Below are 57,671 nucleotides of genomic sequence, written 5' to 3'. Positions count from 1 at the left end.
CCGTTCGGGACTGCTGGACCCCGAGCTGGAAGAGTATGTGGAAGTCCCGTCGGACCGGGTGCCCTTCGAAGAGCGCCCCTGGATGCAGGCGGCAATCATTACGGATCGCGTGGTGGAAGCCATCGCCTCGGGAAAGTTCGACATGATCCGTCTCAATTTTCCCAATGGAGACATGGTGGGTCACACCGGGGTTTTCCAGGCCGCAAGGATCGCCGTGGAAACGGTGGACCTCTGCCTGGGGCGCCTCATGAAAGCGACGGAACGGGGGGGGGGAATCCTCGTCGTCACGGCCGATCACGGCAACGCCGAAGAAATGTACGAGCTCGACAAGAAAACGGGCAAGGCCAAGTACAGTGGGGACGGGAAGCCCAAAGCGAAAACGGCTCACACGCTGAATCCCGTGCCGTTCATTGTTTATGATCCAGCGGAATCGAAGCCCTCCTTCCAGTTTGACCCGCAAGTGAAGGAGCCCAAGCTGACAAACATCGCCTCCACGTGTTTTCAGCTGCTGGGTCTGGATGCCCCTGACCTCTACGACCCACCGCTGCTGAAGCCCAAATCGGGAGAGTGACCTTCATCAGACCGGGGGTGCTGCGTCGTGCGCCCCCGGATTGGGGCTCTTTTTCAACCGTACGATCAATACCTCGCCCGTGGAAGCAAATCGAACGGGAACCCCCGACACTCCCACGCCGCAGCTGGTATACCCTTCCATGTCGCCGTACCGCCACTTTCCCTCGCAAAACTTTCTCGGGGCCCTGCTGTGAGTGAAGAGCGGTCCCACATGGGGAAACTGGATCTGTCCCGCGTGCGTGTGACCGCACAGGTAGAGCTGTGGAGCGTACTCTGCGGCTTCTTGGTATACTTCGTTGGAATGGGCCACAAAAATATTGAACTCACCGGGAGGCACATCTTCGAAGGCCTGGGCCAGGTTGTGGCATTTGTAGTAATGCGGGTCATCCACCCCGACCACCCAGAGGCGGTCTCCGTTTCGTTCGATGGGCTTGGCGTCGTTCACCAGGAACTCGATGCCATATTTTTCCAGGGGTGCAACAATCTCCACACAGTCATGATTCCCCAGAACGCTCAGGATTCCATCCTGCGCCCGGATCTCGGGAATCACGCGGCTGAGGTGTGACAACGCCGGCGCGAAAGGGCCATGAGTCTCCATCCTGAAATCCCCGCCCAGGATACACAGGTCGGCCTTCACCTCTTTCAAAATGGTCACAAGCTTTTCCGTCAGTCCCTTCAGACCGTCCAGATGGAGATCGGAGAAGAACAGAATGGTGTAGTTGTCAAAAGAGGGGGGCAGGTCGGGAAAAGTGAAGGTCACCTCACGCTGCTGGATCTGCAAGGCGTTTTTCTGCCCTTTGTCGTAAATCCCCAGCAATTTGAAGGCGGTCTTCATGATGATGTGGTAGTAGATGGAGTCTTCGAAGTTGATGAAATGATGCAGGGGATTGGAGGTGATCTGGCAGGAACGGAGCTCCCGCAGGCGAACCCATGCATTTACGGATCGTGGATAGGCCTCATAGGGCTTGCCCAGGAGAAACTCCTTCAAAAACCATGCGCCCACATAGGCCCCCAGGCAAAAGAGAGCCAGGAGTATGGAGACCTCTCCCCAAGGGAGGTCGAAATACGGTGCGATGACGATGAAGGGGAAAGCCCCTTCGAAGATTTGGTCCAGGCCGGCGAAAACGCTGCCGCTGACCATCCCCATGCGCCGTTTCAGAAAGCTCGAGAGCAGATCGCCCGCCATGCTGAGCAGTCCGGCGGACAATCCCAGCCAAAGGGGAAATTCGAGGATCAAGCCCGCGCTCATTCCCATGAAAGCCGCCGCGCAGACGCCGCGAATGGTTTTATGAGACCCCAGGAGGGGTTTGCCGTCCAGAAAAATGCGGCCGCCATCGAGGGGTGCATTCCACTTTTCACGCAGCAAATAAGCCAGGAACGGGGGAGCGAAATTGACCGCCCAAAGGAGGAGAAGTATTTTCAGGGAGAAAATCATGATTGTCGTCACCATTCATCGTGAAGACCTGGCGGCTTCTCAGATCCTGCGCCAGGCCGTGCGTGCCGGTCATCAGCTCCGGCAATTTGCAGTAAAAGAGGGGATGATAAGGTGAAGAAGGGAGTGTAAAGCGCGAAAATCGCTTTACACTCCCTCCATGGCCGTGCAGGATTTGGGGCTGGGGAGGAACCGGACGATCGTCTTTCCCCGTGCTCCCATCAATCCAGGAAATTTTTCAGGGTAGCCTGCCGGTTGGGATTGCGGAGCTTCCTGAGAGCCTTCTTCTCGATCTGGCGGATGCGCTCCTTGGAAACCTTGAAGCTTTGACCAATTTTTTCCAGTGTTTCGGCGGGCTGCCCGTCGATGCCGAAGCGCAGTCTCAGGATCTTTTCTTCCCGGGGCTGCAGGCTGGAAAGAAGATTCCGGGTGACTTCAGCCAGCTCCTTGTCGGAGCACTCTTCGACGGGAGACACTGCTCCATCGTCCTCAATGAAATCTCCCAGGCGCTGCTCATCTTCGCCGATGGGGGTTTCCAGTGAGATGGGCTGAGCCGCAAGCGTCAACACCATCTGCACTTTATCCAGGGGCAGATCGGCGCGATCCGCGATTTCCTGGGGAGTGGGCTCCCGCCCGTACTCTTTCAGTAGTTCGTAGAATACCTTGAAGAAAAGGTTTTTCAGCTCGATAAAGTGCACGGGCAGACGAATGGTGCGGGTCTTATCGTAGATTCCCCGGATGATGCTCTGCCGCACCCACCATGTGGCGTACGTACTGAAGCGGTTCCCCTTCGTGTGGTCAAAACGCCCCACTGCTTTGAGCAGGCCCAGGTTGCCTTCCTGGATCAGGTCGTCAAAGCTCATTCCCCTTCCGCGATAGCGTTTGGCGATGCTCAGTACGAGGCGCAGATTGGCCTTCACCATTTCCTGCTTGGAAAAGTCGATGCGATGCATGATATCTTTGATTTCAGAAAGCATCTGGGAAAAGATGGGGTTTTCCGGACAGTCCCTGACGCCCCGCTCGAGAGTCCGCAGGATGACCTTCAGGATTTTGTCCCTGACACCCGGAAAGCTCTTCTCGTGAGCCAGCAGCTTTTCGACCTTCTGGTGCAGATCCAGGATCATCCGATCCACGGAAGCATTCTGCTTCACCAGCTCCACCAACCGTTCCTGACCTGTGCGAATGGTCTGCGCCAGTTCGATTTCTCGTTCCTGGGTCAACAGAGGATAGCTTGCCACCTCCTTCAAATAGTAGGTGACATGATCTTCTTCGAAATTGTCTTCCCTGGCGGATTCGAGGGAGGTATCCTCTTCCTCTTCCCCGCACACGGCGCTGTTTCCCATCTCTTCGTCACATTCCAGCTGCGCTCCATTCACCTCGAGCGTATCCACCAGACCCAGGTCGGCCTCTTTGAATTCGTCCTCTGAAACCTCCTCCCTCATAAATTTCCTGTACTCTTGTTGCCTTTCATCCCCATGAAAATAATATTTAAAGGGAAGGCACGTTTCAGACGAGTAGTTTTTCATTTCATTCTCCTTCGGTAGGGGAGATGTTTTGGCCAATCCATCCCTCCTGGGGTTGCAAGTGTCCATTGCTCTCCCACCTCGCTCCACCATTTCCTCATCGGATTAAGCATCCTGTCGGCAAGGTAAACAAAAATTATAAAGCATTTCATAAAAAAAGATAAGATCTTTTTTGAATGCAGTCAATTCACAACGAATGAAAATGTTTTATTATTTTTATAATATATTCCAACGATTATCATCGTTCTGCCCATCGCCGCTCCACCCGTTCACGGGAAAAAATTTAAAGCCGGCTCCGGGAGCATCCCTTTGCACCCGCTTCCCACAGCAAGCCCGCAATGACCCGTTCAGGAGCTGTCTAATACGACAACGAGACATTCCTCCCTCGCGTAGGGTGGGCTTTCGCCGCCCAACCAAGACTCTCGGCGCAGAATGGTGGGCAAAGCCCACCCTATGCAAGAACTCTCCTTGTAGTACTGAGACAGTGCGAAAGAAATCGGCTGAGGACCGTTGCCAAAAACCGCAAAATCTCTTATAGCTGTCCCTGCTGTATTGTTCTCGCAGTCGGATGCTCAAGCACAGTGAATGGGAAACGTGAACTTTGTGAGGAGGAGTTGGGTCTTGGATTGCCCTCGATGCAAAAGCAAATTGGCTCTTGTCCGTTCCTGACGCCGGGTATACCTGCGCTGCCGGGAGTGTGGCGCTTCGTTTACTCTTGAAGAGATTCCAGAAAGCATTTCGGAGGAAGTGGAAGAGCAGCTGGCTCAATGCAGGATCGACCGCATTTGATCGATAAGATGTTTGAGTAAAATAAGCCGGACCATTCCCTCTGTAAAGAGGACCGGACCGGCTTTTCAATAAATTTCCAGTCACGCGGCGTGCGAGGACCCACTACAACCTGGCGGAAGTTTTCATCCCACCTGCGAGAGTTTTTCGCCAACCAGCCTGGCAGCGAGATCGAGAGCTCCCTGGAGATTTTCCGGCTGGCTCCCACCCGCCTGGGCCATATCCGGTCGGCCCCCTCCACTTCCCCCCACGATCTTGACGATTTCCTTGATGAGATTTCCCGCGTGAAGCCGGGCTGTGAGATCCTGAGTTACACCCACCAGGAGAAAAACCTTCTCGCCTTGAACGGCCCCCAGGACGAGCACGCCGCTTGGTATGCGTTCTTTGAAACGATCATAGAGATCCCGCAGGGCCTTGGGATTGTCGGTTTCCACCCGGGTGACCAGCACTTTCACCCCTCCGATGTTCTCAGCCCGCTCCAGCAGATCCGCCGACCGTTTCCCGGCAAGGGATGCCTTCAGGGCTTCCAGTTCCCTTTCCACCTGCTTTTGCTGGGTCATGAGCTTTTCGACCCGTTCGGCCACGTCGGCGGGGCCGGTCTTGAGGAGCCCCGCAGCCGTCTGCAGAATGCCCCTTTGCTTCCGCAGATGCGCCAGCGCATGCCTTCCGGCGAGAGCCTCGATTCTGCGGACTCCCGCTGCGATGCCTGTTTCCTGAACGATGACAAAAACGCCGATATCCCCCGTGCGGTGGGTGTGAGTACCGCCGCAGAGCTCGCGACTGAACCCGGGAATTTCCACCATGCGCACGCGGTCTCCATACTTTTCCTCAAACAGGGCCATGGCTCCGGTCTTGAGGGCCTCCTCCAGGTCCATGACATGCACATGGATGTCTTCATTGGTGCGAATCTCATCGTTGACCCGCTGTTCGATTTCGTCCAGCTCCGAAGGCGTCAGGGCAGCGAAATGGGTGAAATCGAAACGAAGCCGATCCGGCGCCACCAGAGACCCCGCCTGCTTAACGTGGTCTCCCAGAACGGCGCGGAGAGCGGCATGGAGAATATGAGTGGCGGTATGATGCAGGGCCGTGTCCTTGCGGGCCATCGCGTCCACCTTCAGGCGAACGCGCTTTCCGGTGGTCAGGCGCCCTTCTTCCACCTTTCCCACGTGAACGATGAGGTCGCCCGGGAGCTTCAACGTATCCGATACTGTCAGCCTGCCGCCTTCGAAAAGGATTTCCCCCCGATCCCCCACCTGGCCGCCGGATGCACCGTAAAAAGGAGTTTCGGCCGTAACGACCTCGACTGCCGTCCCCGACTCGGCTTCCTGCACGGCTTTACCGTCCCGCACCAGGGCGAGGACCTCGGATTCCGCCTCCAGACTTTCGTAGCCCAGAAAACGCACGGAGACATCTCGAGCCGACAATTGGCGGTAGGCTTCGGACACTTCCCGCTCCCCGCTGCCCTTCCAATGCATGCGGGATTGCTCCCTTTGCTTTTCCATCAGTTTCTGGAATTCCGCCTCTTCCACGCCGAGGGAGAGGTCGCGGGCCATGTCGGTGATGATATCGATGGGAAAGCCGAAAGTGTCGTAGAGCTTGAAGATCAGGCCACCGGGAATGACCCTTCTCCCCTCCGTCTGTAGTTGGCGGATTTCGTTTTGCAGGAGGCCGAGCCCGTGATCGAGGGTTTCGTTGAAGCGTTCTTCCTCGTTGAGAATGACCCGGGTGATGTAGCTCTTGTTTTCCAGCAGTTCGGGGTAGGCATCGTGCATGGCTTCCATGACTTTCACGACGACGTCATGGAGGAAAGGCTTGTCCTGCCCCAGGAAGCGTCCGTGGCGCAGAGCCCGGCGGATCACGCGGCGGAGCACGTAGCCGCGCCCCTCATTGCTCGGCAGGATGCCGTCCCCGATGAGAAACGCCGCTGCGCGGCTGTGGTCTGCGATGACCTTGACGGATACATCCTTTTCGGGGTCGGTCCCGTAGTGGTAGCCGCTGATTTCGGCAATGCGGGCACGCATGGGCGCGAAGAGATCCGTATCGTAGTTGGACGGGACCTTCTGGATCACCGCCGCGATGCGCTCCAATCCCATGCCTGTGTCAATGCTCGGTTTGGGAAGGGGCTCCAGTACCCCGTCCTCCCGGCGGTTGAACTGCATGAACACCAGGTTCCATAGCTCCAGGTAGCGATCGCAGTCGCATCCCGGCCGGCAGTCGGGGCGTCCACAACCCATGGCTTCACCCTGGTCGATGAGGATTTCCGAGCACGGACCGCAGGGGCCGGTATCGCCCATGGACCAGAAGTTGTCCTTGGTGGGAAAAGTCAGAATGCGCTCCACCGGGAGAAAGCGGGCCCAAAACTCGCGGGCTTCCTCGTCCGGCCCCAACCGCATTTCTGCGTCCCCTTCATGGATGGTCGCGTATAGTTTGTCCTTTGGCAGCCCCATGATTTCCGTGAGGAAAATCCAGGCATACTCCACCGCATCCTTCTTGAAATAATCCCCGAAGGAAAAGTTTCCCAGCATTTCAAAAAAGGTATGATGCCTGGCTGTCCGTCCCACGTTTTCCAGGTCATTGTGCTTGCCGCCCGCCCGCATGCATTTCTGGCTTGTGGCTGCGCGAACGTAAGGGCGATGCTCCTCACCCAGGAAGGTGCGCTTGAACTGAACCATTCCGGCATTGGTGAACAGGAGGGTGGGATCATCATGGGGGATGAGAGAAGAGCTCTTAACGTTGGTGTGGCTTCGGTCGTGAAAGAAATCTAGGAACGCCTTGCGGATTTCGCTGGCTTTCATCAAGAAGGTCTCCTCGGGTTAGAGGCTGCATCTATATTCCAAAAATCAGACATCGGCACTGTTGTGTCATTCCCCCCGCATTGCTCATTCGCCGAGGGGCGCATCCACGGGTGAAAGGGGGAACTTCAGGTCGTGAATTTCCCGGATCTTGCGGTCGAGCTCCGAGAGGAGATCGGGATGTTCTCTCAAAAAGGCCTTGGCATTTTCCCTGCCCTGTCCCAGGCGCTCACCACTGTACGAATACCATGTGCCCGCTTTGTCGACAAGATTGGCGTTTACCGCCAGGTCGAGCACGTCGCCTTCCTTGGAGATGCCCCGGCCGTAGACCACGTCGAACTCCACCTCCTTGAAGGGGGGGGCGATCTTGTTCTTGACGACTTTTACACGAGTGCGGTTGCCGATGATATCCTGGCCTTCCTTGATGGGGCCGAGACGGCGGATGTCGAGGCGCATGGTGGCGTAGAATTTGAGGGCATTGCCACCCGTGGTGGTTTCTGGGGATCCGTACATCACGCCGATCTTCATGCGAATTTGATTGATGAAAATGACGCAGGTCTTGGATTTGCTGATGGTCGACACGAGCTTCCGCAGCGCCTGACTCATCAGCCGTGCCTGGAGTCCTACATGGGGGTCTCCCATTTCTCCTTCAATTTCCGCCTTGGGCACCAGCGCCGCGACGGAGTCGATGACAATGACGTCGATGGCGTTGCTCCTCACGAGGATTTCGGCAATCTCCAGGGCCTGTTCACCGTAGTCCGGCTGGCTGATGAGCAGATCTTCCACCAAGACCCCCAGTTTTCGAGCATAGGTGATGTCCAGGGCATGCTCTGCATCGATGAAAGCAGCCAGCCCTCCCATCTTCTGGGCTTCGGCAATGATGTGCAGGGCCAGTGTCGTTTTCCCCGAAGACTCCGGCCCGTAGATTTCCATGATGCGTCCCCGGGCGACGCCTCCAATGCCCAGGGCCAGGTCCAGGGAAAGGCATCCCGTGGGGATGACTTGAATTTCGGTATGCGGAGATCCTTCCCCCAGGCGCATGATCGCGCCTTTCCCGCACATGCGTTCAATCTGAGACATGGCCGTATCCACGGCCTTCTGTCGTTCGTCTGTGGCACCCATAAAAAAGGGCCTCCTTCCATCGATGAATAGGAATGGGTGAGGGTCTAGGGCATGGGCTGGAAAAGGGTGTCCGTAGCTCGCCGCATGCTCCCGTCAGGAGAGGGGTTCTCCCTGCTCCGGGCCGGGATTGAACAAAACCCTTCATGCTCATCCGGTGGTAGAGCTTCCCTGACGGATTCCACCCCATGAGCACTGCCGGTACCCACGTGGTTCGCGTATTTGCTCACTGTGCGAATGCTGCTCGAAATAGCGGAGTATAGCGGGCCCCTTCAGGCCTCAATTCGCTCTTATACAATACAAGCTCTGTGACGTCAAAGTCTTCCGCCTCGAAGGCTTGCCTGGCCAGCAGGGCTTCCTGCAGGACCCTCAGCCGCTGCCTTCCCTTCACGCGGCCCAGCGTGAGATGCGCTTTGAAAGGGCGGTCCTCCCGCTTGAAATCGAGGGCGGCCATGGCCTCCTCCACGCGTTGCTGCACATCGCGCAGGGACGGGATGTCCCCTTTGAGCCCCACCCAAACGACCCGCATTTGCTGGAGAGTCGGGAAGGCCCCGCACCCAGCCGCGTGCAATCTGAAGGGCTGGGTGTCCACCGCAATTTCTGCCAGTTGCGCCTGGATGTCCGCGATGCGGCCGGGAGGGACATCCCCGAGAAACTTCAATGTCAGGTGGATGCGATCGGGCTTCACCCAGCTTACGGGGGCGTCCGTCCTTTGGAGCTCCTTTTGGAGTGCTTCCAGGGAACCCTGGAGCTGAACGGGAAGATCGAGGGCGATGAAGGTGCGGATCACGACGACAACCTCCTCCAGAGCAGGGTGAGAGCGGCTTGTGCCGCGCTTTCCTGGATGACCTCGCGGTCTCCTCTGAACCGATACTTTTCCACGACGGTGCCTTCAGGGGTCGCGCAGGCGATGTAAACAGTGCCCACCGGCTTTTCGGGGCTTCCTCCCGTCGGGCCGGCAATGCCCGTGATGGCGACGGAGACTTCCACCCCCGCTTCCCGGCGAGCCCCTTCGGCCATGGCCCCGGCTACGGGCTCGCTCACCGCCCCGTGGCGCTCCAGCAGCTCCCCGGGCACCTGCAGCAGTTCCTGCTTTGCCCGGTTGCTGTACGTAATGAAGCCCCGGTCAAAGTAATCGGATGCACCCGCCACCGCCGTGATTCTTTTTGAGAGCAATCCACCGGTGCAGGATTCCGCCAGACTCAGTTTCCATCCTTTCATCCGCAGCTGTGCCCCCACGACAGCTTCGATGGACTCTTCATCCCGGCCGCTGATCCGCTCAGTCCCGAGGCGGGTGACGACCTCCCTTTCCGCGGCCTCGATGCGGGTCAGGCAGGCGGTCTTGCTTTCCGCCGAGGCGAAGAGGGTCACCCAATTCTCAACCCCCTGAGGATAGTAACCGATCTCCACTCCCAGCCTGCCGGCATCGAGATCCTTCAGACGCTGATAGATTTCCGATTCAAAGAGGCCTTGAACGCGGATCACCCGTTTCACGCAGAGGTCTCGGTGGGGGAAGCGTTTTTCCATGTCTGGAATCACCAGTTCCGCCAGGAGAGTTTTCATCTCGTGCGGAACGCCCGGCAGAAAATAACAGGGTACCGTGCCATGTTGGATGAAGAACCCGGCCATCCCCTTTCCCAATTTGAGGGCACCCCGGGGCAGTTCGGCCATCCGAGCCACTTCCCGGGAAAGGGTGCGGCCGCTTTGAGCCAGGCGCTCTTCAAGCCATTTCAGGTAGTTGACGTCGGTCTCAAGGGGCAGTCCGAGGGCCTTGGCGACTGCCGTGGTGGTGCGGTCGTCGTCGGTGGGCCCCAGGCCTCCCGTTGCGATGAGAAACTCTGATCTTTCCAGGGCGGAGGAAATGACTTCAACGATTTCCTCCTCCCGGTCTCCTACCGTGATCATCCGCCCCAGGCGGAACCCTCCGGCGCGCAGCTCCCGGGCAATGTGATGAGCGTTTCCGTTGGGGATGTCTCCCAGCAGGATTTCATCCCCAAGCGTCAGGAGGGAGCCGATGACCGCTGTCGTCTTTTGGGGGGCCACCCTTTCAGCCATATTCATATCAGCAATCACCTCTTTTCTTTCGGTTTTGTCGTCATCAGTGCCAGTGTGCGGGCGTCCTCCGCCTTCGTTCCCTCTCATCGCCCACCCGTCGTCCGGCCTGTTTTCCCCTCCCCGGAGCAATGTTCGTCATTCCGGCGAAAGCCGGAATCCAGGAAAATAATGACTTACTGGACCCCGGTTTTCACCGGGGTGGCGTTAAGTCAACGTCATTGTCCCCGGAGGCTCGGCAGATGGTTTCGTACACTTCCAGGAGGGGAATTCCATGGGTATCGGCGATGTGCTTGCATGCATCGTATTCGGGCACGAGGCGCTGCCCTCCTCCCGGGAGGGTGACCGCCTTGACGCGGCACCATCCATAGGGGGTGGGGATCTCCCTGGATTCTCGCGGCAGTTCCACCCGTTTCACGTCCTGAACCCTCACGCCCAGGGTCGTTGTCTCTGAGAACAGGGCGTCCAGGATGCGCGGTTCGTTCCCCGGCTCCACCAGCACCCGCAGGCAGGTTCCCGGGCGGTTTTTCTTCATCTGGAGCGAAAAAAGTGCCACATCCAAAGCACCCAGTTGGAAGAGCCGCTCAGAAACGTGGCCATAGAGCTCGGGGTTCATATCGTCGATGTGCGTTTCCACCAGGAGCAGATCCCGCCGGCGATAGAGGGGCTGAGGCCTCCCGCAGAGGATGCGGAGGAGATTGGGGGGATCGGAGGCAGGGTGGGCTCCCACGCCGTAGCCCGTAGATTCCAGGACCATGTCGGGAATCGTTCCGTAGGATTCCGCCAGGGAGGCCAGGATGGCGGCGCCGGTGGGAGTCACCAGCTCCCTGGGGATCCCGCTGTCATAGACGGGCGCTCCTTCCAGGAGCAGCACCGTCGCGGGAGCGGGCAGGGGCAGCGTCCCATGCTGGGTCTGGACCAGCCCACTGCCGAGGGGGATGCGTGAGGCGTAAATCTTTTCGATGCGCAGGTATTCCAGGCCGATCACGCTCCCCACCACGTCCAGGATGGAATCCAGCGCTCCCACCTCGTGGAAATGGACGCGGGAGATGTCCATGCCATGCACCCGCGCTTCCGCCCGGGCCAGGCGCTCGAAGATGCCGAGGCTCTTTTCCTTCACGGACGGATTCAGATGGCTTGACTGGATGAGGCGGTCAATGTCGGCATAAGTTCGAGAGGGCTGGGGCTCCATCTGAATCGTGACCCGAGACCCCCTGACGGCCCCGCGCATTTCTTCGCCGACCTGGAGGGTATATCCCTCGACGGGAAGCTTTTGCAGCTCCTCCAGCAAGACCTGCATGGAAAGGCCCAGGTCCAGCAAAGCGCCCAGAACCATGTCTCCGCTGATTCCGGAAAAGCAGTCAAAGTACGCTATCTTCATCTCAATCCCTCGTGTGGATGGGAGGCCGCTCCAGCAGCAACGTCATATCTTGTTGCGTATAACAGAAACTCTTGACACGTTAAAGTGCCGATGATAAATTCGCAACCTCCGTCGGGGAATAGTGAAGATCGCCGGAGGGATGGCCGAGTGGTTTAAGGCGGCGGTCTTGAAAACCGTTGAACGAAAGTTCCGTGGGTTCGAATCCTACTCCCTCCGCCATTTCAGGCAGACAAAAACGGAGAGATGGCCGAGTCGGCTTAAGGCGCTCGCCTGCTAAGCGAGTGTACTCTGTAAAGGGGTACCGAGGGTTCGAATCCCTCTCTCTCCGCCACTTCAACAACTTAGCCCCTGTGAATCGATTCTGATTCACAGGGGCTTTTTGTTTGCGTGCGCCCGGCAGGGCGCATTTACTTGGAGGTGAGAGTCCTCTACAGGCCCGACAGGGGGAACTGTTAGCCGGACGGCAAGGGTGTCCATCGCGAGGTGGAATCTGAAGGAAGCCGCAGGCAAAGCGCTGGCCTGACGAACAGAAATCGCATACGAGGCGTTCATGTTGGATGAGAAGGCCAATATCTTCAAAGTCCGATACCTGTACGGAAGACATGGGCGTATATGCGGCGGGCATAAGCGTGAAGGTGAGTGCCCATTACCCGGGGAGATCTTACCGGTCTGCCTTGTGCTACCGCCATCGAGAGGCGGCGGGATGGACGGTGAGAAGTCAGCCGAGGGCATATTAGGTTCCGCTCGACCGGACTGAAGGCCCGAACATGAGACGTGTGGTATCGGAGTCTTGAATTTCGATGACAATAGGAGACGCAGACCGTCGGGCTGGAATGCCCGACACTTCTTCGGTGGGTAGCGGACGGAACCCGCGAGAAGCCGTTGTTTGGGCGTCAAAGGTCACGGCAAGGAAAGAACACTCCAGCCAGAAGACGAAACAGTTGATGGAAGCAGTGGTCGAGCGCGAGAACATGTTGCAAGCGTGGAAACAGGTAAAGAGCAACAAGGGGTCGGCGGGCGTGAATGGGATGGATATAGAAGCCACGCACGTCCACCTTCGGGAGCACTGGCCACGTTTACGAGAGGAATTGCTCGAAGGGAGCTACCAACCCCAGCCGGTTCGCAAGGTAGAGATACCCAAGCCGGGAGGAAAGGGAATGCGGCAATCGGGCATTCCCACGGTAGTGGATCGTCTGATCCAGCAAGTGATGCATCAGGTGATGCAACCGATCTTCGATCCGGACTTCTCCGAGTCCAGCTATGGATTCCGCCCCGGCCGGGGAGCGCATCAGGCAGTAAAGCAAGCCAGGGAGTATGTGTCGACCGGGCGCAGGTGGGCCCTCCTCCTACCCGATGACACCAATTTTGACACCAATTGCTTCTTGATTATCTCGCAAGCCGAATCTTACCCACAGCTTTCCCAACCCTCAGCTTGGGAGACTGATTCGTGGCAATGCTCAACATATCAGATCGTTTTCCTGCCTTGATTTACGTGCTTTGGATAGGGTCCATTTTGTTTTCAAATGCCCCTTATGTGGCGCAAATATGGAACATAATTATAAAGAACTAGAAAATCGTTCGCATCGATTAAGCATGGAATAAGATGGCGCTCCGGCACACTCCAAAATTGGAGGGAAAAGATCGGTTCTTATGCGTGAGAGTAAAAATCTGAATTGGATATAGAGAGGTTAACTTCTGAATTTACCCCAAAGGCTCCTTTATGATTGAAACCACCGGGATCGGTCAGGCCCTCCATTTTCCCGCACCTGGATATTAATTTGCGACAAAACTCTTGACATTGCAATGAAGGGCGGTAGGTTTAGCTCATTAAACTAAGTCTCATTGAGGTGACCATATGCGGACATACAACATTCACGATGCCAAAACCCATTTATCCCGGCTGGTGGAGCAAGCCGCCAACGGTGAGCCGTTCGTCATCGCCAAGGCCGGGAAGCCGATGGTCAAGGTTATTCCGCTCAATGCTCGGGAACCTTCCCGGATCAAAAGGTTTGGCTTCATGGCTGGGCAAATTAACGTGCCGGCCGACTTTGATCGGATGGGCGAAGCCGAGATCATGAAGATGTTTGAAGGGGATGCATGAATCTTCTGCTCGATACTCACTTGTTGCTATGGGCGGCACAAGGCTTTGAACATCTACCGGTGGATGCTCAGACGGCGATGAGCGAGCCTGAAAACGAATTATTCTTCAGCGTCGCCAGCTTGTGGGAAATCGTAATCAAATGTGGCTTGGGCCGCGAAGATTTCAAGGTCGATCCACGAGTGTTGCGACGCGGCCTGTTGGACAACGGCTATCTTGAGCTGCCGATCCTCAGTGAGCATGCGGTGGCCGTCATGACCCTACCGCCAATCCATAAAGATCCCTTCGACCGCCTGCTCGTCGCGCAGGCCATTGTCGAGGGCATAACACTATTGACAGCCGATATACAGGTGGCCAAATACGCCGGTCCGGTGCAACGGGTCTAGCAACAACGGCGGGGCAGGGGCATTTTCAGTAATGAAGGCCAGCCCGACCCCTCTCACGTGGTCCTGAACCCTACAATGCCACTTAGCTTTAAATGATTGAAATTAACACCCTTACCCAGGATTCGGGGATAAAGAGCCTTTTATCAACAAGAGCGTAGCCATGGCGGGAGGCATAGCCTTCAAAGACTCCCACCTGGCAGTTGTCCACTTCACCAACAGTGCCGCAGTACTGGCGCTCAACCCCGACCGAGTCCTCTCCTTTTTTGACAAATGCCGATTCATCGTACATGAGTACCCCCTTGGGATCTCTCATGTCTTAATGGACCAGGGTGTGGTACTTCGAAAGAATCTTGTCCTCATCCCAGAGAGCATCGGTAATGGCACTTTTCATCCGTCGGGGATTTCCCCCTTCGACGTGAAGGGCAATAGGCTCGATCGATTTTCTCTCAAGATCGCTCAACTGGCCCACCATGTATCGGAAGAAGTTCTCCCGGGGCTCACTTTGCGAAAATCCGTCATGGAACGTAGCGTGGAATTCTTTCAGCTCGTCCATAAATCCGGTGATATCAACCTATTCAATCTCATACTGTGGAACGGGATAGAGGCCCTCATCGCGTCTGATCTCGGGCAGCATAATCGGCCTCCATGTAATGATATCCTCCTCCCATGGCTGATTATCGCTCTCCGAGCGGCCTGCTTCAAGCCATAGCGCGTTGTAGGGCTATCCTCTTCGACGATCACGATCCTGAAGAGGCCGCCGAGAGCCGGAAAAGCATGGTGGCCCCGGCACAGCGCTCCGCCGCCGGCATTCCAACTGGAAGCGTTGCCATGAACAGCATATGTGAAGAAATTATGAATGGATACCGCAGGCTGTTAATTTGTTCTGAACTGGACGGCCATGTGCAGGTCAGGACGCCCTACCTTTATCCCGATGGAGATTTTATCGATGTCTACATCCAACGCGTTGGTGATCAAACCATTGTGACCGACCTTGGCGAAACGATCAGATGGCTCGGGACGCAAGCCCTTTCCACTAAGAAATCCCACAAACAACTGGCAATCATTGGAGATATTTGCAGCAATCATGAGGTCTTGTTCTATCGCGGGATGATCATGAGAGGTGAAAAGCTTACCGGGAGATCCGGGCGAGTATACACGATTGATTTTCACACCTTTTCACTTCAAAAGACGGCATTGATCTGCACTTTGAGCACCGGCGGCAAGGCTTCCGCAAAGCGCCTGGCCGAGCACGTGGTCACGACTTGGCACGATCTGAGCTATTCGAAGGTGGGAAGGGAAGCCCAGTCATTCATTTCCCTGTTTGACGACACTATAGACGTATGGTCTTCGGAGGACTTCAACCTCCTCGAAACACTTTCAGATATTGCCTATTGGTCGAAACCGGATGACTTCACCGATCAACTCCTGGCCGCCTAAGCCGCCCTACCCCAGGGCGGCTTTTTTATTCCCACGCCATGCCTCATGCCGCTGACTTCCTCTTTCCTTCGGTGTGCTCGAAGCTCAAGACGAGTTTTCCTCCAAGAGCCGCGGCGGCTCGCTCCAATTGCTTCAAAGTGGGAGAATGCCTTGGATTCTCCAAGCGCTGTGCCGAAGGCCACGAGGTCCCGAGCGCCCGAGCCAGTTCCGCCAGCGATCTGCCCTTCCTGGCTGTCCTCATCAGCAGCGCCGACTGCACCAGGGCGGAAGGATAAATCCACACGCCTCCCTCGTACTCTTTCGGATCGGGAATGTCCATGCCTTCGTCCATCCTCCCTTCGAGGGTCAGATTGAGAACCTCTTCAGCGTTGAACAGCGCCTCCTCCATGGTCTTTCCTTCCGTGAAGGCCTCCTGCAGATCCGGAAACCTGACGAAAATTCCATCCTGATCCTCTTCAAAAATAGCCTGATACGCGATTTTCATTTCAGCTTCACCCCCGTATCCTTTTCTATCTGAGCCAACGTTTTGGGATGAACATCCCTGGCGCCATGGACCGGAACGGTCGTCCGAGCGGAATCCTTCGCCATGCGATGATGACTTCCATTCACCCGGATTACCCTCCAGCCTTCGCTTTCCAGGATCTTTATGATTTGCTTGCCGTTCATCTTCCCTCACGTTGATCGAATGATATATCTTATTTGATATATGGGCAAGATTTTATCCCATCCAGCACACGCAGGACTTCCATTGTACTGATGCCACGAAAATGGATTGTCCATCCACTCCATAGCCCCCCAGACACATCCCATTCCCATCAAGGATAGCTGTCAGGAGACATGGACACTGGCAGCCCCGGACATGGCGGGAATGCCGAGGTGAAAGACCCCAAGTGAGCCCATGGAAGGACGGGACAACCGGATGCTCTGGCGACAGACGTCTGGTGTCGACGACCGGCAGTTGCAGCCGGCAGTCGTGACTGACGGGAGAGACCGTCACCACCACAGTGCTCACCCGGGGGAAGGATAGACCTCGCAGGGTGTTTCGCCCCCCCTCCCCGGCTGCGGGAGCTGCGTGAGGTGCCTGTGAAACGAGAGGGGGATGAAAGGACTCGGATATTTCATGGAGGTGTATTGCCAGGGGCGTCAATACGACTCATGCAAAAATTCACCATGTCCGTGGGCCTCTCATGCTGGGTGCAGGCATCCAATGCACCCAGCATGAGAGAGCCTGAGCCAGAGATCGTTATTGATGGGCTGTACGGCGACAGCCTCGCGTTAGGGTGTGAAAGGGGGCAAATGACATGCGCCGAATAGCACGTTTTGTCTGGCGGATGTTCCATCGCCGCACCGACGATGGCTTCAGTTTCACGTTAAAGGAGTGTTGGTGGATCTCCGGCAACTGCTTCTGAGGATCGATCCATGCGACAGGATCTGACATTTCATGAGGCCAACGCGTGACGATCCTTGACTTCCACCAACTCGCTCAGATAATGAATACGAGCGAAACGACGATCCGTAAGAACTGGAGGAGATACCCTCATTTCTTCATCGGATCAGGACGCAATTTGAAATCGGCCAGGTTCGTTCTAGAGCAGCTGGTGGAGGCATTGAGTCGTGAGTGTGTTCAGGAGAGCATCCGAGAAAACATGGACCGCGAAGTTCATGCTGAACGGAAAAATCCATGCAAAACGAGCGTCCCGGACAAAACTCACCGCGCAGCAGTGGGAGGCGGAAGAGCGAAAGAGGATAGAAGCCGGCCCCCTGGAGACACTTACAATCTCTTTCGGTTCGTTGGCCGAAAGGTACTTTGACAACTGCCGCGCCAGGATGCAGCAAAATACCCGGCGGTCAAAATCGCATTACTACGCCAAGTTTATCGACTACCTGAACGGCAATCCACCAGCGCAAGACATTTCAAAAACCACTTTCCTGAATTACCTGGAACACATTCAATCCACCGAAGGAAACAAAACGGCAAATCGCCATTTGAAAGACCTGAAGGCCCTCTATGATCGGGGGCTCCTCCACGATCTGGTAACGGGCAGCTGGAAGCGGATTTTCTCCCGATGACTCAGAAGCTTTCGGATGTAATGGAAAGACGTTGGCTCGAGCGCAACAAGAGTTCAGTCTATGTTTTCTACAAATCTGATGGGTCACCGCTTGCCTGCTCCGCCAAGAGGGATCTCTTGAGGACCTTGTGTGAACGTGCGGGGGTGAAGCCTTTTGGATTCCATGCCATCCGACACCATGTGGCATCAATCCTGAATGATTCCGGCAAGGCAACTCTTTCCCAGATCCAGCAATTTTTAAGGCACAGGCGCCCCACGACGACTGAAACTTACCTGCACACGATCAGTCGTGACCTGGAAGAATTGACGAAGATCCCGGACAGCAGCGACACCAATCCAACGGAAAAGCTGGTGTCGGTGACACCAATTAGAAACCAGTAATACAGATGCAGAGCTGATGTAATAGAAACCTCAGGGGCTTGGAAATGGCTGTACTCGCTTTCTAAGCGAGTGTACTCTGTAAAGGGGTACCGAGGGTTCGAATCCCTCTCTCTCCGCCACTTCATCAAGTCAGCTCATGAGGGTGTATCTCATGGGCTTTTTTTGTTTGGGTGCTTCCGTACCATCAGGAGGTTGTGCGATGCGGGTCCATGTCGGTCTGGCCGTACTGGCGAGTTTCATTCTGCTGAATGCCGTTGCCCCCGGAGATCTCCTGGCGGAAGGGACTGCAGGAAAAAAGGGAAACGAAAAGTCCATGACCATCACCCAGGCTTTTGCCCTCGGGGCGGTGGAAGGCCTGACGGAATTCCTTCCGGTCAGCTCAACCGGGCATCTGCTTGTAGCCCAGAGACTCATGGGGCTGGAAAAAAACGACCCGGCCCGGCCCCAGGGCAACCCGCAGTCCAAGGATGCTGCGGATGCTTACACCATTTGTATCCAGGCCGGGGCGATCCTGGCCGTCGTCTGGCTTTATTTCGGACGTATGAAACAGATCGTTCAGGGCATACTTGGGAGGGATCGTGATGGGCTGGTAATGGCCGTCAACGTGGTGGTCGCCTTCCTGCCTGCCGCCGTCGTCGGATTGCTCTTCAACAAGATGATCAAGGAATATCTTTTCGGCATGTGGCCGGTGATTTCAGCCTGGATGGTGGGCGGATTGGCTATCCTTCTGGTTGCGCATTTCAAGAATGAAAAAGGCAATCCCATGGCTGGAGGGCGGTCGCTTCGTGAGATGCGAGCCAGAATGGCCATCACCATCGGCCTGGTGCAGTGCATCGCCATGTGGCCGGGAGTCAGCAGGAGCCTCGTCACCATAGTGGGAGGCGTTCTGGTGGGCCTTTCGCTGCCTGCGGCCGTCGAGTTCAGTTTTCTCCTGGGGCTTTTGACGCTCGGGGCGGCTACGGCGTATGATTTCTCCAAACACGGTCAGATCATGCTGGAGACTTTCGATGGTTTTTCCCTGTTCATCGGGCTCGTCTCTGCGTTCATCTTCGCGGTCCTCTCCATTAAATGGATGGTGGGATACCTGAGCCGGCACAGTCTTGCCGTCTTCGGATACTACAGGGTCATCGCTGCCCTGGCAGGGATCGCGCTGCTCCTGACTCAAAGGATCTGAGGTCTCCTGCCGTGCATTGGGGACGGGGCATGGAGACGTCGCCGATGGTCTGTCCTTCGGCCTGAAATCATTCCGTGGGGGGCGGACGTATTTTCCATGAAACACCGGATCATGCATATCGACATGGACGCCTTCTATGCGTCCATCGAGCAGGCGGACCATCCCGAATGGAAGGGCAAGCCGGTGATTGTGGGGGCTTCCATGCGGGGGGTTGTTTGTGCTGCGTCCTACGAGGCAAGGAAATTTGGTGTCCGTTCGGCCATGCCCGTTTTCCAGGCGAGGCGCCTGTGCCCTGGCGGGGTTTACCTTCCCGTGCGCATGAAGCGGTACCGGGAGGTTTCGAGTCTGGTCATGGAAATCTTCAGGCAGGCTTCGCCCCTCGTGGAGCAGGTATCCATCGACGAGGCCTACCTTGACGTTACGGGCACGGAAAAGCTCCACGGTCCGCCGGAGCGTCTGGCCGCCCACATCAAAGAGGCAGTGCTGGAGAAGACCTCCCTCACGTGCTCCATCGGCATCGCCCCCAACCGTTTTCTCGCCAAGATCGCCTCGGAGATGAAAAAACCCGACGGGCTCACCATCATCGAGGAAGAGGAGGTGCCCGGCCTGCTGCAGGGGCTGCCCGTCACGCAGATTCCCGGGATCGGTTCTAAAACCGGCGAACGCCTTCATGCCCTGGGCATCCGTGTGGTGGGCGACATTCTGAAGTTCCCCCTCTCTTTCTGGACCGCACGATTCGGAAAGAGCGGCGCCGCCCTTTACGAAAAGGCGCAGGGACAGGGCTCCTGTGAAATTGTTTCCTATTCCGACCCCAAGTCGTCCAGCGCGGAAGACACTTTTGACGTAGATACGGATGACCCCGAAGAATTGAAGAAATGGCTGCTGCTGCAGGCCGAGGAGGTGGGGCGCGATCTGCGCGCCCGCGGCCTTCGGGGGAAGACGGTAACCTTGAAAGTGAAGTTCGCCGATTTCAAGACACTCACCAGGAGCCGCACCCTGTCGGCCCCCACCCATTGCACGGAAAAAATCTTCCTGACGGCATCCCGGCTCCTGGGTCACCTGCCCCTCACCCAGAAAGTGCGCCTCATCGGTGTGGGGGTTTCCCATCTCGTTTCCGGCTCCCGGCAGATGCCGCTCTTTCCCGATCGCTCTTTTGACCGGTTGGAAAAGCTCGACGTGGCCCTGGATGAAATCCACAAGAAGTTTGGGGACAAGATCCTCAAACGGGGGCGCATCGCGGATTTTGATCCGTGAAAAGGCATTGGGGAGCTTCAAAATCCCCTGTGAATTCCTCTGGTTTGACCTTCCTCAGGATCAGCGTTATAACATCACGTCTCCTATTCACGGAAGCGGGCTGAGGAGGCCATGAGCCTCCGCATTCCGTGCCCGTGGGAGGGGGATTCTTGCGCTTTTTTTCGCAAGAATTTGAAAGCCGCCGAGGTGTCAGCGGATCCTCATAGCCTTCATTTTTGGCCGTGAATGCTGAATTTTCGTGGGTTCGGGAAAATGGGGAACATGAGCGCCGAATAATTCAAGTGTTTAATTGTTGACAACTGTTTAATTGTTGAAGGCTCTTTCCGTGCTATGCTATATTCAATTGGAATTTGAATTTTAAGAGCTGGTAATGATGCCATGTACGTCAGGCCGCGAGAGAAATATTTCACCTGGTGGGTGGTTTCGTCATGGCCTGGAGGCGTGCAACCGGTCTGCAGGGCTGACGGCTTCGGGGAGGGCAGGTGGCCGGTTTGCCCGGGATCCGTGAATTGAAAATTCGAGGAGTGCAACGCGTTCTTCATTCGCTCTCTCCAAGCTCGAGCTGCCCGGGGTATGGTGTTGCCGCCGTGTGCCCCATGCCGTATGACTCACTTCTCGTTCAGATCCAGACGAATTGCTTCTCCTCCACCAGTTAAGGCTTCTATTTTGGTTCCAGGCTTTGCCAAGCCTGGAGGTGTGGGCTTCAGGCTCCCGGGATTTGGACCTGAAGGAATCCATCGGTCTCCGGATTGAGACGACAGACTTTATCTAGGGAGAAATGAAAGATGAATGAGGTTTTCGAACCGAAAATGCTGGCGTTTTTGTGCAACTGGTGCGCCTATGCGGGAGCGGATCTGGCCGGCGTATCGAGATTTCAGTACCCGCCCACTATCCGGGTCATTCGAACCATGTGCTCGGGGCGAGTCGACCCACTCTATGTCATCGAGGGACTGAAGGACGGCTTCGATCAAGTCTCGGTATTTGGGTGACACATCGGAGACTGCCATTACCTGGAAGGTAATATTTATGCTTCAAAGCGTATGAGCGTCGTGGAACAGCTTCTGGATTATTCGGGCATCGGCCGCAAGCGCATGGCCTTGCGATGGGTCAGCGCGGCGGAAGGGCAGATATTCGCCGACACCGTCAAGGAGCTCACCGAGTCCACGAAAGAATTGGGTCCTTTCGATGCCCAAGCATACAATCTGCAACTGGCTGCCGTTGAGAGAGTGCTGCAGGGGCCCCGGGTTCGCTGGATGACGGGCGTTGACCTGCATGTCACGGAAAGAGGCAATGTCTACGGGGAAAAGGTGGACGAACAGGCGTTTCGGGCCATGTTTGAGCAGTCCCTGAAAGAAGAGTATGAGAAGGCCTTGATCCTGGAAGTTTTGGGGGACGGTCCCAGTTCGGTGCGGGAGATGGCCGGCAAGACGGGGCTGCCTGTGTATACCGTTTCTCTGCGGCTGAATGATCTGGAGCGGCGGGGGTTGGCCGACCTGCAGAAGTTTGAGGGATCCACTCCCAGGTTTGTCCGATTGGCAGCATAAGAATCCGCGGTCGAGGGTCTACCGCAGTCCGCCGGTGTTGGAGGTTGCCTCCGCGGCGGCTGGGAAACGGAAGGCCTGGAACGAATAAAGAGGAATGTTTATGGCAAATTCAAGCGGAAAAAAGAAAAAGGGCGCCGTCCTCGTAGTCGGCGCGGGAGTCGCCGGGATGCAGGCCTCGTTGGATCTGGCCAGTTCCGGTTACTTAGTACACCTCGTAGACAAGTCGCCCACCATCGGCGGCATCATGTCACAGCTCGACAAGACCTTCCCCACCAACGACTGTGCCATGTGTATCATTTCTCCCAAACTGGTTGAAGTCGGTCGTCACCTCAACATCAACATTCTTCCCAACACCGAAGTGGAAGGATTGGAAGGAGAGGCCGGCAATTTCCAGGTGGCCCTCAAGAGCCATCCGCGCTACATCGACCTCAAAGCCTGTACGGCCTGCGGCCAGTGCCGTCAGGTCTGCCCCGTTACGGCGGTCAATGAGTTCAACCAGGCCCTCGACCTGAGGGAAGCCACCTACATGCGCTATCCCCAGGCGATTCCCAGGGGGTTCACCATCGACCGGAACGTGTGCATCGGCTGCGGCCTCTGCGAAAAAGTCTGCCTGGCTGAAGCGGTGCACTACGACGATACGGCCAAAGAGTTCTCTCTGGACGTGGGTGCGGTGATCCTGGCGCCGGGCAACGAAATTTTCGATCCCTCCAAGTTCGATACTTATAATTATCTGAATCTCCCCAACGTAGTCACGAGCCTCGAATTCGAGCGCATCCTGAGCGCCTCGGGTCCCTATCGCGGCCACCTCATGCGTCCCTATGACCGCGAAGAGCCCGCCAAGATTGCCTGGCTCCAGTGCGTGGGATCGCGCAACATCAATGCCTGCGACAATTCCTACTGCTCTGCCGTCTGCTGCATGTATGCCATCAAGGAGGCGGTCATCGCCAAGGAGCATGCGCACGGCAACCTGGACACCGCCATCTTCTATATGGACATGCGCACCTACGGCAAGGAATTCGAGCAATACTACAACCGGGCCAAGGAGCATGGTGTACGGTTCATCCGTTCCAGGATCCATTCCATCGAGCCCGAAGGGGAGTGTGATCTGAGGCTCACCTATGCCGATGAGCAGGGCCAGCAGAAGAGCGAAGTGTTCGATATGGTCGTCCTCTCGGTGGGATTCGAGGTGGGTAAGGAAACGGTGGAACTGGGAAAACGCCTGAACATCGACCTGAACCGTCACAAATTCGCCGTCACCGACGGCTTCAAGCCCGTAGAGACTTCCCGTCCGGGCGTCTACGTCTGCGGCACGCTGCAGGGCCCCAAGGATATTCCACAGTCGGTCATGGAGGCTTCGGGAGCGGCGGCGGGAACCAGCGCCCTCCTCAGCGAATCGCGCTGGACGGAAACACGGAGCCTGCAGCTGCCTCCTCAGCGGGACGTGAGCAAGGAGCCTCCGCGCATCGGCGTTTTTGTCTGCAACTGCGGCATCAACATCGGTGGCATCGTGGATGTTCCCGCTGTCAGGGAATATGCCCGGACGCTTCCTTACGTGGTCCACGTGGAGGACAATCTCTTCACCTGCTCCCAGGATACCCAGGTGCGAATGGGGCAGGTCATCAAGGAAAAGGGCATCAACCGCATGGTGGTTGCCGCCTGTACGCCCCTCACCCATGAGCCCCTCTTCCGGGAAACACTCCTCGATATCGGTCTGAACAAATACCTTTTTGAAATGGCCAACATCCGCAACCAGGATTCCTGGGTGCACATGAAAGATCGGCAGAAGGCCACGGACAAAGCCAAGGACCTGGTGCGCATGTCCGTGGCCAGGGCTGCGCTGCTCCAGCAGCTGGAAGAGCAAAAGATCCAGATCCAGCAGAGTGGGCTCGTCATCGGCGGCGGCATTGCGGGAATGAATGCTGCCCTGAACCTGGCCCAGCAGGGGTTCAGCGCCATTCTTGTCGAAAAGGGTACGGAGCTGGGTGGTTTGGCGCGATGCGTTACCCACACCATCGACGGTATGGAAGTTCAGCCGTATGTGGACTCCCTCATTGCCGAGGTGAAGGCCCACCCGGGTATAAAGGTCCTTACAGAATCGGAAGTGACCTCCTTCAAGGGCTACAAGGGCAACTTCACCACGAAGGTCCGCGTCGGCTCCTCTCTCGAAGAAGAGACCTTCGAGCACGGTGTCGTCATTGTTGCCACCGGAGCCAAGGAATATCGCCCGAAGGAATTCCTCTATGGCGAGCATGACGGGGTCATGACTCAAATGGATTTGGATGAGGTGCTCCGCCAGAGGGGGGCCGGCAATGGGAACGATCCGGCCAAGTGGAATCGGGCCATCATGATCCAGTGCGTGGGATCGAGAAACGAGGAAAATCCCAACTGCAGCCGCATCTGCTGTCAGAGCGCCGTAAAGCATGCCCTGGAGCTGAAGAAGCTCAACCCCGCAATGGACATTGTCATCCTCTATCGCGACATGAGGATGTACGGCCTGTTGGAGGACTACTACACCGAGGCGAGAAGGCAGGGGATCATTTTCTCCCGCTTCGACCTGGATGATTTGCCCAAGGTGGAGAGCAACGGCGCGGGCCTGAAGGTCACCTTCCACGACCATGTGCTCCAGCGCCACATCCAGATGCCGGCCGATGCCGTCGTTCTGAGTGCGGCCACTCTCGCTGCGAATACCGACCAGCTGGCGACTCAGCTCAAGGTTCCCCGGAATGCCTACGGCTTCTTCATTGAAGCCCACGCCAAACTCCGCCCCGTGGATTTCTCTTCTGAAGGAATCTACCTGTGTGGGACGGCTCACAGCCCCAAGCTCATCAGTGAGAGCATCACCCAGTCGCTGGCTGCCGCTTCCCGGGCCGGGTCCTTCCTGGCGGGCAAGACCCTCAGCGTCGGCGGGGCCGTGGCCCACGTGGACAAATCCCATTGCGCCGCCTGCCTGGTGTGCGTCATGAGCTGCCCCTACGGCGTGCCGAAGATCAACGACGAAAACGTTTCGGAGATCAACCCGGCCCTTTGCCAGGGCTGCGGGGTCTGCGTGTCCGAATGCCCGGCCAAAGCCATTCAGCTATCTCATTTCGAGGATGATCAGATAACCGTAGAGGTGCATGCTCTACTGGAAGGAGCTGTATAATGGATGAACAGTTCGAACCCATTGTTATCGCCTTCTGCTGCAGCTTCTGAGCTTATTCCGCAGCGGACCTGGCAGGTTCCATGAGATTGAGCTATCCGACCAATGTGAAAATTGTAAAACTCCCGTGCAGCGGCAGAGTGGACGTCGTTCACCTCCTGAAGGCCTTCGAAGACGGTGCGGATGGGGTGTACGTGGCCGGGTGCCTGGAAGGAGATTGCCACTACCAGGTGGGAAATCTGCGGGCCAAGAAACGTGTCGCCTATGTCAAGGACATACTGGACAAGATCGGCATCGGTGGGGAGCGTGTGGCCATGTATAACCTCTCGGCCGGCCAGGGCCCGAGGTTTGCCGAAATCGCCCGGGAGATGAGCGAAAAAATTAAACAGCTGGGGCCAACCCCCCTCAGGAAATCCGGTGGCAGTGCCAAGGGTGTGAAGCTCACGCCTGGCACAACGAAGGAGGAAGCCGCATGATCATTGCCGAACCAAAACCCATTGATGAAATCATCGACTCATTGAAAGACTTCAACAGGATCCTTGTGGCGGGATGCGACGGTTGCGTGACCGTCTGCGAAGCCGGTGGGATGAAAGAAGTCGAAGTCGTCGCCTCCGCGCTGCGTATCTATTTCAAGCAGGCGGGCAGGGCGGTGACCGTTGATGAAATCAGCCTGACACGCCAGTGCGATCGCCCCTACACCGCTCAACTCGCTGACAAGATCGATCAGTACGATGCGGTCCTTTCCCTGGCCTGCGGCGTGGGCGTTCAATTTTTGGCTGAAGATTATAAAAACAAGCCGATCTTTCCCGGGGTGAACACCTGCTTCATGGGAGGAACGGAAGAAAAAGGACTGTGGACCGAGCGTTGCCAGGGCTGTGGAAAATGCATCCTGGCAAACACCGGCGGCATCTGCCCCATCGCCCGCTGTTCCAAACGCATGCTCAACGGCCCCTGCGGCGGTTCGTCCGATGGGCGGTGCGAAGTGAACAAGGACATCGCGTGCGGGTGGCATCTCATTTATGAAAGATTGAAAGAGCTGGGGCAGCTGGATCGTTTTGAAACACCTACGGACCCCAAGGATTGGAACACCAGCCGCGATGGCGGCCCCCGGAAAGTCATTAAGGAGGTTTCTCGTCTATGAGCACAACGCCACTTTACAGTAAACTGCAGAAGATCCTTGCCGCCGGACACTTTGGTGTGACTTCGGAATGTGGTCCTCCCCGCAGCTGTGATCCCAAGGGTGTCGAAGAAAAGGCCCGCATGATCGGCGATTATGTAGACGCCATCAACGTGACGGACAACCAGACGGCTGTGGTGCGCCAGTGCAGCCTTGCGTCCTGCATCCGCATCAAGCAGATGGGGTATGATCCCGTGCTTCAGATGGTCACGAGGGATAGAAACCGCATCGCCCTTCAGAGCGATCTCCTGGGGGCTGGGTCTTTCGGCATCAACAATATACTGTGCCTCACCGGCGACCATCAGAGCTTTGGCGACCATCCCAATGCCGCCAACGTCTTCGACCTGGATTCGACGCAGCTCGTCCAGACCGTCAAGAAGATGCGCGACGAGGGAAAACTGCTGAGCGGATTCGAACTGAAGGAATGTCCCCAGATGTTCATCGGCGCGGCGGAGAACCCCTTTGCCGACCCGTTTGAAATCCGCGTCAGCCGCCTGGCCAAAAAGGTTGCCGCGGGCGCCCAGTTCATCCAGACCCAGTGTATCTACAACATCCCCAAGTTCAAGCAGTGGATGCAGGGGGTTGTGGACAGGGGGTTGGACGAGAAAGTCTACATCATGGCGGGCATGACCCCCATGAAGGGTGTCGGTATGGCCAAGTACATGAAGAACCGTGTTCCCGGTATGGACGTACCCGACGACCTCATCAAGCGCCTGAGCGGCGTGCCCAAGGAAAAGCAGGCTGAAGAGGGGATCAAGATCTGCATCGAGCAGATCCAGGAGCTCAAGGAAGTGAAGGGAGTCAAGGGCTTTCACATCATGGCCATCGAATGGGAAGAAAAAGTTCCCGAAATCGTGCAGCAGGCCGGCTTGTACCCGCGACCCAAAGTAGATTGATCCATAGACGACGGCGAAGGTTCCTGCCGTCTTCCCTGTGCAACCTGGTGCGGCATGGGTGTCAATCCCTGCCGCATCGGGATGATCGGGAGCGGATCAGCAGTCCGCAAGGGCAGCGTGAAGCATCTCGGGTTTTGGGACCAGCCGAGCCAAACGCCACATCGGAAAATTGATGCACCGAATGAGGCAATCATCACCTCATCCGGATTTATTTTTAAACGCATGAGGAGAAAATGTGCGGGTCAACTCAAGTGCCCGACTGCCGTGATGCCAGCCCCCTCACGGTCCATTCCGCTTTTTCCATCCTTTTCGACACCCACCGGTTTTAGAGTTGACAAAACGTTAAGCAATACTATCCTGAGTCCAATTATCAGTAGGTTTCCTGCATACTATAGAAGAACAGGGCACAGCTTTTTTAGTTACTTATTGTTTACGAGCAGTGTTCAACTCTGTTTTGCCTGAAGTGTAATGCGTGAGAGAAAACATGTCTGAACCCAGATGAAAAAGGAGGAGTGTATGAAAGCGAATTTTCGGCTTGTTCGTCTGCTTGTACTCGCAGCTGTTTTTGCAGCCGCTGGCCTGGGCGTTCCCGGGACATCCAGTTCTTCAACGGGCACAACGTTGGACAACTTGATGGCCGCGTACAACGGCGAAAGCAATGCACATGCTAAATACCTGGAGTATGCCAAAAAAGCGGATCAGGAGGGTTACCTTAGGGTCGCCAGGCTGTTTCGAGCTGCCGCGAGAGCCGAGGAAATCCATTTGAACAATCATGCCCAGGTGATCGAAAGTATGGGTGGCAAACCGAAGGCGGATATCAAACTGCCGGAAATTAAATCCACTAAAGAAAATTTGGAAGATGCCCTGAAGGGCGAAAGCTATGAGCGCGATACCATGTATCCTGAGTTCATCGCACAGGCTGAAAAAGAAAAGAATGACGATGCCGTCCGGACCTTCACCTATGCCAAAGAGGCAGAGGCGGAACATGCCAAGCTCTACCAGGCAGCTTTGGGAGAACTCGACCAGTGGAAATCTGCCAAAGCCGATTTCTATGTATGCCCGACTTGCGGCTACACCGTTGAAAACACCCCGGGCTTCACGTCCTGCCCGGTCTGCAACACCCCCGCGAAGTTGTATGAGAAAATGAGCTAGCCATCGTTCTGAAGTCTTTCGCCGTGAATGGTTTTAAGCCGGTGTCTGTTTGAGGGCACCGGCTTTTTCATAAGGATAAGAACCGCCATGCATGATGGGCTCATTGCTTCTCTTTACCGGTTCCTTGGGAACCTGGGATATCACCATCCCCTGCACCCCACTCAGCTGCACATCCCGGTAGGGATGGTGATCGGCGCTTTTATCCTGGGTGTGATGGGGGCATTCCGCCATCATCGCGAACTGAAGCATGCCGCATGGTATTGCATGCTGATCGCTTTGGTCTTCACTTTTCCGACCATCCTGACGGGCCTTTTGGATTGGAGTCAGTTTTTCGCGGGCGCTATGCTGTTTCCATTCAAAATGAAGCTCATTCTAGCCGGCGTCTTGCTTTGTTTCCTCTTGACAGCCTATGGATTGGGGCGGAAGACCAAGGGAGAGCATGGCGCAATGGTCGCGATCTATACATTCTGTCTCCTGACGATTTTAGCGCTGGGTTACTTCGGCGGAGAGCTCGTATACGGAGCCAGGAGTGTCTCAACCCCTGAGGATTTTAAGGCTGGCGAGGCGATCTACGCCGAGAATTGCGGCGGTTGTCATCCCAATGGCGGTAATGTGAGTCACCCCAATCTGCCGGTTAAGAACTCTCCCAAAATTTCCAGCCAGGAGACATTTCTTGCCTGGATCAGGAAGCCGAAAGCCCCTATGCCCGCCTTCCCTCCCACTGCCATATCCGATGACCAGGCGAGGGAACTTTATCAATACATCACCAACGTGCTGAACAAATCGTGAGCCGTGAAGATATTTACTGACCCTTCCAGTTCCGAGCACGCGCATGAGGCTCTTTTCATAAAGAGGCTCGCTTCCGCAGTTCCGTGTCTCCAGGACCATGCAGAATTCACAAGCCGGCATAAAGCATGAAACCCCTTATACGGCTATTGCCCTGTCAGCTTCCATTGACTCGACTGAACAGCTCAGCTTACGGGCCGCTGCCTCCGGAGACGATAGACTTTCAGAACCTCAAACCACAAGATGCCCGCGATTCCGAATGCGAGGCAAAGGGCCAAGTCCAGCCGATGCAATTTGCTGAAATGGAAAAGGGCGCGCAAGGGTGGAATGTAGAGGACCAGTCCCAAGAAGGACATTGCTCCCCCGACCACCCACCAGAGAGCGACATTGGGGCTCCTCAACGTTGTCAGAGCTGTATGAGACCAGGATCGATTTGTCATGATAAGCGCAAGGTTGGCAATAATAAGCGACGAAAAGGCAAGGGTTCGCGCATCCTCTTCGCCTTGTCCCCGGAAGAGGGCAACCAGGTAAACCGCGAACACGATTCCGAGGACACTGACACCCTGCAGAAGACTGAGCGCCAGCACCTCCTTGCTGAACAGTGGTTTAAGGGGATCGCGTGGTGAACGCTTCATGATGCCGGCCTCCTCCGGTTCGTTTTCGAAAACGATGGAGCAGGCGGGATCGATGATGAGCTCGAGAAACGCAATGTGAATGGGTGACAAGATGAGAGGCCATTTGAAGAGGACCGGAAGGAGGGATAATCCGGCAATCGGAACGTGGATGGCCAGGATGTAGGCCATGGCCTTTTTGAGATTATCGAAAATCCTGCGCCCGAGTCGCACCGCCTGAACGATGGATGAAAAATCATCGTCCAAAAGTACCAGGGCGGCGGATTCGCGTGCCACATCGGTTCCTCTCCCGCCCATGGCAATTCCGATGTGGGCCGCTTTGAGTGCCGGAGCATCGTTGACGCCGTCCCCCGTCATGGCAACAATTTCCCCGTTAGCTTTAAGGGCATTGACCAGCCGCAATTTTTGCTCGGGCACCACTCGGGCAAAGATGTTGACGGTGCGGATGCGCTCTTGAAGCTCCGAGTCATCCAATGCATCGAGCTCAGGACCGGTCATGATCTCATCAAGCGGTGCGAGACCGATCTGCCGTGCGATGCTCAGAGCCGTACCGGGATAATCTCCGGTGATCATCACCACCCGTACCCCAGCTTGATAGCTCTCCTTGATGGAAGCGGGAACGCTTCGCCGAACCGGGTCGGCAAAGCCCACCAGCCCAACGAACTCGAAGGTAAAATCATGCTGCTCATGGGGAAGATTCGTCTGCACGAAGGCTGCCTTCGCCACACCCAGAACCCTGAGCCCTTCTCCTGCCATGGCGTGGACATGTGAGACGAGCATGCGCGTTGCACGCTCGTCCATGTGGCATAAATCGGCTATGGCTTCGGGAGCGCCTTTGGCTGCAATGATGTAGTCGCGCTCATCGGGGGATTTCCAAACATGCGAGAGGCTCAAGAGCTCCCTGGAAAGAGGATACTGTTGAACGAGAGTCCAGCTGGTGTGGATGTGCTCGGTTCCTGCCAGGTAATCCTCCCCGAGCCGCTTCAAGGCTTTTTCCATGGGATCGAAGGGGTCGTTTTGACTGGCTAGAATTCCGAACTCCACGAGTTCATGGAACTTTTCCGGCAGGGATGTGCCCTGGCGCGCGTTCGTGCTGTAGAAGGCTCCACCCGCAAAGATCTTGCTCACCGACATTTGATTGAGAGTGAGAGTGCCCGTCTTGTCCACACAGAGTACCGTGGCGGCACCCAGGGACTCAATGGCTGGGACACGACGGGTGAGCACCTGTTTTTGGGAAATGCGCCAGGCTCCCAGGGCCATAAAGATCGTCAACACCACGGGGAACTCTTCGGGGAGCATGGCCATGGCCAGGGAAATTCCGGCCAGAACGCCATTGAGCCAGTTGCCGCGGGTGATGGCATAGACAACCACCACAAGGGCACACAGGAGTATCCCCAATCCTGCCAGGTAGCGCACCAGGCGGTTCGTTTCCCTCTGGAGGGGCGTCTCTTCCGTTTCCACCGCATGGAGCGCCTTGCCGATCTTTCCCATCTCCGTTTGCATACCGACCGCCAACACGCGGGCCAGCCCCTGTCCTTGAACCACCAGGGAACCCGAATAGACAAAAGGAAGATCGTCCCCTCCGGGGCACGCCATCTCCCCCATATCGCTATCGCAAGGGATCTTGCGCACCGGTACGGATTCTCCTGTCAAAAGCGACTCATCCAGCGAAAGATTGGTACAGGAAAGAACCATGGCATCAGCCGGAACCCGGTCCCCTTCAACCAAAACCAGGATATCTCCCCGCACGACCTCCCGCCCCGGAATGCGCTTGACTCCACCTTCGCGAATGACCCGGGCGCGCGGGCTGGAGAGGTCTCGAAGCGCTTCGATCGCCCGTTCCGTTTTTCTCTCCTGGTAAAGAGTGATGCCCATCACAACCAGCACAAACCCAAGGAGCATCAAAGCTTCCTGGAGATCACCCAAAAGCAGGTAGATCGTGCCGCAGGCGGCCAGGAGCAGAAACATGGGCTCTCGAACAACGTCAAAGGCAATCGCAAAAACGCTTCGTTTCTTGGATGAGGGAAGCTCGTTGTAACCTTCGACCTCCAGCCTTTCAGCCACTTGATCGTCAGTCAGGCCGATGATGCCATCAGCGTTCATTTCATGCAGCATAAAAAATTATCCATCAAAGGGAAGTCTCAGTCGCCAAAATCGAACAGATCTTCCAAAAAGGATTTGCGCCGCTGTCCAGATTTTCCATAATGCTCATCCTGACGATGCCCGCTTCGGTGATGCTCATCATAATAGCGACGCTCGTCATGGTACGGCTCTCTGCGATATTCCTCTCCTTGCTGCTGGATGGGATTGGCCGGTCTTCCGCCGCCAGCGGTTTTTGATCGCTCGATCAAAATATCCAGTTCCCCACGGTCCAGCCAAATCCCTCTGCATTGGGGACAATAATCGATTTCGACTCCCTGTCTTTCGGTCATCAAAAGATGAACATCGCATGCGGGGCATTTCATCAGTTTGCTCCTTTCGAAAGCATCCAGTGAATAAGGGTAACGCCAACGATCAAGGGGGTTGGGAGATAGTGAAACTTTATCAAATGCCTTCTCTGGAAGGTGTTGAATGTGCCAAAGGCCTTTGAGTTGGATCCGATCTGTCCCTGCCTCGTCGTTGGTGATTCTAAAAGAGTCTCAGACCATCCTCATCTCATATTCATCTGCCAGGGCAATAGGAACGGGTAGCAGAAACTCGGCAGGCATCAGGCTGCTCAAAAAAGGAAAAAGCGAGTTGTACGTAGACGGTTTCATCTTTGCTTTCCTTTCAGGACAGATGCTCGTTCGCGTCCAGTGTTCCGGGCAGTCCATGTTGGAAGCGAGGGTACTCCCGCGAGATACAATATTCAAGTAAAAACCAATAGATGAACATTGTTGATGTCTGTGCCGATTATTCACTGCGCCTAATTTGGCAAGGTGGATAACCCTGCAGCGACGCTTAGTTCTGGATCAGCCGTTCCTTCCTGTGAGTGCGATAACTTCAGCATCCTTTCTTCCACTTTCCACCTTGCTGCCGGATCCAAAGCAGATTGCTCTGCGCCAATCCTGAGCGTGCAGGAATCGTACTCGGCTGCGCAAAAAGCGTAACTCAGCCAGCGGCCTGCCCTGTACCTGGGAACCTTGTGTCGCGGGGCTCGATCATGCCAGATCCTGTTGGTCTCCCTTGCCACTGTTCGTTTCAGCTGGCCTCCATCCTGTTCCTTCCGCCATGGAGCACCTCCCCTGTGCTGCATCGACATGCCACCGAAAGGAATGCCGGGGATGCCGATCTCTCGAAAAAGATCTAAAATGACAGAGACATTCCTTCTTGGTACAGGCGTTGCTTCATGCGTCAGGCAATAGAATGGATGAGTGTTCTGTAAAAGCCTTTTTTGAGAGGAGAAAAGAATGGCACGGTTGAGCAGGCTGTTCTTCACGTTATTGATATTTTGCATTGCGACATGTCCTGCAACCTCCGCACTCTCTGCCGAGAGGGGTGATGAAGAGGATGGGGTTCTGGTGGGGCGCATCTCTTACGTGGAAGGCGATTTGCTGCGCTACGTTCCCGAGGAGAAAGACTGGGAGGCGACCGTTGAAGATGTCCCCTTCGGCCTGGATGATGCTCTGTATTCCGATGACAATGCCAAAGCGGAATTCATCATGCCCAACGGCACTTGGATCAGGATGGGCGGTGTGACTCAGATCCAGCTCCTCGCCTTGAACGAAAAGGTGACCGAAGTCGACGTTGCATCGGGTGTTGCCCGTTTCTACAACAATGGAACAGGGGGTGTCGTCAAGGCAACCACTCCTTTCGGCTATGTGGTCGCACCGGCCGGGTCCAGCTTCGACCTTTATGTGGGGGATAGCTCGGTGGAGGTCATTCCCCTCAGAGGGAAGGTTGATTTTATCCACGAGGCAGACAACACACGCTATGACGTTTCCGGTTCGTCCTCACTCATCGCGGATAGCCGCGACGTCTCTTCGGGACAGGGGGTTGTCGATGCGGACTGGGATGACTGGAACAAAGATCGCGACGACCTATGGCGAAAAAGAACAGAGGTCCAGGGAGAATCCGTGCGCTATCTGCCCGAAGGCCTGCGTGACGAAGCCTACGAACTGGATGACAATGGGCGGTGGGAGCGAGTTTATTACGACGGGGACTATCACCAGTTCTGGCGTCCGGCCAGAGTGAGTGCCGGGTGGACTCCTTTCAGCGAAGGGAGATGGGTTGTCTACCATGGGGACAATTGCTGGGTTCCCGAGGAGCCTTTCGGATATGTGACACACCATTACGGCAACTGGGTCTATGCGGATGATGATTGGTATTGGGCTCCACCCGTGGTGAGCGTGGGTGTGAATGTCGCCCCTGCGGTCGGCATCGGTTTTGCCTGGTATCCGGGAAGAGTCGCCTGGATTCACAGGGACCGTCATGTGGGCTGGTTCCCCCTGGCACCCAGGGAGGTCTACTACGGACACCGCCATTGGGGACGGCATGCGTCGGTCATCCACCCGGGCGATCTCGAAAGGGTGACCATCGATCCTCACCGATACCGTTATGCCGACCGGGCCGTCGTTGTCGATCGCGATCATTTTTATCGGGCCAAAAACTATCACAACGTACGCATCAACAATATTAACAAAACGACCATCATCAATGACTACAGGGGAGCGCCGGTCGTCAGCAACAGGATGATCAACAACTTTGACAGCATGAAAGAAAGATATCGTTTCAAAGATGCTCCCGTTTCCAGAAAACCGCATCAGAATGTGCTCAACAGGATCGAGCACAATGAGGCGATTGCAAGGCATGCAGACCGTGCCAATCCCCGCAGCATAGAGCGGGATGTTCAACGGATGCGGCCGGGAAATGCCGAGCGGATGGATCGAATCCATACGCCCAAGGTGACCAAATGGCTTGTCAACGCTGACGCCGTGAATCGCCCGGGGAGCGAAATTCAGTTCGAACAAAAGGAATTGAAGCGAAACCAGAGAATGCGAAGAGAGGGTGCGAGCGCCACAGGGCCTGGAAGCCAGGGACGAGAGGGTGCCCGCTTCGGGCGACCTGCAACATCCGGCGACCTCCAGAGAGATTCCGTGCTCCAGGAGAATGCTCCCTCTCCCGATGTGAAGCGGAACCGATTTCAGCGGTTGGAACGTGAAGGTCGTCCGGAGCAGCCGGCTCAACCCCAGGGGGATGCTTCGGTTCCCGATGCCAAGCGGAACCGATTTCAACGGCTGGAGCGTGAAGGTCGTCCGGAGCAGCCGGTTCAACCCCAGGGGGATGTTTCTGTCCCCGATGTGAAGCGGAACCGATTTCAACGGCTGGAGCGTGAAGGTCGTCCGGAGCAGCCGGTTCAACCCCAGGGGGATGTTTCTGTCCCCGATGTGAAGCGGAACCGATTTCAGCGGATGGAACGTGAAGGTCGCCCGGAACAGCCGGTTCAACCCCAGGGGGATGTTTCGGTCCCCGACGTGAAGCGGAACCGATTTCAGCGGTTGGAGCGTGAAGGTCGGCCGGAACAGCCGGTTCAACCCCAGGGGGATGTTTCGGTCCCCGATGCCAAGCGGAACCGATTTCAACGGCTGGAGCGTGAAGGTCGTCCGGAGCAGCCGGTTCAACCCCAGGGGGATGTTTCAGTTCCCGATGCCAAGCGGAACCGATTTCAGCGGTTGGAGCGTGAAGGTCGCCCGGAGCAACCGGCTCAACCCCAGGGGGATGTTTCTGTCCCCGACGTGAAGCGGAACCGATTTCAACAGATGAGGCGGGAAGCACAGCCGGAGCAGCCTGCTGCCGGACTACCCGTGCAGAATGAGGCTCAGCGCTACAGATTCCAGCGCAACAGGCCGCAAGGTGGGACGCCGGCCGAAGGGAGCCGACAGAATGAAGTGATGCGAAATGAGGACCGGAATCGCAAGTTCGAGCGCCGAAGAAACCAGCCCGCTGAAGAGGCGCAAAATGTTCAGCCCATCCAGGACCCACGCGTCCGGAGAGAGCAGGGGGGAGCCCCTCAGGGTCAACAGAATTCTGAATTCCGACAAAAGGGGTCTCCGCGATGGGGAGGTGGAAGCCCTCAGTAACTGTCTGCAAATTCGTTTGTTCGTCATTCCGGCAGTCTTTAAGCCGGAATCCAGCCCAGCGAAAAACTGGATTCCGGCTAAAGACAGCCGGAATGACGAAACAGGGTGCATGCGGATGGTGCATAAAATGCGCCCTACCCGACGATGCCGACTTATTAGCTCCAGCCTTGAATCTGAGTACAAATTGCGTGGAGCATTTTCATGGGTCGGAAACGAGGCGCTCCAATTCGTCCAGGAGCTCATTGTCCACGATGGCGCGCTTCCGAATGGCATCAAAGGCAAAGAGAGCGAATGTCCCAACAGCGACAGCGCACAACTCACCCTTTCCATTGCGAAGAGAGCTCTCCATCAGGGCTTCCCGGTCACCGTGCATTGCTTTGACACCGGCTTCAAGGGTCAGTTCTTCATCCACATAGACCGGCTTCAGAAAATCGACGGTGATGGACCGGGTCAGGGACATTTTTTTCAAGAGACGGACAGCGGCCCAGCCCATGATTTCATCCAGCATGGTCGAAATGACGCCTCCGTGGACCAGGTTGCTCCAGCCACTCAAATGCTTCGGGACCCTGGGCCACGACAGAACCTTCTCTCCATCTGTGAAGAATGTCATCCTTAAGCCCGAGGGGTGATTTTGGCCACACGCAAAACAATTGTCACTGGTTCGGCTGGGAAGGCGCCTGTAAGAATCCTGCCCCATGAGCTCTACTCCTCCGGTGCCCCAATGGGCGATGTTTTACTCCAAACGGGTGAGATGCCGACTTGTTGGTGATCCTGTAGGAGCGGCTTCCAGCCGCGACAAAAAAAATAGCCGGGTCCCAACAGAATCGCGGCTGGAAGCCGCTCCTACGAAAGTCAAGATTTGAACCGTTCGCAGTATTACAGGTGGGAACAACGCTTCATCTCCATCTCAATCTCCCTCGAACGTCTCGCCGCTCCTGAGAGCCAGAAGCATGCGATTCATCCGGTCTTCCACGAGAGAGGTAATATCCGCGAGCGCCTTCAGGGCGGTGAGCAGCTTGCTCAGTTGCTGCCTGTGCTTGATTTTAAGCCCCGGATGGTCGAGTAGGCGCAAAACGTCTTCAAGGAAGCCGAGATTGGCCCTCGAGAACTCGGTATAGGCGAGTCTCGGCCACTGAGCGCGCAGGTCGTCCGGGATATGGCGGAGCTTTTGGGCGTATTCTTCCTCGCCCACGATCTCGATCGCCCTTTCCAAGTGCTTCAAATGCTGCAGGACTTCGTCTTTGTGTGCATCCCAGGCCCGGCTTTCGGCCAGGAGACGGTGCCACTTGGGCCGAATTTTGTTGTCGAGCCAGGCCCTTCCATGTTGAGGCAGGAAAAAGACGTTGGCTACGACCATCTGTTCGGCCAACAGCTCTTCACTCAGGTGCAGCAGCTCTTTTTGATCCTGGAGCTCGGACTGCTTCATGAGGATCAGTTCCCCCAGCCGAAGGAGGAGGGTGCTCTTGTCTTCCTCGTCCGACAGGACCTTGCGCAGTTCCATTTCCCACTGCTCACGCAGGAAGCTCATAACCGAATTGATGGCTGGAAAAACAAATCCGATTTTGATCAATGAATTGCGAAGCTCAAGAGCCACGGCGTTGCAGGCTTCCATGCGCTGGCGGGAGAGCTCCCGGCGCGCCGCTTCCGCCTGTTTGCGCTCCGTGATGTCTTCGAAGATACCGACGGCTCCCACAGGCGCTCCGTCGTCCGCCGTGATGCGACTGTAAAGGACCCTCAACGGGATGAGCTTATCGCTGACGATGGAGCGATACTCCCCTTCGTACTGGCCGATTTCCCCCGATAAGGCTTTGACGACGGCTGCGTGCATGGCCTCGTCCCGCAGCGATTGAAGCATATTGAGGCCGATGACTTTCTCTTTGGTTCCTCCGGTGATCTTGAAAAATTGCTTGTTGCAGCTGACAATATTCCCTTTCTGGTCGAAATGGAGGATTCCGAGTGGAGAATGTTCGAAGATCACCCGGTAGCGCTCTTCACTCTCCCGCAGTGCATCCTCGGCCAGCTTGCGGTCGGTGATGTCTTCCCAGATCCCCACGGTCCCCAGGAGCTTTCCTTCGTCGGTGGCGACTCGGCTGTAGAGAACCCGAAGGGGAGTGACCTTATCGCCCGTGGCGGAGCGATAATTTCCTTCATAAGTGCCAATCCTTCCAGACACGGCTTTGATGAATGCCGCAAGCATGTCAGGGTCCTTGATGGATTGGAACATGTTGAACCCGATGACCTTCTCCCTGGAGGCTCCGACGATGTTCAGGAATTGCCTGTTGCAGCTGACCACGTTGCCGTCGGGATCAAAGTGGGTGATTCCCAGGGGAGAGCGCTCAAAGATCACGCGGTATCGCTCTTCGCTCTCCTGGAGTGCTTTTGCCGCTTCCCTGCTCTGGGTGAGATCCCGGATAAGCCAGTACAGAACGATCCCATGCCCCTCAGTCTCATGGATTATCCTCACGGTGAGGGATGCCGGGAATTCCCTGCCGTCTAAAGTCAAGAGGGATTCCTCCCATGCATGAACTTCCTGCTGGGCCTGCAACTGCCTGAGTCGTTTGTTGAATTCGTCGCGATTTTTTTCCGCCAGGAAGGAATCCAGAGGTTTGCCCTCCAGAGGCTCATCGACGGCATTGAATAACGCCAGTGCAGCGTGGTTGGCTTCCCGGATGACGCCGTCGGTATGGGAAACAATGCAGGCGTCCGGAATGAGCTCAAAGAGGCGGCGATACTTTTCAGCCCCAACCTCTGTAGCCAGGCAGCAGGCCGATAACTCTTCATTCTTTCGGCGGAGCTCGTCGTTTGCGGCTTCCAATTCCTCCAGGGCGGCCCGGTAATCCTCGGTGGTTTGTGGCGGCGAATTCCCCATTGTCGTTTGGACCTCCATTCTCGCGATGTGAAGCAAAAAGTCGGTCAAACTGAAAAGCGGCTCTTCTCCCTGTGTACCCTCCTAAAATGCCGACATCCCGTCGCTCCCAGGCAGGATGACCGGCACTGAACCTGTCGGTTGTCTATGTCCATATTCATATGAGCGCGAATTGAGCATCCAGTGAAGTATATGCTTGCGGGCAATGAGAGTTATACTCATTGAGGATACAAAGCTTCGCTTTTGTAGGAGCGGCTTCCAGCCGCGACCGCGTCATCTTCGCGGCTGGAAGCCGCTCCTACAACGAACAGATGGTCATCAAATCAAAAGATCCGAACCTCAACGAGTACACAAAAATTTTACACACTTCTTTGGCATTTGTCGCCGAGATTCGATGCAGGGTGGAGAGGAGATTTGGGGCGCTCACCGGAGTGGGATGAAATCCGGTGAGCGTTTTTATGAGGACAGGTTGCGCCGGGAACAGGGGCACCTGAGAGGTTGTCTGCAGTCCGGTATTTTGTCGAGTGGCAGGTCGTCATTCCGGCCAAAGCCGGCACCCGGCATTTCTTCCGGATTGCAGGGCAGGCCCGGAATGACGACCTCCGTATATCGGTTACTTCGTCGCGTGGAGGAGTACTTAAGCCTTCGTCTCCGCAGGTTCTTTGGCGGCAAGGCTCGACTCGATTTTTACGAAAATGCCGCTGGCAATCTTGAGACCGATCAGCAGCACCGACAGCACCAGGAAAACCCCGAAAAAGCGGATGACGAGCGTCCCAATAGCATAGGCCCAGAAATCGTCCATGGGGCCGCCTATGACGGTAATTTGGCCGTCGGCTCTGCCGTCGCTGTCCAGGGGGCCACCGTCCTTCACGGTGAATTCCATCCTGTGAACCCGGTTATCCAGATCCTCGTGGGTCACGGGGACCTCCGTCCACGGAGTGGATGCATTGGGATTGAATACCCAAAAGGCGGTCGATGCATTGAAGTAGTTGGAAGCACTGGAAACTTTGACCTCTCCGCCCGGGGACACACCGCTCGCCTTGACGACGAAAAGCGCCGAGCGGAAGTCTTTGATGTCCACCTCAGGCCGTTCGGCCTCTGCGAAAGGTTTGCCTTCCACCGACTCCAGCTTTCCTCCTGATACGGCAAAGTCGATCTGGATGCTAAGGTTTCTTCCCCGGGGAATGAGCTTGGCTGTTACGACCTCTCCCTCCGTCGTGAAGGTTGGCTTGGGAATTTCCAGGTCCTCTCCGATGAAGGCCGCCCATGACGTTGAGGAAAAGAGGGCTGTTGCCATCAGGATAACCACACAGAGCACCATTTTGGATTTTGATGCCCGAATCAGCTGTGACAGTCTTTTCAGATCCATCGTCCTTCCTCCTAATTGAACATGGCAATGAGCATGCCGGCTGCTGCCGCCGAGCCGATGACCCCGGCCAGGTTCGGTCCCATGGCGTGCATGAGGAGCCAGTTGTTGGGGTCGGCTTTACGGCCTTCGACGTGAGACACCCGCGCGGACATGGGGACTGCCGACACGCCGGCTGACCCGATGAGAGGGTTGATTTTGTCCTTCTTGATGAAGAAATTCATGATGTGGACGGTCAGGATGCCGCCTGCGGTGCAGATGACAAAGTCCACCAGCCCCAGCACGAAAATCATGAAAGGCTTCAAGCTCAGGAACTTGTCGGCCTGCATGGTCGCTCCCACCGCTACTCCCAGAAAGATGGTCACGATGTTCATGAGGTCGTTTTCAGCCGTTTCCGAAAGGCGCTTCACGACACCGGATTCCCTCATGAAGTTCCCCAGCATGAACATGCCCATCAGGGGGGCGATGGCCGGAACCAGGAGGACGATCAGGGTACAGCCGATCAACGGGAAAATAAGCTTTTCCCGTTTGGAAACTTTCCGCAGCTGGCGCATCTTGATCTTGCGCTGCGCGGGAGTGGTCAGGAGCCGCATGATGGGCGGCTGGATGAGGGGCACCATGGCCATGTAGGAATAGGCCGCGAGGGCGTTGGCACCCAGGATGTGCGGCGCGAGCTTCGCTGTCAGGTAAATGGTGGTGGGACCGTCCGCGCCGCCGATGATCCCGACGGAGGCCGCTTCCTTCAGGCTGAAGCCGAGAAGGAGGGTTCCTATGTATGTTACGAAGACACCCAGCTGCGCCCCCGCCCCGATGATGAGGGTCTTGGGATTCGCAATGAGAGGGCCGAAGTCTGTCATGGCGCCCAGGCCTAGAAATATGACGCAGGGGATGATTTCCCATTCGATACCGTACTTGTAGAACGCCCTGATGAGCTCCGGATTGCCGTGCTCGGTAAAGCCCATGAGGGGTGTCAGGGGAAAGTTCACCAGGAAGATTCCGAAGCCGATGGGCAGGAGCAGCAGGGGCTCATACTCCTTGGCCACCGCCAGATAGAGGAAGAACAGGGCGATGCAGAGCATGATCACCTGCCCAAAGCCCACGTGGGGAATACCGGTTTGCGTGAACAAAATGTTCTTGATCAGTTCGAGGACATAGTCCCAAGTCATTGCATAAGCTCCTTTTTAAATGGAAGATGCTCAGTCTTACAGAAAAAATTACTCAAAAATTGCGGGAAAGCCTGGTGTGTGCGGAGCTGAGGAATTGCATCGGGAGTCGAAGGCGAGCATCTTTCGAGCAGAAGTGGCAAACGTCCGAAAATTTCCGTTCAGTCAGGCAAGCCAGAAAATCTTTTGTTTGTCAGCCCTCCTTTCCTGTTCACGGGATGTGGCGCATGTCGCGACGGTACTCATGGAGCGGCCCCTCAGATCCCTAAACTTTTCCCCAAGGGGAAACCTGGCGGTCGTACCAGCCCGGACCAAGACGGCCCCACCCGTGTGAGCACGCATCTCGCGCCGGCCTGTGTGGCTCGAATGGGAATATCAAGCTACGAAACAGCTACAGTTTAGCTATATGAGGATCTCAGTCAAGAACTTTTTTTATGGGCAATCGATATTTCCATGGATGACGGAAGGCAAAAAATAGTTGTTGACAATCCGTATGTCATAAAGCTATGTTGTAGCCGCAATATAGCTTATCGGTCTTTTCCACATCCTTATGGATTGTTCCGGGGTAGGGAAATGCTGGGGAGTGAGAGGCCTGGATGAGCGGTGCCGAGCAAGACTCAAACACGTCAACGCGTGCATTTCAGCGCGAGGGCCATAGGATGACGTGATACAGGGGGCGAAAGCCCAGTTCAACCTTGTCCAAATTTTTTCACCAGGAGGTATTCGATGGTAGATCTACCGAAAACGATCAAGCAGTGGCAAATGGTTCAGCCTACGGCAAAGAACAAGGAAACCGGAGAGGTAACGCCCGGGAAGCTTGAAATGGCGGAAATTCCCGTTCCCGAATTGAAAGAGGGTGAAGTGCTCGTTCAAATCGCCGGGTGCGGCGTGTGCCATACCGACCTCGGTTACTTCTACGACATGGTCCCCACGGTATCCAAGCCGCCTCTGGCCCTCGGGCACGAGATTGCAGGCACCGTTGTCGCCGGTGACCCCGCATGGATCGGCAAGGAAGTCATCATTCCCGCGGTCATGCCCTGTAGAAAATGCGAGCTCTGCAAAACCGGCCGCGGCAATCGCTGCCTCGCGCAGAAAATGCCCGGCAACTCCATCGGTGTCTATGGCGGTTTCGCAAGCCACATTCCTGTCCCCACCATCGACTTGTGTGAAGTGAAAAATCGCGGGAGCTATGCCCTGGAACAGTTGGCCGTCATCGCCGACGCCGTGACGACGCCTTACCAGGCTGCCAAGAGAGCCGATCTGCAGCCGGGCGACAACGTCATCGTCATCGGGGCTACGGGCGGCGTGGGCGTCTACATGGCACAGACCGCGAAGGCCCTTGGCGCCAAAACGGTCATCGGCATCGCCAGAAACGAGGAAAAGCTCAAGAGAGCCCTCGATTATGGCTGTGACCACGTCATCAGCACCGTCGACAAAACCAATAAGGATGTCGTCGGCGACTTCAAGGCCTTCTGCAAATCCAAGGGCCTTTCCGGCACCGGATGGAAGATCTTCGAAGTAACGGGCTCCAAGCCGGGTCAGGGACTCGCTCTCGATCTGCTGTCCTTCGTGGGCAAGCTGATCCTGGTGGGCTTCGGCATGGCCAAGAACGAGTACATGTTCTCCAAGCTGATGGCCTTCGATGCGGAAGTGATCGGTACCTGGGGCTGCCTCCCCGAGTACTATCCCATCGTTCTCGACATGGTCCTTTCCAAGAAGATCGTCATCGATCCTTTTGTGGAAGTAAGGCCCATGAGCACCATCGCAGCGACGTTCGACGAAATTCACAAAGCGGGGTCCCCGGCGAAGCGCGTCGTTCTCACGCCGGACTTCAAGTAGTTTTTGGTGAAAGAGTTTTATTAGCTGGTTTCGGTAACAAGGTGTTTCAGTATCGGTAAAGGGTGTCTTGTGTTTTTGGGGCGGGTGCCCCACAGGAAAATGAAAGCGCCTTTTTGGCAAGAGACGTTACACGGTTTGCACATCTTAAGGAGGATATTATGAGCTTGAGCTGGATGCCCAGGGAGCATGGTAAGAAGGATCACGACAGGTACGGTAAGGAACATTGGGGAACCGAAGCTCCCTGCGTAGTCTATGAGAAGAAACCCATCAAGGATCCCAAGGGCAACGTAGTTCCCAACCTTTACAGCGCATGGATTACCCTCAACAATCCTGCACAGTACAACTCCTACACGACGGAAATGGTGAAGGGTGTCATCGCCGGCTTCGAAAATTCCTCCACCGATCGTGAAGTTGTGGCAGTCGTTTTCACCGGTACCGGTCCTTTCTCCTTCTGCACCGGCGGCAACACGAAGGAATATTCCGAATACTACAGCAAGCGGCCTGAAGAGTATGGTGCTTACATGGAGCTCTTCAACAACATGGTGGACGCCATCCTCATGTGCAAGAAGCCCGTCATCTGCCGCGTGAACGGGATGCGCGTTGCCGGTGGTCAGGAAATCGGTACTGCCTGTGACATCACCATCACCTCCGACCTCGCCATCTTCGGCCAGGCCGGTCCCCGTCACGGTTCCGCTCCCGTGGGCGGTTCCTCCGACTTCCTCCCCTGGTTCCTGAGCATCGAAGATGCCATGTGGAACTGCGTGAGCTGCGAAATGTGGTCGGCTTACAAAATGAAAGCCAAGAACCTTGTTTCCAAGGCAGTTCCCGTCCTGAAGGACGACAAGGGCAACTGGGTGAGAAACCCCCAGATCATCACCGATACGTACGTCAAAGACGGTGAGATCGTTTATGGTGAGTTCAAGAGCGGCAACGAGCTGAAGGAAGCCCGCGCCTGGGTAGGCGAGAAGATGAAGAAGGGCGAAGTGGATTTCTCGCTTCTCGACGCCGAAGTCGACAAAATCATCTGGACCTTTGCAAACCTCTTCCCCGGCTGCCTCATGATGTCCATCGACGGCATCCGCAACAAGAAGAAATTCTTCTGGGATCAGGCCAAGAACCCCAACAGGCACTGGTTGGCCGCCAACATGATGGGCGAAGCCTTCCTGGGCTTTGGCGCCTTCAACACCAAGAAGATCACCAATATGGACACCATCGACTTCCTCAAGTATCGTCAGCTCGTTACCGAGGGAACGCTGGTGGACGAAAACTTCATGGAACAGGTTCTCGGAAAACCGCAGAAGTAAAAGCAGCAGCATGAGCAATAAAAAAGGGGGGCTTTGCCCCCCTTTTTTATTGCTCATGCTGCTCCAAGATCGGATGGATTTAAAGGACTCCGGGCTTGCAACTCTATGGTGATGAAATCCAGACCTTATGATGGCTTTTGTAGGAGCGGCTTCCAGCCGCGACAGAATTAGCCGGCTTCCAAGAGAGTCGCGGCTGGAAGCCGCTCCTACAAAAGCCAAGATTTCATTGGTTCACGGTATAAATACAGCTTAAGTACCCAAGTAAAAGTTTTCTAACAAAACGAACCGTTCGCCCTGAGCCTGTCGAAGGGCATGTCTGGTTGTGCCCTTCGACAGGCTCAGGGCGAACGGACAGCAAGACAAAATGTTAAGAAATATACGCTCAGGTACTTAAACATTCCGGAACAGGCGCCCACTCATGCGTAATCCCCCGCCTCTCTGTCGTCCTGGGTCAGCGAACTGAGCTCTTTAGTGAATTTGATGCCGTAGCGTTTCATCCTGTTCCAGACCGTCACCCTGGAGACTCCCAATAATTCCGCGGCAAGGGATTGATTGCCCTTGGCGCGGTCCAGGGCGTCGATGAGCTGGTATTTGCGCAGATCGTCCTTGCTCGACCTGTCCAGCGTTTCGGAGCTTTCTTTCATCCGGGTGCTGGAGCTTAGCAGGTCCGGGGGCAGGTGGTGCGGCTCGATCATACGGTCCTGGCAGGTCACAAAGGCATACTCGAAAGCGCTCTTGAGCTCCCGGACATTGCCGGGCCAGGCGTACTGCAGGAATAGTTCCATGGCGCTCTTGCTGATCCCCTCGATGGGTTTCTGTCCTTTCAGACGGATCTTCCGAAAAAAGGATTCTGCCAGCAGGGGAATGTCTTCCACGCGCTCCCGGAGGGGAGGCAGGACGATGGGAATGACGTTGATGCGGAAATAAAAATCCTGCCGAAATACTCCTTTCTCCACAAGCCGGGGCAGGTTCCGGTTGGTGGCGGAGATGATGCGCACATCCACGGGTATGGGGTTATTGTCCCCCACTCGCTCGACGATCTTCTCCTCGAGCACCCTCAGGAGCTTCACCTGGGTGGAAAGGGGCAGGTCTCCTATTTCATCCAGAAAAAGATCTCCTCCCTGGGCCATTTCGAAGCGTCCCGCCCGACTCTTGTATGCCCCGGTAAAAGCTCCCTTCACGTGACCGAAAAGCTCGCTCTCCAAAAGGGATTCCGTCAGGGAGGCACAGTTCACCTTCACATAGGGGCCTTTGCGCCTTTCTCCCACCTGGTGAATGGCCCTGGCGACCAATTCCTTGCCCGTGCCGCTCTCACCGAGGATGATGACAGGGGCGTCCGAATGGGCAGCATTTTCAATGAGGTCGAAAACCTGCCGCATTTGGGCCGAGGTTCCAATAATCCCCTGGAAGGAGTTTTCCAGCCTCAGCTCGCGCCGGTAGGCGGCCAGCTGCCGGTCTTTCTCCACCAGTTCCGTGATGTCCGTGATGGTTTCGACGGCTCCAATGACATTGCCTCGACTGTCCTGAAGGGGAGAGGCATTCTTCAAAACCTGAACGTAGGTCCCGTCTTTGCGCATGATGGTGCAGCGGCGGGTGTTCAGGGTACCGTTCTTGAAGAGCTGACACCAGTGATCTCCGCTGCGCTCCCGCACCATGCAGTAGATGCTGCAGTTCAGGATGGAGCACTTCTGGCCGATGAGCTCGCTCCGGGTGTAGCCGGTCATCGTTTCCATTGCGTTGTTGACCGACACGATGGAGCCCCCCGTATCGACAATCATGATCCCGTCCCGGATGGTGCTCACCACCGTCTTCCAGTACCGATCCAAATCTTCTTCAAACATGAGCTATCCGATGTTCAATTCGCAACACGTGTTAAACAAGGTTTTTTAACGATTTTACAGTTTCTTTATCTATGGCGGCTTAGCAACTTTACCCTACTGTAACATAATTCCGCAATAAACCTGATAGTTGAGCTCCCGAGACGAGAAGCCACGCCGTTTCTGGATGCCTGGCACCGAGTTTGCTCTTGTCGAATGGCGGAAACCAACGAAAGGAGCATGTTCGACTTGAAACAGACAGCGCACTATGTGCTCGACTTCAGGGAGACCATCACCTCTCTGGCGCTCCTGAAAATGACTCAGGTGCTGAGGGAGATGGAGACGGACGAGATCCTGGAGATCGTCATCCGGGACCCCGATGCTCGCACAGACGTTCTCAAAGTCATCCCCGCCTCTTTCTGTGAGCTCATCAAGATGGAGCTCAACGAAGATGCGGATTTGTGCCGGATGCATTTGAGGAAAACCAGGCGATTCGGACCATGATTCCGGTATCCCGCACCATTGGTGATCGAGGCGCATCGCGGGAAAAGCCATGGCGGTGATCGCTGCCTCCTCGCTTCAAACAGACCGGCAACTTACAACAAAAGAAAGAGGAAGCCCATGAGTTTTCAAAAACGACTCTCGTCAGGTGAATTTGTAGTCCTTGCGGAGATGAATACCCCGAAGGGCGTCGACACCTCCCAGTTTCTAGGATTTGCCAGAAAAATCAAAGGGCGCGTCGATGCCGTAGTCGTACCGGATATGGACAACGGCATCATGAAAATGAGTGCCCTGGCGGGCGGAGTACTCATGCAGCAGCAGGGGATCGAGGCCGTCATTCATGTTTATTCCCGCGATCGAAACCGTTTGGCGCTGCAGGGAGACATCCTGGCTGCTCACGCCCTCGGCATCCAGAATCTCCTTGTGGTTTGCGGAGAGGACATCAGTTGCTGCGATCATCACGATGCCAAAGCGGTCAACGACCTGGATGAGGTAGGGCTGCTCCGCGCCATTCAGACCCTCGAAAAGGGAACGGACCTTGCGGGTATGGACTTGAACGGCAGTCCGAGCTTTCTGGCCGGCTGTACCATCGCGTCGTGCCCGACCGAACAGAGTTTGGAAGAAGAAATGGAGAAAGCCCGGTTGAAGATAGCGACAGGGGCGCGCTTCGTGGTGACGCCGCCTGTATTCGATGTGGCGCAGTTTGAACCGTTCCTTGCCGAGCTCAAGACCCTGGGAGTACCCGTCATCCCGACGGTATTTCTCCTCAAGTCAGTCGGCGTCGCGCGCTACATCGCCACCAATGAGCCCTCTGCAGGCATCACCGAAGACCTGATTCGCCGTATCCGCAAAGCATCGGATCGTGAAATGGAATGTGTGAGGATCGCCGGTGAGACGGTAGCGGCCTTGAAGCAGAAGGTGGAAGGAGTGCGGATCGTCACTTTGGGATGGGAACACCGGCTTCCCGCGATTCTGGACTGTGCCGGACTCTAAATTTCAAAAGACAGAGACCAAGCGGTGAATCATTTCGACTCCAAAAGGGTGGATTGAAATCAAATGGAAGCTCCAAAAAGATCTCAAACGAGTAACAGCGTACTCATCGTAGGGGGAGGCATGGCCGGCATCAGGTCGGCGCTGGACCTCGCCGAGGCGGGCAGGGACGTCGTCCTCATGGACAAGGCGTACTCCATAGGCGGTTTGATGACGAGCCTCGATCGGACTTTCCCTACCAATAACTGTGACCTGTGTACTTTGTCTCCCCATCTATCCGAAAGCGGCCGTGACCTGCGCATCGAGCTCATGCCCCTCAGTCGCCTGGACGACGTGCAGGGAGAGGCAGGGGAGTTCAAGGCCACCGTGACGAGTGAGCCCCGATACATCGACCTGGCCAAATGTACGGCCTGCGGCGAATGCTACCGCGCCTTCCCCGAGGCGGTGCGTTTCACTCCGGGCCTGGACCATCGGGCGCCCACCTGCATGCGGTATCCCCAGGCAACCCCGTATGCCTTTTCCATCGATATGGAGCGCTGCGACAATATCGATGAGCTGGTGCGCATCTGCCCGGCCTCGGCCATTCTCCCCGAGGACACCCGGAAAACACGCACCCTGGACGTGGGCTCCATCATCCTGGCCCCCGGCGCGGACCTTTTCAACCCCCGGGTGCTGGATACCTACCAGTACGGGGTGCTGCCGGATGTGGTGACCAGCCTGGACTATGAGCGCATTCTTTCGGCCTCCGGCCCCACCAAGGGCGAGCTGCTCAGGCCTTCCAACGGGAAGAGCCCGAAGAAAATCGCATGGATACAGTGTGTCGGGTCGCGCGGCGTTCAAAAGGGACTGGTTTCCTACTGTTCGAGTGCCTGCTGCATGTACGCCCTGAAGGAGGCCATGGTCACCCGGGAGCGCTTCGGCGGCGAGGTGGAAACCACCATCTTCTACATGGATATGCGGACGGCCGGCAAAGACTATGAAACCTATCTCGAACGGGCCAGGAACGAATACGGCGTTCGCCTGGTGCGCAGCCGTCCCCACACTGTGGAGATGGAACCGTCCACCGGCGAGCTCGTCCTCTCGTATTTCACTTACGACGGCAAGGTGGCTCTCACCGAAAGGTTCGACATGGTGGTGCTCACCGTGGGCTTCCGGATCGGGGCCGAATTGACCGAGATGGCCTCCCGGTTGGGAATCGAGCTGAACCAGCACAACTTCGCCCAGACGGGGACCTTCAATCCCGTGGCCACGTCACGGCCCGGCATCTATGTGTCGGGGCTCTTCGAAAGCCCCAAGGACATCCCCGCCACCGTGGTGCAGGCGAGTGCGGCGGCCTGCTGCGCCGCAGCCGACCTGTCGCCCCTTCGCGTCGTCAGCCGCAAGGAGGAAGAACTGCTCCCCGAGCGCGATGTAGAGGGAGAGGAGCCGCGCATCGGCGTCTTCGTGTGCGATTGCGGCTTCAACATCGGATCGGTGGTGAACGTGGCGGAAATCGCACAATCCATGAGCCGCCTGCCCCAGGTAGAGGTTTCGGAGGTGGTCGGTCACGGATGCAGCCGTGAATCGATCGAGCACATCCAGAAGACCATCCGCGACAGGAAGCTCAACCGCGTCGTCATGGGCGCCTGCTCTCCGCGGACTCACGAGACCCTTTTCCAGGATATGCTCCGCAAAGCCGGCATCAACAAGTACCTCCTCGAGATCGCCAATCTGAGGGACCAGGATGCATGGGTGCATTCCGACCGGCCCAGGGACGCTTCGGCCAAGGCGGATGAATTGATGCGCATGGCGGTCGCCACCGTTCGCCACGCCCGCCCGCTGACGGACTATCACCTGGCCATGAACAAGGATGTCCTGGTGGTCGGCGGCGGAGTCGCGGGTATGAGCGCGTCCCTGAGCCTGGCCGATATGGGCTACCGGGTCTTCCTGGTGGAGCGCAGTGGGAAGTTGGGCGGTGTCGCCAGAAACGTGCATCGGACTCTCAGGGGAGAGGATGTTCAGGCCGGCATCGATGCCCTCATCGACCGCACCGAGCATCACGATCGCATCCAGGTCCTCAAAAATGCCATGATCGTCGACCATTCGGGAATGGCCGGGATGTTCAAGACCGGTATCCAGGTGGCACCCCAGATGTTCTACCGCGAGATCAAGCACGGCATCACGATCCTGGCCACGGGGGCCCTGCCCAATCGTCCCAAGGAATACCTCCTGGGCCGGCACAAGGCCGTGGTCACCCAGCTGGACCTGGACGGACTCCTGGCCAGGGATCCCGAAGCCGCCAGGGGTTGGAACGACGTGGTGATGATCCAGTGCGTCGGATCGAGGGTTCCCGAGAACCCCAACTGCTCCAGGGTGTGCTGCCAGGCTGCCGTCAAGAATGCCCTGCGCATCCGTGAGCTGAACCCCGATGCATGCATCTATGTGCTCTACAGAGACATGCGGACGGCGGGCTTCGACGAGGACTATTTTCGAAAGGCCCGGGAGCAGGGGATCATTTTCACCCCCTATGACCTGGATGCCAAGCCTGAAGTGGAGCCCAGCGGCGATGCTGTGTCGGTGACCTTCACCGACCCCATCCTCCGGAGAAGATTCCGCCTGGATGCAGACTGCCTGGCTTTGAGCACCGGGTTCATAGCCGACGAGGAATCCACGGAAGATCTCGGCGCCATCTTCAAGCTGCCCCGGACGCCCGATGGCTATTTCCTCGAGGAGCATGTCAAGCTCCGTCCGGTGGACCTCCCCATCCCGGGCTTTTTTGTGGCCGGGACGGCCCATGCCCCCAAGACCATCCGGGAGAGCATCGCCCAGGGCCAGGCTGTCGCCGGCCGTGCCCAGACGCTCCTGGCTCGGGACGTTATCAACCTTGGCGCCGCCGTGGCCCAGGTGGACGGGACCAAGTGCGCCGCCTGTCTCATCTGTGTACGGGCCTGTCCCTTCGGTGTGCCCTTCATCAACGAGAAGGGATATTCGGAGATCGATCCCTCCAAGTGCCATGGGTGCGGTGTGTGCGCTTCGGAGTGTCCGGCCAAGGCCATTCAGCTCATGCAGTTTGAGGACGACCAGATCATGGCCAAACTCGAAGGACTACTGGAAAGGATTTCATAATGGAGACATTTGAACCGGTCATCGTTGCGTTCTGTTGTCATTACTGTGCCTATACGGCTGCGGATATGGCGGGAAGCATGAGGCTTCACTATCCGCCCAATGTGAAAATCATTCGCGTGCCCTGTTCAGGAAAGGTCGATGCCATCCACATCATGAAAGCCCTTGAAAAGGGCGCCGACGGGGTGATTGTCGCAGGGTGCCTGGAGGGAGACTGCCACTTCAAGAATGGGAACATCCGGGCAGCCCATCGTGTGGACAGCGTCAGGAAAATCCTGGGAGACATCGGCATGGGAGGGGATCGCGTGGAGATGTTCACCATGTCGGCGGGGATGGGGGAACGTTTTGCCCTGGTCGCCACCGAATTTACGGAAAAGATCTGCAAGCTGGGCGCCAATCCGGTCAAGAGCGGGACAGACATGGGAATGCATCAGGCCGCGTGCTAGCTGCTAGAAAAGGAGAGTTAACGAAGATGATAACCGCGGAACGAAAACCGATGGAAGAGATCATCGGGAGTGTAAGCCCCTACCGGCGCATCCTACTGGTCGGCTGCAACGAATGCGTCACGGTGTGTGCGGCGGGTGGCCGCAAGGAAGTGGGCCTCTTGGCTTCGGCCCTGAAAATGCACTTCGCCAAGGAGGGCAATCCCGTCGAGATCGAGGAAGTCACCCTGGAAAGACAGTGCGACCCCGAATACGTGGAAGAGCTGCTCCCCAGGATGGATCAGGCAGACGCGGTGCTGTCCATGGCCTGCGGCTGCGGAGCCCAGGAAGTGGCGCGGCGCTACAAGGAAAAACCTGTTTTTCCCGCCGTGAACACCCGGTTCATGGGGGCTTCCGAGCGCCAGGGCGTCTGGGCCGAACGGTGCGCCGGCTGCGGCAACTGTGTCCTGGGCATCACGGCGGGAGTGTGCCCCATCGCCCGCTGTTCCAAACAACTGCTCAACGGACCCTGCGGCGGCTCCACGAGTGGGAAGTGCGAAGTCGATCCGGACATCGACTGTGCCTGGCAGCTTATCTGGGACCGGCTGAAGGCCCTCGGGATGCAGGAGCGCTACGAGGATAACATTCCCGCCAAAGACTGGCGGACTGGAAGAGGCGGGGGACCGCGACGCATCGTGAGAGAGGATCTGGCATCATGAAGACGGAAAGCACACTGGAAAAGATACTGGCAGCAGGTCACCTGGCCGTGACGTCGGAATGCGGACCACCGCGCGGGGCGCTCCCCAACAAAGTCAAGGAAAAGGCGGAGCTGCTGCGGGGCTGTGTCGACGGCATCAACGTCACGGACAACCAGACAGCCATGGTCCGCATGTCGAGCCTGGCTGCCTGCATCATCATCCAGAACATGGGCCTGAACCCCATACTCCAGATGGTCAGCCGAGACCGAAACCGCCTGGCCATGCAGAGTGACATCATCGGGGCCTATTCCCACGGGGTGGACACCATGCTCTGCCTCTCGGGCGATCATCCCCGCTTCGGTGACCACCCCATGGCGGCCAACGTGCACGATATCGATTCCATCCAGATGGTGGACATGGTGCGCAACATGAGGGATGAAGGCAAGTTCCAGGGGGGTGAGAAGATCGACGGCTCACCGAAGATGTTCATCGGAGCTGCGGCCAATCCTTTTGCCGATCCCTTTGAGCTGAGAGTGGCGCGACTCGCCAAGAAGGTGAAGGCGGGAGTCGATTTCATCCAGACTCAGTGCATCTTCAACGTGGACAAGTTCGAGAAGTGGATGGAAGGCGTTCGCGAACGGGGACTTCATGAGAAGGTGGCCATCATGGCCGGCATCACTCCCATGAAATCCGTGGGCATGGCGCGGTACATGAAAAACAAGGTGCCCGGCATGGATGTGCCGGATGAGGTGGTCCAGCGTATGGCGGGTGTGCCCAAGGAGAAGCAGTCCGAGGAAGGGATCAAGATCTGCGTCGAGACCATTCAGCGCCTGAAGGAAGTGGAAGGGGTGAGAGGGTTTCACATCATGGCCATTGAATGGGAGCAGAAGGTGCCCGAAATCGTGGAGAGGGCGGGGTTACTGCCCAGGCCTGTCGTTTAGAGACCCGTGAAATCGGTTTAGACGCTTTACCAAGAGTAAAACAACAGTCCATTTCATTGAAAAAGCAAACACATTGACCTTCGCAGAGAGCTGCGGAAAGGAGCTTTAAATGACCAAGCAACCTTACATTATGGTAGTGGACGATGATCCGGATCTGGTGGAAGCTGTTTCCATGAAGCTGGCAAGTTACGATTATCGGATCGGCAAGGCTTATGACGGACAGGACGCTTTGGAGAAGATTCAGCGGGAGAAGCCCGACCTGCTGGTTCTGGATGTCATGATGCCCCGGAAAAACGGCTATGAGCTTTGCAACCAGCTCAAGACGGACCCCAACTACAAGGACATCACGGTGGTTCTTCTGACGGCTGTGGCGGACAACGTTCCCACGACAAGCTATACCCACCTCGACGGAAAATCCACCCTGGCCGACGATTACATCGCCAAGCCCGTCGACCTGGAAAAGCTTTCGGAAATCGTTAAGGACTATCTCGTGTAATACGCAATGACATGGGGGTGCGGGAGAATATTATGAAACATGGTGCTATCCCGCACCCCCGTCCCAGCAGAAAATGAGGGGATGAACGACCGTATTGTCCAATCCACACGCCGGGCAGCAAAAACGGCGCGGCCCGGCCGGCACGGTTGGCAGTCCCTCGGATTGTTAAGGGGAATCCAGTCCGGCAGCCTTTCTGGATTCCCCTTAAAAGTTCTAGGAAACGAATTTTCAGACAGTTGCTGAGGGGGAGATTGTCTCGGCAAAAAAAGGCGAACCGGGTTGACCCTGAGGGTCGCATCCTGTAAGAACACCTCGGCACCGGGGGGTAAACGGTGGGATCCTTTGAAGCGCTGTGTGCAGGGGGGGCGCAGCTTTCGAGTCTTATCTGCCCTTCGTTGAGCTGAGGTTTATGCCGACATGGAAATCATGATGAAGGACTCCGACGCCAGACTGAAGGAAGAAATGGACTGGAAAGAAAAGGTTTTTGATTCTCTCTCCCTTCCGGGCCTGATTCTCAGTCCCGACAGGAAAATTGTTTCCGCCAACAGGAAATTTGAAAAGGCGTTCGGTATCCAAAAAGCAGAGGTCATCGGCAAAAGATGCCATGATTTCTTCTACCATTCCACCAGGCCCTGTCCCACAGACCTCTGCCCTCTCGCCAAGGTGCTTACGGATCGAGAAGGCCATACCGTTCTCAGGCGTGTGGAGTGCCCGGACGGCAGGGAAAAATGGGAAGACCGCATTTTTTCACCGATTCTCGACGATGAGGGGAACGTGCGCTATGTCATCGAAAGCGTTCGAGACGTTACCAACATCAAGATCCTTGAAAGAGAACTGGAGGGAGTTCGAGAGTTCGCGGAGAAGGTGATCGAAAGCTCCCAGAGTGGGATCCTCGCCGCTGATCGGCGGGGCCGAATAGTCGTCATGAATCGAGCCGCCGAGGAGCTCACGGGCTTTACCCTGCAGCAGGCCCTCAGGGGGGAGATCAGCGTGCAAAATCTCTACCCGCCGGGACGGGCTTATGAAATCCTCAGGAAGCTGCGTGACCCCAAAATCGGCGGGGCGGGAAAGCTCCCCAGCATGCGTGCCTCCATGTTGAATGCCCAGGGCGAATCGATCCCCGTCCAGGTGACGGCAGCCATCATTTATGACGGTGATCGGGAAGTGGGCACCATGGGGGTCTTCGACGATCTTCGCGAACAGCTCGCCCATGAGGAACGGATGAACCGCATGATGGTTCGCATTTCTCAGTCGGAAAAGATGGCTTCCCTGGGGCAGCTGGCGGCGGGTGTGGCCCATGAAATCAACAATCCCCTGACAGGAATCCTGCTCTACGCGAATCTGGTCCTGGAGAGCCTCCCTGAGGACAGCCTCCTGCGGGATGACGTCCAATTCATCATCGATGACGCCAATCGTTGCGGCGTCATTGTCAAGAATCTTCTGGCCTACAGCCGCCAGACCAGTCAAAATCGGGAGGTCATCCATCTCAACACCCTGCTGGAGAACAGTTTGAGTCTCATCCGGGACCAGAAGCTCTTCATGAACATCCAGATCGTCAAGGAGCTCTCAGACGAAATGATGCTGGTCAATGCCGATAAAAATCAATTGGGGCAGGTAATCATCAATCTCGTTATGAACGCCTTGGACGCCATGGAGCGAAGAGGAACCCTGACTTTCAGAACCTGCCGAAACAAGGCCGAAAAGAAGGTCTACCTGGAGGTCTCCGACACGGGATGCGGCATTCCCAGGGAAAATATGTCGAGGGTGTTCGATCCCTTCTTCACGACCAAGAACCTGGGGAAGGGGACAGGACTGGGGTTGAGCATGGTTTACGGCATCATCAAAGACAACGATGGCAGCATTTCCATCAAGGAGACGAGCCCTGCCGGGACAACGTTCCTGGTGGAGCTTCCCCTGTACCAGGTCACGGATGATGAGGACATGTTCTATAACGTCGAAAATACGGTTTTAGTATAGAATGGATAAAGATCGGCACGAGCCCCTGCACACCCTTTGCCGGCGTGCACTGCGAATTGATCGACCTGAAGTATTCCCAAACCACTTTCTCGAACGTTGCTATCGTGATTGTTGTCTTCGCTCTGGGGTAAGGAGCCCGTATGCATATGAGTGAAATTGGAGTATCTGGAGTTGAGGCCAAGCCGAGCATTCTGATCGTGGATGATGAGGAGCGCATCCGCGAGGGGTGCCGTAAGGTCCTTTTGAACGACGGCTTTGAGGTCGCCACGGCCGATCGGGGGGCCAGAGGCCTGGAAATGATCGAGGAAAAGCACTATGATATCATCCTTCTCGATCTCATGATGCCCAACATGTCGGGATTCGATGTGCTGGGCCGGGTCAAGGCCCTCCATCCGGATTCGACCATTCTCGTCATCAGCGGCTATGCCACGGTGGAGCATGCCACGGAGGCCATGAAGCGAGGGGCCTTCGATTTCATCCCCAAGCCGTTTTCGCCCGACCAGCTGCGTCTGCTGGTGACGAAAGCCATCGAGTACACCCGGGCGCTTCAGGACATTGCCGGTGAAAAATCCCGCACGCGGGTGCTCATCAACCGGCTGACCGACGGAGTCCTGGCGACGGACCGGGACAAGCGCATCGTCCTCGCCAATCCCTCCTTTCAACGCATGGTGGGATTTCAGGAGCAGGAAGGCTGTGTCGGTCGAACGAGCCTGGAAGTCACACGCGACGATATGCTGGAAGGCCTCATCGACCAGGCTCTGGCCATGCCCGAGGAGGAATTTGTCGAGCTCGCCGAGGAGTGGAAATCCGGCGGCGAGGGCGGAAGCGGGGAGCGCATATTCAATGCCAGGTGCCTGCCTTTCCGGGACCGTTCGGGGCGGAATGTGGGTGCCATCATGGTCTTGCACGACATCACCGTGATCAAGAAAATGGACCAGGTGCGCTCGGATTTCGTTTCCATGGTGGCCCACGAAATCAGGAGCCCCCTCAACTCTATTTTGGCGCAAATACAGGTGGTGCGGGACGGTCTTGCGGGGGGCCTTACCGAAAAGCAGGAGGAGATCCTGGGACGGGCTTCGGAGCGCATTCGAGGCTTGGTCAGCCTGTCTTCCGAGCTCCTGGATCTCGCCCGGGTCGAATCGGGCCTGATCCTGCAGGAGCGCGAGCAAATCGACCTGGGGGAGATGCTCAAAGACCAGAGGGATTTTCACTCTCCCAGAGCGGAAGCCGCTCATATCACTCTCGATCTCCAGCTGCCGGGTCCCCTCATGCCGGTCCTGGCCAACCGTCGCAATATCGAGGAAGTCCTGTCCAACCTCATCGGCAACGCCATCAGCTATACGCCGGAAGGGGGGCAAATCGAGCTCTCCGCGGCTGTGGAGAACGATTACGTGCGGGTGAGTGTCAAAGATACGGGCTTCGGTATCGCTCCTGAGGATCTCGACCGGATTTTTGCGCCGTTCTACCGGGTCAAAAACGACAAGACCCGCATGATCGTGGGAACCGGCCTGGGCCTGCCCATCGTAAAAAGCATCGTGGAAGCCCACAATGGGTGGATCCGGGTGGAGAGCACCCCCGGCCGGGGGAGTACTTTTCACGTGCACCTGCCTTTGGGAAAATAGGGGAAGGACGATACCATGCGATACACACCGGCGGCAGAGATTACCGAACGGCTTTCCAATCTTCGGATCCTCATGGAAAAGGCTTCCCTCGACGGGGCCTTTTTCCATCACAAGGTAGACTATTTTTACCTGACAGGAACCATGCAGAACGGGATACTTTTCGTTCCCGCCGATGACGATCCCATATTTTTCGTCAAGAGGGCGTTCCCTCGAGCCCGAAAAGAATCCCCGCTGAAGCGCATCCTCCCCATCCGCTCCTCCAAGGAGATCGTATCGGAGCTGAAGCCCATGAAGCGGGTCGGGCTGCAACTGGACGTCATGTCCTACAACGATGTCATGCAGTTCAAAAAGTTTCTGGGCAGTGCGGAGACCGTCGATTCTTCGCCCCTCACGAGAGAATTGAGGAAGTACAAGTCGCCCTACGAAATTTCACTCATGAAGAAGGCGGGGGCGATCGGGAAAAAGGTGTATGCGCGCGTCCCCGAGCTCTTGAAGGAAGGCATGACGGAAATCGAACTGGGGGGGCTTCTCGAGGCGCATGCAAAGGCCCTGGGCCATGAAGGGATACTCAGAACCCGGTCCCTCATGTTCGAGGCCTATTCCTGGCATATCCTCAGCGGGATTTCGGGTACGGTCGTCAGCCAGGTGGATACTCCGGCGGGCGGGCTGGGGCTGTCGCCGGCCTTTCCCATGGGGGCAGGCATGAAAAAGATCAAGGCCCATGAGCC

46 protein-coding genes, 2 tRNA genes and 2 pseudogenes (2 of these 50 cut by a window edge) are annotated in these 57,671 nt (G+C 56.4%); 31 read left to right on the top strand and 19 right to left on the bottom strand.

Annotated elements, in window-relative coordinates:
- Positions 1 to 571, top strand: the final stretch of a protein-coding gene (gene gpmI, locus MWC30_RS09410; protein WP_244083913.1) for a 2,3-bisphosphoglycerate-independent phosphoglycerate mutase. 1,097 nt of this gene lie to the left of the window's left edge; only the last 571 of its 1,668 coding nucleotides appear in the window; its start codon lies beyond the left edge, outside the window; the stop codon is at positions 569 to 571.
- A gap of 6 nt (positions 572 to 577) precedes the next feature.
- Here gpmI and MWC30_RS09405 read toward each other — a convergent pair whose 3' ends face one another.
- The 7 genes from MWC30_RS09405 to larC form a co-directional block, all read right to left on the bottom strand.
- Positions 578 to 2,005, bottom strand: coding sequence for a CDP-archaeol synthase (locus tag MWC30_RS09405; protein ID WP_244083912.1), 1,428 nt, complete (start codon positions 2,003 to 2,005; stop codon positions 578 to 580).
- 218 nt (positions 2,006 to 2,223) lie between these two features.
- Positions 2,224 to 3,528: an RNA polymerase sigma factor RpoD/SigA gene (locus tag MWC30_RS09400; protein WP_244083911.1), complete on the bottom strand. Its 1,305-nt coding sequence runs from the start codon at positions 3,526 to 3,528 to the stop codon at positions 2,224 to 2,226.
- Positions 3,529 to 4,436: 908 nt separating this feature from the next.
- Positions 4,437 to 7,106, bottom strand: a complete 2,670-nt coding sequence (gene alaS / locus MWC30_RS09395; protein ID WP_244083910.1) for an alanine--tRNA ligase — start codon at positions 7,104 to 7,106, stop codon at positions 4,437 to 4,439.
- Between the two features lie 84 nt (positions 7,107 to 7,190).
- Complete coding sequence (gene recA / locus MWC30_RS09390) at positions 7,191 to 8,225, bottom strand: recombinase RecA (protein WP_244083909.1); 1,035 nt, start codon at positions 8,223 to 8,225, stop codon at positions 7,191 to 7,193.
- 223 nt (positions 8,226 to 8,448) lie between these two features.
- Entirely contained in the window at positions 8,449 to 9,012 is a 564-nt protein-coding gene (gene thpR / locus MWC30_RS09385) for an RNA 2',3'-cyclic phosphodiesterase (RefSeq protein WP_244083908.1), read from the bottom strand.
- A complete protein-coding gene (locus MWC30_RS09380) occupies positions 9,009 to 10,283 on the bottom strand; it encodes a CinA family nicotinamide mononucleotide deamidase-related protein (RefSeq protein ID WP_244083907.1) in 1,275 nt (424 codons plus the stop codon). The genes thpR and MWC30_RS09380 overlap by 4 nt, the downstream gene beginning before the upstream one ends.
- A gap of 184 nt (positions 10,284 to 10,467) precedes the next feature.
- Complete coding sequence (larC, locus tag MWC30_RS09375; RefSeq protein WP_244083906.1) at positions 10,468 to 11,655, bottom strand: nickel pincer cofactor biosynthesis protein LarC; 1,188 nt, start codon at positions 11,653 to 11,655, stop codon at positions 10,468 to 10,470.
- Between the two features lie 133 nt (positions 11,656 to 11,788).
- On the opposite strand from larC, the gene MWC30_RS09370 reads away from it, so the two are divergent.
- From MWC30_RS09370 to MWC30_RS09350, 5 genes are all read left to right on the top strand, one after another.
- Positions 11,789 to 11,874 (top strand) — tRNA-Ser (locus tag MWC30_RS09370).
- Positions 11,875 to 11,892: 18 nt separating this feature from the next.
- A tRNA-Ser gene (locus MWC30_RS09365) sits at positions 11,893 to 11,986 on the top strand.
- Between the two features lie 613 nt (positions 11,987 to 12,599).
- Positions 12,600 to 13,142, top strand: a complete 543-nt coding sequence (locus MWC30_RS09360) for a reverse transcriptase domain-containing protein (protein WP_244083905.1) — start codon at positions 12,600 to 12,602, stop codon at positions 13,140 to 13,142.
- Between the two features lie 368 nt (positions 13,143 to 13,510).
- Entirely contained in the window at positions 13,511 to 13,756 is a 246-nt protein-coding gene (locus MWC30_RS09355; RefSeq protein ID WP_244083904.1) for a type II toxin-antitoxin system Phd/YefM family antitoxin, read from the top strand.
- Positions 13,753 to 14,139: a type II toxin-antitoxin system VapC family toxin gene (locus MWC30_RS09350; protein ID WP_244083903.1), complete on the top strand. Its 387-nt coding sequence runs from the start codon at positions 13,753 to 13,755 to the stop codon at positions 14,137 to 14,139. Before MWC30_RS09355 ends, MWC30_RS09350 begins: the two co-directional genes overlap by 4 nt.
- Before the next feature lie 88 nt (positions 14,140 to 14,227).
- Here the strand turns inward: MWC30_RS09350 and MWC30_RS09345 are convergent.
- A pseudogene (locus MWC30_RS09345) lies at positions 14,228 to 14,692 on the bottom strand (transposase).
- 113 nt (positions 14,693 to 14,805) lie between these two features.
- Between MWC30_RS09345 and MWC30_RS09340 the strand changes: the two are divergent.
- Positions 14,806 to 15,576 (top strand): DUF1828 domain-containing protein, encoded by a 771-nt coding sequence (locus tag MWC30_RS09340; RefSeq protein ID WP_244083902.1) that lies wholly within the window; start codon positions 14,806 to 14,808, stop codon positions 15,574 to 15,576.
- A 43-nt stretch (positions 15,577 to 15,619) separates the two neighbouring features.
- On the opposite strand, the gene MWC30_RS09335 is transcribed toward MWC30_RS09340, so the two are convergent.
- Both MWC30_RS09335 and MWC30_RS09330 read right to left on the bottom strand, forming a co-directional pair.
- Positions 15,620 to 16,060, bottom strand: a complete 441-nt coding sequence (locus tag MWC30_RS09335) for a type II toxin-antitoxin system HicB family antitoxin (protein ID WP_244083901.1) — start codon at positions 16,058 to 16,060, stop codon at positions 15,620 to 15,622.
- On the bottom strand, positions 16,057 to 16,242 hold the full coding sequence (locus MWC30_RS09330) for a type II toxin-antitoxin system HicA family toxin (RefSeq protein ID WP_244083900.1): 186 nt from the start codon (positions 16,240 to 16,242) through the stop codon (positions 16,057 to 16,059). The genes MWC30_RS09335 and MWC30_RS09330 overlap by 4 nt, the downstream gene beginning before the upstream one ends.
- A gap of 996 nt (positions 16,243 to 17,238) precedes the next feature.
- On the opposite strand from MWC30_RS09330, the gene MWC30_RS09325 reads away from it, so the two are divergent.
- The 4 genes from MWC30_RS09325 to MWC30_RS09310 all read left to right on the top strand — a co-directional run bounded on the left by MWC30_RS09325 (position 17,239) and on the right by MWC30_RS09310 (position 20,454).
- Positions 17,239 to 17,646: a phage integrase N-terminal SAM-like domain-containing protein gene (locus MWC30_RS09325; RefSeq protein ID WP_244083899.1), complete on the top strand. Its 408-nt coding sequence runs from the start codon at positions 17,239 to 17,241 to the stop codon at positions 17,644 to 17,646.
- Positions 17,643 to 18,026 carry a tyrosine-type recombinase/integrase gene (locus MWC30_RS09320; RefSeq protein ID WP_244083898.1) on the top strand — a complete coding sequence of 128 codons (384 nt, stop codon included), beginning with the start codon at positions 17,643 to 17,645 and terminating at the stop codon, positions 18,024 to 18,026. Before MWC30_RS09325 ends, MWC30_RS09320 begins: the two co-directional genes overlap by 4 nt.
- A 199-nt stretch (positions 18,027 to 18,225) precedes the next feature.
- Positions 18,226 to 19,200, top strand: a complete 975-nt coding sequence (locus tag MWC30_RS09315) for an undecaprenyl-diphosphate phosphatase (protein WP_244083897.1) — start codon at positions 18,226 to 18,228, stop codon at positions 19,198 to 19,200.
- 96 nt (positions 19,201 to 19,296) lie between these two features.
- Positions 19,297 to 20,454, top strand: a complete 1,158-nt coding sequence (locus MWC30_RS09310; protein ID WP_244083896.1) for a DNA polymerase IV — start codon at positions 19,297 to 19,299, stop codon at positions 20,452 to 20,454.
- 209 nt (positions 20,455 to 20,663) lie between these two features.
- Here MWC30_RS09310 and MWC30_RS09305 read toward each other — a convergent pair whose 3' ends face one another.
- Positions 20,664 to 20,996 carry a hypothetical protein gene (locus tag MWC30_RS09305; RefSeq protein ID WP_244083895.1) on the bottom strand — a complete coding sequence of 111 codons (333 nt, stop codon included), beginning with the start codon at positions 20,994 to 20,996 and terminating at the stop codon, positions 20,664 to 20,666.
- Positions 20,997 to 21,239: 243 nt separating this feature from the next.
- On the opposite strand from MWC30_RS09305, the pseudogene MWC30_RS22475 reads away from it, so the two are divergent.
- The 7 genes and pseudogenes from MWC30_RS22475 to MWC30_RS09270 all read left to right on the top strand — a co-directional run.
- Positions 21,240 to 21,635: pseudogene (locus MWC30_RS22475) on the top strand (hydrogenase iron-sulfur subunit); the annotation flags it as partial.
- Between the two features lie 463 nt (positions 21,636 to 22,098).
- Positions 22,099 to 25,140, top strand: a complete 3,042-nt coding sequence (locus tag MWC30_RS09295) for a CoB--CoM heterodisulfide reductase iron-sulfur subunit A family protein (RefSeq protein ID WP_244083894.1) — start codon at positions 22,099 to 22,101, stop codon at positions 25,138 to 25,140.
- A complete protein-coding gene (locus MWC30_RS09290) occupies positions 25,140 to 25,613 on the top strand; it encodes a hydrogenase iron-sulfur subunit (RefSeq protein WP_254006164.1) in 474 nt (157 codons plus the stop codon). The genes MWC30_RS09295 and MWC30_RS09290 overlap by 1 nt, the downstream gene beginning before the upstream one ends.
- Positions 25,610 to 26,278 (top strand): methylenetetrahydrofolate reductase C-terminal domain-containing protein, encoded by a 669-nt coding sequence (locus MWC30_RS09285; RefSeq protein ID WP_244083892.1) that lies wholly within the window; start codon positions 25,610 to 25,612, stop codon positions 26,276 to 26,278. The genes MWC30_RS09290 and MWC30_RS09285 overlap by 4 nt, the downstream gene beginning before the upstream one ends.
- The gene (locus MWC30_RS09280; protein ID WP_244083891.1) at positions 26,275 to 27,210 is read left to right on the top strand and encodes a methylenetetrahydrofolate reductase; all 936 of its coding nucleotides are present in this window, start codon (positions 26,275 to 26,277) and stop codon (positions 27,208 to 27,210) included. Before MWC30_RS09285 ends, MWC30_RS09280 begins: the two co-directional genes overlap by 4 nt.
- Before the next feature lie 516 nt (positions 27,211 to 27,726).
- On the top strand, positions 27,727 to 28,362 hold the full coding sequence (locus MWC30_RS09275) for a rubrerythrin family protein (protein WP_244083890.1): 636 nt from the start codon (positions 27,727 to 27,729) through the stop codon (positions 28,360 to 28,362).
- A gap of 87 nt (positions 28,363 to 28,449) precedes the next feature.
- Positions 28,450 to 29,151: a DUF2231 domain-containing protein gene (locus tag MWC30_RS09270; RefSeq protein WP_244083889.1), complete on the top strand. Its 702-nt coding sequence runs from the start codon at positions 28,450 to 28,452 to the stop codon at positions 29,149 to 29,151.
- A gap of 182 nt (positions 29,152 to 29,333) precedes the next feature.
- Here the strand turns inward: MWC30_RS09270 and MWC30_RS09265 are convergent, their stop codons facing one another.
- The 3 genes from MWC30_RS09265 to MWC30_RS09255 form a co-directional block, all read right to left on the bottom strand.
- The gene (locus MWC30_RS09265; RefSeq protein ID WP_244083888.1) at positions 29,334 to 31,895 is read right to left on the bottom strand and encodes a cation-translocating P-type ATPase; all 2,562 of its coding nucleotides are present in this window, start codon (positions 31,893 to 31,895) and stop codon (positions 29,334 to 29,336) included.
- Positions 31,896 to 31,921: 26 nt separating this feature from the next.
- A complete protein-coding gene (locus tag MWC30_RS09260) occupies positions 31,922 to 32,245 on the bottom strand; it encodes a zf-TFIIB domain-containing protein (RefSeq protein ID WP_244083887.1) in 324 nt (107 codons plus the stop codon).
- 440 nt (positions 32,246 to 32,685) lie between these two features.
- Positions 32,686 to 33,216 carry a hypothetical protein gene (locus MWC30_RS09255; protein WP_244083886.1) on the bottom strand — a complete coding sequence of 177 codons (531 nt, stop codon included), beginning with the start codon at positions 33,214 to 33,216 and terminating at the stop codon, positions 32,686 to 32,688.
- 64 nt (positions 33,217 to 33,280) lie between these two features.
- Here MWC30_RS09255 and MWC30_RS09250 point away from each other — a divergent pair, with 64 nt between their 5' ends.
- Positions 33,281 to 35,839, top strand: coding sequence for a DUF6600 domain-containing protein (locus MWC30_RS09250; protein ID WP_244083885.1), 2,559 nt, complete (start codon positions 33,281 to 33,283; stop codon positions 35,837 to 35,839).
- Positions 35,840 to 36,038: 199 nt separating this feature from the next.
- Here the strand turns inward: MWC30_RS09250 and MWC30_RS09245 are convergent, their stop codons facing one another.
- From MWC30_RS09245 to MWC30_RS09230, 4 genes are all read right to left on the bottom strand, one after another.
- Positions 36,039 to 36,449: a PaaI family thioesterase gene (locus MWC30_RS09245; protein ID WP_244083884.1), complete on the bottom strand. Its 411-nt coding sequence runs from the start codon at positions 36,447 to 36,449 to the stop codon at positions 36,039 to 36,041.
- Between the two features lie 297 nt (positions 36,450 to 36,746).
- Positions 36,747 to 38,708, bottom strand: coding sequence for a PAS domain-containing protein (locus MWC30_RS09240; protein WP_244083883.1), 1,962 nt, complete (start codon positions 38,706 to 38,708; stop codon positions 36,747 to 36,749).
- 634 nt (positions 38,709 to 39,342) lie between these two features.
- Positions 39,343 to 40,074 carry a choice-of-anchor U domain-containing protein gene (locus MWC30_RS09235; RefSeq protein ID WP_244083882.1) on the bottom strand — a complete coding sequence of 244 codons (732 nt, stop codon included), beginning with the start codon at positions 40,072 to 40,074 and terminating at the stop codon, positions 39,343 to 39,345.
- Positions 40,075 to 40,085: 11 nt separating this feature from the next.
- Positions 40,086 to 41,237 carry a sodium ion-translocating decarboxylase subunit beta gene (locus tag MWC30_RS09230; protein WP_244083881.1) on the bottom strand — a complete coding sequence of 384 codons (1,152 nt, stop codon included), beginning with the start codon at positions 41,235 to 41,237 and terminating at the stop codon, positions 40,086 to 40,088.
- A gap of 723 nt (positions 41,238 to 41,960) precedes the next feature.
- Between MWC30_RS09230 and had the strand changes: the two genes are divergently transcribed.
- Positions 41,961 to 43,073, top strand: a complete 1,113-nt coding sequence (gene had, locus MWC30_RS09225; RefSeq protein WP_244083880.1) for a 6-hydroxycyclohex-1-ene-1-carbonyl-CoA dehydrogenase — start codon at positions 41,961 to 41,963, stop codon at positions 43,071 to 43,073.
- A gap of 158 nt (positions 43,074 to 43,231) precedes the next feature.
- Entirely contained in the window at positions 43,232 to 44,377 is a 1,146-nt protein-coding gene (gene oah / locus MWC30_RS09220) for a 6-oxocyclohex-1-ene-1-carbonyl-CoA hydratase (protein WP_244083879.1), read from the top strand.
- A 416-nt stretch (positions 44,378 to 44,793) separates the two neighbouring features.
- Here oah and MWC30_RS22655 read toward each other — a convergent pair whose 3' ends face one another.
- Positions 44,794 to 46,218: a sigma-54-dependent Fis family transcriptional regulator gene (locus MWC30_RS22655; RefSeq protein ID WP_269467779.1), complete on the bottom strand. Its 1,425-nt coding sequence runs from the start codon at positions 46,216 to 46,218 to the stop codon at positions 44,794 to 44,796.
- A gap of 225 nt (positions 46,219 to 46,443) precedes the next feature.
- Between MWC30_RS22655 and MWC30_RS09200 the strand changes: the two genes are divergently transcribed.
- The 10 genes from MWC30_RS09200 to MWC30_RS09155 all read left to right on the top strand — a co-directional run.
- Positions 46,444 to 46,698 carry a hypothetical protein gene (locus tag MWC30_RS09200; RefSeq protein ID WP_244083878.1) on the top strand — a complete coding sequence of 85 codons (255 nt, stop codon included), beginning with the start codon at positions 46,444 to 46,446 and terminating at the stop codon, positions 46,696 to 46,698.
- Positions 46,699 to 46,815: 117 nt separating this feature from the next.
- Positions 46,816 to 47,688: a methylenetetrahydrofolate reductase gene (locus MWC30_RS09195; protein ID WP_244083877.1), complete on the top strand. Its 873-nt coding sequence runs from the start codon at positions 46,816 to 46,818 to the stop codon at positions 47,686 to 47,688.
- Positions 47,689 to 47,751: 63 nt separating this feature from the next.
- Positions 47,752 to 50,790: an FAD-dependent oxidoreductase gene (locus MWC30_RS09190; RefSeq protein ID WP_256461236.1), complete on the top strand. Its 3,039-nt coding sequence runs from the start codon at positions 47,752 to 47,754 to the stop codon at positions 50,788 to 50,790.
- Positions 50,790 to 51,233 carry a hydrogenase iron-sulfur subunit gene (locus tag MWC30_RS09185; protein WP_244083875.1) on the top strand — a complete coding sequence of 148 codons (444 nt, stop codon included), beginning with the start codon at positions 50,790 to 50,792 and terminating at the stop codon, positions 51,231 to 51,233. The genes MWC30_RS09190 and MWC30_RS09185 overlap by 1 nt, the downstream gene beginning before the upstream one ends.
- Before the next feature lie 26 nt (positions 51,234 to 51,259).
- On the top strand, positions 51,260 to 51,928 hold the full coding sequence (locus tag MWC30_RS09180) for a methylenetetrahydrofolate reductase C-terminal domain-containing protein (RefSeq protein WP_244083874.1): 669 nt from the start codon (positions 51,260 to 51,262) through the stop codon (positions 51,926 to 51,928).
- A complete protein-coding gene (locus MWC30_RS09175; protein ID WP_244083873.1) occupies positions 51,925 to 52,848 on the top strand; it encodes a methylenetetrahydrofolate reductase in 924 nt (307 codons plus the stop codon). Before MWC30_RS09180 ends, MWC30_RS09175 begins: the two co-directional genes overlap by 4 nt.
- A gap of 109 nt (positions 52,849 to 52,957) precedes the next feature.
- Positions 52,958 to 53,344, top strand: coding sequence for a two-component system response regulator (locus MWC30_RS09170; protein WP_244083872.1), 387 nt, complete (start codon positions 52,958 to 52,960; stop codon positions 53,342 to 53,344).
- 417 nt (positions 53,345 to 53,761) lie between these two features.
- A complete protein-coding gene (locus MWC30_RS09165; protein WP_244083871.1) occupies positions 53,762 to 55,321 on the top strand; it encodes a PAS domain S-box protein in 1,560 nt (519 codons plus the stop codon).
- Positions 55,322 to 55,467: 146 nt separating this feature from the next.
- Complete coding sequence (locus MWC30_RS09160) at positions 55,468 to 56,943, top strand: ATP-binding protein (RefSeq protein ID WP_244083870.1); 1,476 nt, start codon at positions 55,468 to 55,470, stop codon at positions 56,941 to 56,943.
- A gap of 15 nt (positions 56,944 to 56,958) precedes the next feature.
- A protein-coding gene (locus MWC30_RS09155; RefSeq protein WP_244083869.1) for a Xaa-Pro peptidase family protein crosses the window boundary here: on the top strand, positions 56,959 to 57,671 show its 5' portion. Its footprint extends 460 nt past the window's final position; 713 of the gene's 1,173 nt are visible here — the first part of the coding sequence; its start codon is at positions 56,959 to 56,961; the stop codon falls past the right edge of the window.

It is taken from the genome of Desulforhabdus sp. TSK (assembly GCF_022836495.1).
Lineage (GTDB): Bacteria > Desulfobacterota > Syntrophobacteria > Syntrophobacterales > Syntrophobacteraceae > Desulforhabdus.
Note: the sequence above shows the minus strand (reverse complement) of the source record. Positions and strands in the feature narration are given on the sequence as shown.

Excerpts from the sequence above, each read along its gene's own strand:
- larC (WP_244083906.1), bottom strand. The coding sequence starts at position 11,655 with ATGAAGATAGCGTACTTTGACTGCTTTTCCGGAATCAGCGGAGACATG.
- MWC30_RS09175 (WP_244083873.1), top strand. The coding sequence starts at position 51,925 with ATGAAGACGGAAAGCACACTGGAAAAGATACTGGCAGCAGGTCACCTG.
- MWC30_RS09335 (WP_244083901.1), bottom strand. The coding sequence starts at position 16,060 with ATGAAAATCGCGTATCAGGCTATTTTTGAAGAGGATCAGGATGGAATT.
- MWC30_RS09380 (WP_244083907.1), bottom strand. The coding sequence starts at position 10,283 with ATGAATATGGCTGAAAGGGTGGCCCCCCAAAAGACGACAGCGGTCATC.
- MWC30_RS22655 (WP_269467779.1), bottom strand. The coding sequence starts at position 46,218 with ATGTTTGAAGAAGATTTGGATCGGTACTGGAAGACGGTGGTGAGCACC.
- MWC30_RS09245 (WP_244083884.1), bottom strand. The coding sequence starts at position 36,449 with ATGACATTCTTCACAGATGGAGAGAAGGTTCTGTCGTGGCCCAGGGTC.
- MWC30_RS09340 (WP_244083902.1), top strand. The coding sequence starts at position 14,806 with ATGGCTGATTATCGCTCTCCGAGCGGCCTGCTTCAAGCCATAGCGCGT.
- MWC30_RS09185 (WP_244083875.1), top strand. The coding sequence starts at position 50,790 with ATGGAGACATTTGAACCGGTCATCGTTGCGTTCTGTTGTCATTACTGT.
- alaS (WP_244083910.1), bottom strand. The coding sequence starts at position 7,106 with ATGAAAGCCAGCGAAATCCGCAAGGCGTTCCTAGATTTCTTTCACGAC.
- MWC30_RS09310 (WP_244083896.1), top strand. The coding sequence starts at position 19,297 with ATGAAACACCGGATCATGCATATCGACATGGACGCCTTCTATGCGTCC.
- MWC30_RS09240 (WP_244083883.1), bottom strand. The coding sequence starts at position 38,708 with ATGGGGAATTCGCCGCCACAAACCACCGAGGATTACCGGGCCGCCCTG.
- MWC30_RS09265 (WP_244083888.1), bottom strand. The coding sequence starts at position 31,895 with ATGCTGCATGAAATGAACGCTGATGGCATCATCGGCCTGACTGACGAT.
- MWC30_RS09360 (WP_244083905.1), top strand. The coding sequence starts at position 12,600 with ATGGAAGCAGTGGTCGAGCGCGAGAACATGTTGCAAGCGTGGAAACAG.
- MWC30_RS09235 (WP_244083882.1), bottom strand. The coding sequence starts at position 40,074 with ATGGATCTGAAAAGACTGTCACAGCTGATTCGGGCATCAAAATCCAAA.
- recA (WP_244083909.1), bottom strand. The coding sequence starts at position 8,225 with ATGGGTGCCACAGACGAACGACAGAAGGCCGTGGATACGGCCATGTCT.
- MWC30_RS09260 (WP_244083887.1), bottom strand. The coding sequence starts at position 32,245 with ATGAAATGCCCCGCATGCGATGTTCATCTTTTGATGACCGAAAGACAG.
- MWC30_RS09405 (WP_244083912.1), bottom strand. The coding sequence starts at position 2,005 with ATGATTTTCTCCCTGAAAATACTTCTCCTCCTTTGGGCGGTCAATTTC.
- MWC30_RS09320 (WP_244083898.1), top strand. The coding sequence starts at position 17,643 with ATGACTCAGAAGCTTTCGGATGTAATGGAAAGACGTTGGCTCGAGCGC.
- MWC30_RS09350 (WP_244083903.1), top strand. The coding sequence starts at position 13,753 with ATGAATCTTCTGCTCGATACTCACTTGTTGCTATGGGCGGCACAAGGC.
- MWC30_RS09180 (WP_244083874.1), top strand. The coding sequence starts at position 51,260 with ATGATAACCGCGGAACGAAAACCGATGGAAGAGATCATCGGGAGTGTA.
- MWC30_RS09285 (WP_244083892.1), top strand. The coding sequence starts at position 25,610 with ATGATCATTGCCGAACCAAAACCCATTGATGAAATCATCGACTCATTG.
- MWC30_RS09295 (WP_244083894.1), top strand. The coding sequence starts at position 22,099 with ATGGCAAATTCAAGCGGAAAAAAGAAAAAGGGCGCCGTCCTCGTAGTC.
- MWC30_RS09270 (WP_244083889.1), top strand. The coding sequence starts at position 28,450 with ATGCATGATGGGCTCATTGCTTCTCTTTACCGGTTCCTTGGGAACCTG.
- MWC30_RS09305 (WP_244083895.1), bottom strand. The coding sequence starts at position 20,996 with ATGAAGAACGCGTTGCACTCCTCGAATTTTCAATTCACGGATCCCGGG.
- MWC30_RS09255 (WP_244083886.1), bottom strand. The coding sequence starts at position 33,216 with ATGCAAAATATCAATAACGTGAAGAACAGCCTGCTCAACCGTGCCATT.
- MWC30_RS09170 (WP_244083872.1), top strand. The coding sequence starts at position 52,958 with ATGACCAAGCAACCTTACATTATGGTAGTGGACGATGATCCGGATCTG.
- MWC30_RS09330 (WP_244083900.1), bottom strand. The coding sequence starts at position 16,242 with ATGAACGGCAAGCAAATCATAAAGATCCTGGAAAGCGAAGGCTGGAGG.
- MWC30_RS09315 (WP_244083897.1), top strand. The coding sequence starts at position 18,226 with ATGCGGGTCCATGTCGGTCTGGCCGTACTGGCGAGTTTCATTCTGCTG.
- MWC30_RS09325 (WP_244083899.1), top strand. The coding sequence starts at position 17,239 with ATGCTGAACGGAAAAATCCATGCAAAACGAGCGTCCCGGACAAAACTC.
- MWC30_RS09275 (WP_244083890.1), top strand. The coding sequence starts at position 27,727 with ATGAAAGCGAATTTTCGGCTTGTTCGTCTGCTTGTACTCGCAGCTGTT.
- MWC30_RS09165 (WP_244083871.1), top strand. The coding sequence starts at position 53,762 with ATGGAAATCATGATGAAGGACTCCGACGCCAGACTGAAGGAAGAAATG.
- had (WP_244083880.1), top strand. The coding sequence starts at position 41,961 with ATGGTAGATCTACCGAAAACGATCAAGCAGTGGCAAATGGTTCAGCCT.
- oah (WP_244083879.1), top strand. The coding sequence starts at position 43,232 with ATGAGCTTGAGCTGGATGCCCAGGGAGCATGGTAAGAAGGATCACGAC.
- MWC30_RS09355 (WP_244083904.1), top strand. The coding sequence starts at position 13,511 with ATGCGGACATACAACATTCACGATGCCAAAACCCATTTATCCCGGCTG.
- MWC30_RS09190 (WP_256461236.1), top strand. The coding sequence starts at position 47,752 with ATGGAAGCTCCAAAAAGATCTCAAACGAGTAACAGCGTACTCATCGTA.
- MWC30_RS09230 (WP_244083881.1), bottom strand. The coding sequence starts at position 41,237 with ATGACTTGGGACTATGTCCTCGAACTGATCAAGAACATTTTGTTCACG.
- MWC30_RS09160 (WP_244083870.1), top strand. The coding sequence starts at position 55,468 with ATGAGTGAAATTGGAGTATCTGGAGTTGAGGCCAAGCCGAGCATTCTG.
- MWC30_RS09280 (WP_244083891.1), top strand. The coding sequence starts at position 26,275 with ATGAGCACAACGCCACTTTACAGTAAACTGCAGAAGATCCTTGCCGCC.
- MWC30_RS09400 (WP_244083911.1), bottom strand. The coding sequence starts at position 3,528 with ATGAAAAACTACTCGTCTGAAACGTGCCTTCCCTTTAAATATTATTTT.
- MWC30_RS09195 (WP_244083877.1), top strand. The coding sequence starts at position 46,816 with ATGAGTTTTCAAAAACGACTCTCGTCAGGTGAATTTGTAGTCCTTGCG.